The sequence below is a fragment of the Sphingopyxis sp. sgz302558 genome, from assembly GCF_057220455.1.
This window is the reverse complement of the sequence record NZ_JBXPUZ010000001.1, coordinates 549,020-591,874: the sequence shown is the minus strand read 5'-3', so window position 1 is coordinate 591,874 and position 42,855 is coordinate 549,020. Positions and strand designations below refer to the sequence as shown.

The window sequence follows — 42,855 nt, the reverse complement described above, 5'->3', positions numbered from 1 at the left end:
CCGGTCGCAGCGGCGGCCGCGCCCCCCCGCCATTATGGCATCGCCGGTCTCGCCTTTGCCGGCCATCCGGCACTGGGCCGCGATTCGAAGTCGGGGGCGACCTTTGCCACCGGTCAGCGCGACGCCGACTTGGCCGCCGCTGAAGCTGCCTATGGCGAGGAAATTGCGCAGGTGCTTGGCTGGGCCAAGGCGGTCGCCGACACGGCCGGGGTCAGGCTAGAGGGCGCCGCGCCGCTGTCTGTCTAGTCACTATAGCCGAATTTTTCGATCCACGGCGCTAGGATCGGCAGCACCGGTTCCAGATATTCGGCATAAGGCTCCCATTGGCCTGTGCCGTCATACAGCCCGCGCCCGACCTGCGCGACGCTGGCGGTGCTGACACCGCGCGCCTTGGACGTCCGGTCAAAGCTGCGCACCGCCTCGCTCCATTCCAAACCGGCGAACGCGCACATCGCCTGCGTCTCGGCGTCAAAGTCACGCACCAACCGATGATAATCGACGATATGGACGGCCAGCGGTAGCCGTGCGAGCGCCATTTCGGTCAGCCGCATCAGCGCATCATAATGGCGCGCGGTGCGTTCGAGAGTCGTATATTCCAGCGTTTGGCTGCTCATCGCAAAGCTGGTCTTGAAACAGCTCCACACGACATCGCGCGGGTCGCGGCGCATCACCAATATGCGCGCCTGTGGGAACATGCGCGCAATGAAAGGCAGGCGCGTGCCCTTCATCGGATCCATATCCACGAAAGCGGGCGCGCGCAAAGGGACGCCCGAGGCAGTCACATTTTCCCAATAGGCGCGGCGATAGTGGTCGAGCTCATCTGCACCATATTCGGCGAAACGCGCCAGGCCCGCCACGATTTCATCGTGCGAGCCAGCGATATGGTCCATGTCTGCGGCGGCAAAGGTCGGGCGCTCCTCCAGCGCGGCAACGCCAGGCAACGAAGCAAGGATGTTTTCGACAAGCGTCGTGCCCGACCGCGGGTAACCGAGCAGGAAAATATGGCGCTGCGCCGCATCGGCGGGCTGCCCGCCGGGGGCATCGCGCCAGACGGCGTCGGGGGTCGCGGCAAAGCCCGTGAGCAGCGCCTCGATAAAGCTGGTCTGATCAAGCCCGGAGCTATCGTCCTCGTGAATGGCGGCGAAGTCATCATTGGCCGCCTGATAATGCGCAAAAGCGGCAACATGGTCCCGCTCGCGGTGGCGCGCATCGGCGAGCAGGCTGTGCGCGAAGCTGCGCTCGAGTGTCGGGACGCGGATGCGATCAATGAGCGGTTCGAGCAGGGCCGCGGCCGCTTCGGGGGCACCGCTGCCCAGTTCGGCGCTGGCCAGTGCGTTGGTAGCAATGGGATTTACCGGATCGATTGCCAGCGCGCGCTGCGCATGGCTGCGCGCGGCACCATAATCGCCTTCGCGCGCGGCCAGCGAAGCGAGGCCTGCGTGCGCGGCTGCTTTGCCGGGGGCTAGCTCCACGGCGCGCTGGTAACTGGCGCGCGCCAATCCGCCCGATCCGCCAGCGGCCAATATTGAGGCACGTTCCAGCCAGGCGTCGGGGTAATCGGGATAATGCCGGATGGCCTCGTCGCAGGCCAAAACGGCATCGCGAAAGCGCCCTTGCCGCCGGTAGTGAATCGCGAGGCTCGTCAGCGTCGCAGGATTGCCGGGCTCAAGCACCTGTGCGCGCGCAAACTGCGCATCGGCCTCGGCAAATTCGCGGCGCGCACTGTGCTCCAGCGCCAGCAAGACATGGTCATAGGCATCGGCGGTGCCGCGCGCGAAGTTGGCGCGGGCCTCGGCTGCGGCGGTTTCGAGCGCAGGATCAATCACGTCGCGACAGGGCCGCTGCCACCCGCATTTGTCAAGGGTGTGCTGCGCCCAAATGAAAAGGGCGGACCCGAAGGCCCGCCCTTTCCGAACTCGACTGTGCGTGACGCTTAGAACTTCAGCTTCACGGCAGCAGCGTAACGGCGGCCCAGCGCGTCGTAAGTCGACGGGTAGGTGTTGCCGCTGTTGTAGGTGGTCGAACCGATGGTGTTGCCGACGACCTTGGGCTGGTTGTCGAGCAGGTTCTGCACCGTCACCGTGAAGGTGACATTGTCGGTGATGTTCCAGCGGGTCGTCAGGTCGAAATAATGTTCCGCGCCAATCCGGCGGAATTCTTCCTGGACGGTGTTGGCAGGGCCACCGTCGGCGATGATCTGCTCCGGTTCAAACTCGACCGCGTCGATCCAGCGCCACAGCAGCGACACGTCGACATCGTCGAACGACAGCGTTGTGCGCTGTGAGAACTGCAGTTCAGGCTGGATCGAGCCCGTGAACGAGCAGTTGACGCTGTAATAGCCGACGCATTCGCGATTGAGCGAGCCCGCCGCGACGTCCGCCTGATATTTTGAGCTGTTGGTCCAGTTGCCCACGAACGACAGCGCGAGGTCAGCAAAGCCGACATCGGTGTTGTAGTTCATGATCAGGTCGACACCGTCGGTGAACAGGCGGCCCAGGTTGTTGGTCAGACCGAACAGACCGCCGGTGATCGACGGGTCACCGTCGAGGCCGCCGGTGATCGGGTTGCGGCGGATAACCGTACAGGCCGGATCCGATGCGCTCGCCGCCGTGACGTTACCGAAGCAGGCGTCGATGATGTCGCCAGGCAGCGGCGTGCCAAGCACGTCTTCGACCGTAATGTTGTAATAGTCGACCGACATCGAGAAGCGCGGCGCAAATTCCGGCTGCCAGACAAAACCCAGCGTCCAGGTGTCGGCCGTCTCCGGCTGCAGGTTCAGGTTACCACCAACGGTGATGTTGGCCTGCGCTGCGGTCGGGTTGGTGATCGCACCGATCGTGCCCGCCGGAGCGCCCTGTGCGATACAGATGGCGCGCAGGTTGGCGTTGGTGGTCGGAGCCGCACCGGCGCAGGGGTCAACGCCCAGGTTGGTCAGGCCAACCGTCTGCGGGGTGAAGAGTTCACCGATGTTCGGCGCACGCACCGCGCGGCTGTAGTTGCCGCGCAGCTTGAAGCCTGCACCGGGGGTCCAGCTGCCGCCGGCTTTCCAGGTGAAGGTGTCATAGCCGCCCGCGCCATCAATGCTGTAATCCGAATAACGCGCACCAGCTTCAAGCGTCAGATCCTCGAAGAAGGGCTTGTCCTGGATCAGCGGCACGACGAGTTCGCCATAGACTTCATAAACGTCATAGCCGCCGTCGATTTCGGGGTCGGCACCGCCGGCACCGCCCAGCTCGCCCGGGGTCTGCGCCAGCAGGTCCGAGGTCTGGGTCGCGCCATATTTGCGATATTCGGCGCCGACAGCGAACGCGACATTTTCGCCGCCGCTGATGCTCCAGCCGAAGTCACCCGACACAACGCCGCGCACCTGCGCCAACGTGGCGCGGTTGATCGACGTCGAATTGGCGCTGAGGTAATTGGCCATCGCCGGGGTGATCGAGCCTTCGGGACCGAACAAGTTGACGGGAACGCAGCCCGCCTGACCGCCCTGACAGGTGGTGGTATTGTCGGCGAGCGAGGCGGCACGCCAACGCGATTGCAGCGTGTAATTCTGGATGGTTTCCAGATTTTCCGATTCGCCATAGGCGCCCTCGATCGACCAGTCGATCGATTCCGAAATCGCGCCGCGAGCGCCGACCCGATAATCGAAGAAGGTGGTCTGATATTCCGAGATACGCGGGCCCACTTCCACCGTACGGCGGTTCAACGTGACCGTGACTTCGCGGTAGTTGGGGTCGGTGCGACCTGTCGCGGTTGCAGCAGCGGCGCACTGTGCCGGCGTGAAGCGCGGGGTGTAACCGCCACCCAGCGGCGCGATGTTGAACGCGCAAAACTGGTTGCGCAGCGTCGCGGGCAGATAGGGGTTGTTGAGGTTGATCGTCACCGTGCCGCCGAACGAACCCGACGGGGCAATGATGGTCGACACGGTGTTCTTCGAGAACATGCCGCGCGTGTAAATCTCGATATCGTCCGAGACTTCATAGTTCGCCGCGCCATAGATGTTGAAGCGCTCGAACGGCACCTGGAACACGTTGAACGGGTTGAAGTTGAAAGTCGCGAAAGTGCCGACCGCCTGGCCGGCCGCATTCACCTGACGCACGCCGCCATTGCCGTTGCTCGTTGCCGAGAAGGTAGTGGTATCGGGCGTGTTGGTGCCAGCGATCAGCGGGCGGGTACCCGAGAAACGCGACGGAACCGACGTCCCCGAACCGGCCTGACCGCCGGTGTAGCTGGAAATCTGGAAGCGGGAGAAATCGCGCGCGCCCTGATAGACCGGGTCCGACTGCTGGTAACCGATGCTGAGCACGGCATTGCCGCGGCCATCGTCGAAATTGGCACCGATGGTGGCGTCAACGCGGAAGTAGTTGCCGTCGCCCTGCTCGGTCAGCTGCTGCGACGCTGCCAATTCGAAGCCGGCGAAGTCGCGCTTGGTGACAAAGTTGACGACGCCGGTGATGGCGTCGGCGCCATAGGTGGTCACCGCCGCACCGGTCAGCGCGTCGACGCGCTCGATCAGCGCCAGCGGAATGTTGTTCAGGTCGACGCGGCCAGCGAGCTGCGAGGGAACCAGGCGGTTGCCGTCGAGCAGCACGATGTTGCGGGTCGAGCCCAAACCGCGAAGGTCGACATAGGAAGCGCCGCCGTTGCCGTTGTTCACCGCCGAGCCGATGCTGGCGACGATACCCGGAATTTCGCGCAGAACTTCTTCAGCCGTGTTCGACTGCTTCAGCTCGATGGCGTCCGACGTGGTCACGTTGACCGGGGTCGACTGTTCCAGGTTCGGGTTGCGGATCAACGTACCGGTGACGACGATTTCGCCTTCATCCGTCGCTTCTTCCGCATCCTGCGCATAGGCAGGGGCCGAAATCAGGGCGATGCCCAGCACCAGCGGTGCGGCGCCCATCTTCAGCTTCGAAATTTGGGTTTTTTTCACAGTGCAGTCCCTTGCTCTGGTGGTTAAACTACCCGGATGCAAAAAGCGCGCGACGGTTTCGGCGCGCGCAATTCCACCCCGATAGGGTGCGGAGTGACGCTTGCCGGGGCAAGAGGCAAGGGAAAGCAGCGCAGACAAGGGCGTTTCGGCGGCCATTGTGACGGATTTGCAACAGCGCGGAGGCTGGGACGCAGCAGCACTGCGTCAAACACGCGACGATTGAAATAAAGTTACGCTAGTTCGGCAACAGTGGCAACGGGTCGAGCCGCGCACTGCGCCAGCGCAGCCCCCAGTGCAGATGCGGTCCCGTCGCGCGCCCGGTTGCGCCGACTGCGCCAAGTGGTTGACCCTGGCGGACAATCTGTCCTGCCACCACATCAAGCCGCGATGCGTGGAGGAAGGCGCTGGTCAACCCCATGCCGTGATCGATCAGCAGCAAATACCCTTCGAGGGTGAAAGGCTGCGTAGCCGCCAATACCACCACCCCGTCCGCCGGCGCGACAAAAGCTGTGCCCGCAGGCGCAGCAATATCGAGACCGCTGTGATAGCTGCCGGGCTTGCCCTGATAGATACGCTGCGACCCGAAAAAGCCTGACAGCCGCCCGCGCACCGGCCAGATGAAATCCTGTCGCCACCCGTCGCTGACCGCATTGGTGCGGCGCGCCGTTTCAATCTGATCAAGCTCTGCCGTCCGACGCCGGACAAATTCGGCATCGCTGGCCGCGCTGCCACGATAGGGCGCGTCAACATGCTGGATCCGCCAATTGCCCGGCGTGATAGTGAGCGTTGCCTCGATTGGTGGATCAACGCCGCGCTCGGCGCGCAATATGGCGGTTGGGCGGGCGTCGCGGTCAAAGGCGAGCAAGAACATGCCATCATCGGCAAGCGGCAGCGCCGCACCATCGAGCGTCAGCACCTTCGTCCCCGCCGGCGCGCGCGCAAGCGTTACTAGCCCCTGACGCAGGGTCCGCTGCAGGACAAAAGCGTCGCCATTGGCGAGCGCGGGTTTGCTTGCAGGGGCTGCGAAGGTCAGGCCGCTAACGGGCAGCGCGATCACCAACGCGGCGATTGCGGCTCGCCACCGCCATACGCTCATCCGCGCGCCGACGTGGCGGCAATCATCGCTTCGGTGGCGATGGCGGCGCTGGCATAGGGTTCCTGCCGGTCCACTGACCAGTAGCGCAGTTCGTCGAGGGCAATCGGCTGGCCCGACACCGCGCAAACAACATGATCGCCGGGGGTGAGCACGCGAAAGCCATTTGGCTGATAATGGAGTCGCGCGGGGCGCTGGGTTGAGGCAACAAGCATGGTTTTTCCTTCAGAACTGAGCCCTAGCAACTTCGCGGCCGCTTGCTAAGCCCCCTCAATCACCGAACAGATCGGCTTGCGGCGCTGCGGGCGGGGCACGCCGCGCAGGGTTCGCCGCGCCAACCGTGCTGACCCTGACCGTGCCATCGGCGAAGACCAGTTGCATCGCTGCCAGGCGTCGCGCGGCCGCGGCCGTGGTAACCAGTGCATCATCCTCGCTGCGCACCATTGCATAGCCGCGCGCCAGCAAAGCGCGCGGATCGAGCGATATGAGCAGGCGCACCAGCCCGCCAAGCGCGCCGCGCTCGCCCTCGATCCGCCGCCGCAGCAACGCCGGGCGCAGCACGCGCTGCGTCAGCCGGTCGCGCGCGCTTCGCGTAATCCCGCCCACACCGCGCGCTAGCCGTTCAGCCAATTCATCAAGCCGCTGGCGTTGTCCCGCATAAAGCGCGTCGCGGCGCGGCAGCAGCCGGGCGAGCGCAGTCAGTCGCTCGGTACTGCGCGCACGCAGTCGCAGCGCCGCCTGTAGTCCACGGGCATGGATGCTGGCCAGCGACGCCGCGAGTTCGCTGCGCACCGGCAGTGCCAGTTCGGCCGCTGCCGTTGGCGTCGGCGCGCGCACATCGGCAGCATGATCGGCAAGCGTTACGTCAGTTTCATGTCCCACCGCGCTGATCGTCGGAATGCGACAATCGGCGATGGCGCGCACCACAGCTTCTTCATTGAACGCCCACAAATCCTCGATCGACCCGCCGCCGCGCGCAACGATGACCAGGTCTGGACGCGGCACGGCGCCCCCGTTCGCGGGCAGCGCATCAAAGCCGCGCACCGCCGCCGCAACTTGGCTCCCCGCGCCTTCGCCCTGCACCAGCACCGGCCAGACGATGACGCGCACCGGGAAGCGGTCTGCAATGCGGTGCAAGATGTCGCGAATCACCGCGCCGGTCGGCGATGTGACCACGCCGATGGTGCGTGGCAGTCGGGGAAGCGGCTGTTTCTCGCGATCGAACAGCCCTTCGGCCCTCAATCGCGCCTTCAGCCGCTCAAACAGAAGCATCAACGCGCCTTCGCCCGCAACTTCCAGGCTGTCGGCAACCAGCTGATACTTGGACCGGCCGGGATAGGTGGTCAGCCGCCCGGTGGCGATTACCTCGACACCATCCTCGGGCCGGAACGCCAGCCGCCCCGCCTGCCCCTTCCACATCACCATGTCGATCAGCGCGCTGTCATCCTTGAGCGCGCCATAAAGATGCCCTGACGCGGCGCGTTTGGTCCCCGACAGTTCGCCGCGCACACGCACGCGGCCAAAACCGTCTTCGACCACGCGCTTGAGCGCCGCGGACAACTGGCTGACCGATAGCGCGGGCGCATTGTCGCCCGCCGCGCCTTCGGCTAACAGCCGCGCGGGCGCGCCATCGGTTTCGTCGGCAAAGGGATCGGACATTTGAAAATCCTGCTTATCGGTTCGGGCGGGCGCGAACATGCGCTGGCATGGCGGCTGGCGCAATCGCCAAGCTGTAACCAACTGTTCGCCGCGCCCGGCAATCCGGGCATCGGTCAATATGCCCGGTTGCTGCCCATTGCTGCCGACGCCATCGATGCGCTGGTCGATGCCGCGCACAAGCTGGCCATCGATTTGGTCGTGGTCGGCCCCGAAGTACCGCTGGTGCTGGGCCTTGCCGACAAGCTGCGCGCCGAGGGGATTGCCGTGTTTGGCCCGAGCGCCGCCGCCGCGCAGCTGGAGGGGAGCAAGGGTTTCGTCAAAGACTTGTGTGCGGCCAATGCGATTCCCACCGCCGCCTATCGCCGTTGCACCAGCGCCGAAGACGCGCGCGCGGCGCTGCCCGCTTTTGGTTTGCCGGTGGTGATCAAGGCCGATGGGTTGGCAGCGGGCAAGGGCGTGATCATTGCCGAAAGCGCGGACGAGGCCGAAGCCGCTATCGCAGATATGTTCGGCGGCGAATTCGGTAGCGCCGGAGCCAGCGTGGTCATTGAGGAATTTATGGCGGGCGAAGAGGCGAGCCTGTTTGCATTGAGTGACGGGCACAGCGTCCGCCTGTTCGGCACTGCGCAGGATCATAAACGCGTCGGCGACGGCGACACCGGCCCCAATACCGGCGGGATGGGCGCCTATTCGCCTGCGCCGGTGATGACGCCCGAGTTGACCGACCGAGCTATGAAAGACATTGTGGAACCCACCGTGCGGGCGCTTGGCGCTGCAGGCACGCCTTATGTCGGCGTGCTATTTGCGGGCCTGATGCTGACCGATGCTGGACCCAAGCTGATCGAATATAACTGCCGCTTCGGCGACCCTGAATGCCAGGTGCTGATGCTGCGGTTTCAGGGTGATTTGCCGCAACTGCTGCTCGGCGTGGCGACAGGGCAGCTGGCCAATGCCCAGCCGCCAGCCTTCAGCGACGATTATGCCTTGACTGTGGTGATGGCCGCGCGCGGCTACCCCGGGACGCCCGCAAAGGGCGGGACAATTACCAATCTCGACGCCGCCGAGGCCGACGGAGCGAAAATCTTCCACGCCGGAACCGCGCTCACGGGCGGCCAGCTCGTCGCGGCGGGCGGGCGCGTGCTCAACGTCACCGCCAGCGGTGCATCGGTCACCGATGCGCAGGCGCGCGCCTATGCCGCTGTGGACAGGCTCGATTTCGCCGATGGCTTCTGTCGCCGCGACATCGGCTGGCGCGAGGTTGCGCGCGAACAAGGGGAGGGTTGAATTATGGCGAGCATTCCAACCGAATATTGGATTTTCGGCGCTATCGCGCTGCTGGCAGTTGCCATCATCGTGTGGCTGGTGCTGCGCGGGCGTGGCGGTGCAGCACCTGCGCTGCCACAGGCTCCCAGCGCGCCGCTGCAACCGGTGAAGCCCGACATTATCGCCGCCGAGCCCGCCGAATTCGCGGCCGTCGAACCTGCAACCACCTCAGCGCCGCCTCCCGCAGCGGCACCCGCCATGGCCGCGGCGGCTGGCCCTGCTGACAAGCTGACGTTGATCAAAGGGCTGGGTCCCAAGCTGGTAACTATTTTGGCCGGCCTTGGCGTCACGCGCTTTGAGCAAATTGCGGGCTGGTCCGATGCGGACCTTGCCGCCATCGACGCGCAGCTTGGTGCGTTTGCCGGGCGTCCTGCGCGCGACAATTGGGTCGATCAGGCTGGCTATCTGGCGCGCGGCGACAAGGTTGGGTTCGAGGCAAAATATGGCGCGCTCGGAGGCGAACTATAGCAGGTCGGTTCCGACCTCGCGCCGGTCGACTAATCGCACCAGCAACTTGTCAATCTTGCGCCCGTCCATATCGATGATTTCAAACCGCCAGCCCTGATCGGCGAAATGCTCGCCCTCCACCGGCAGGTGGCGCAGGATATGCAGAGCATGACCCGCAGCAGTGGCATAGTCGCGGTCTTCGTCAAGGCTGATGCCCAATCGTTCGGCCATGGCGTCGGCGGGCATCGATCCCGCGATCAGCAAGCTGCCATCGTCGCGTTCCACCACGAAAGGTTCGGTGCCAATATCCTGATCCGAGGCAAATTCTCCCGCAATGGCCGATAGCAGGTCGGCGGGCGTTACCAGCCCTTCGAAATGGCCATATTCATCATGCACCATCAGCATCGGCACATCGGCACGGCGCAGCGTGGTCAGCGCGTCCATCGCGTCGATTTGGTCATGCACCACCGCCAGCGGCCGCATCAGCCGCTCTAAATCCAGCGGCTCACCGCGAAACAGCGCACCGGCAATGTCGCGCGCCTGCACAATGCCGACGATGTTATCGACCGAACCGCGCGCTACCGGCAGCCGTGTGTGCGGAGAGGCGAGCAGGGCATCGCGCACCGCCGCCGCATCGGCCTCAACATCCAGCCAATCGACGTCAGTGCGCGGCGTCATCACCTCGCGCACCGGGCGGTCGGCAAGGCGCACCACGCCGGAAATGATGGCGCGCTCATGTTCCTCTATCACGCCTGATTTGCTGGCTTCGGCGACGACCAGATGCAATTCCTCTGCGGTCAATTTTTCTTTTGAATCGCGGTCAAGGCGCAGCAAGCGGAACACCAGTGCCGAGCTGCGGTCGAGCAGCCACACCAGTGGCGCCGCCGCGCGCGACAGCCAGGACATCGGCCGCGCAATGATGATCGCAACGGCTTCGGGCGCGCGCAGTGCCAATTGCTTGGGCACCAGCTCACCGATGATCAGCGAAGCATAGGTAGTAACAGCGATCACCAGGCCAAAACCCAGCGTCAGCGCCAAATCGTCACCCATCCCGAGCCAAGCCTGTAACCGGTCGCCCACCGGTGCGCCCAGGCTGGCACCCGAATAGGCGCCCGCCATAATGCTGATCAGCGTGATGCCGATCTGCACGGTCGACAGGAAGCGCCCTGAATCGGCGGCGAGCTCGCGCGCCACCCGCGCGCCGGCGCTGCCCTTGCGTTCGGCCGCAACCAGCCGCGCTTCGCGCGATGAGACAATGGCCAGTTCGGACATGGCAAAGCCGCCGTTCAGTAGCACCAGCACGGCGATGATTGCGACATCGGTCCAGGGGAATGGGGTCATGCTGGCAAGGCCACGCCGCTGCGTGGCCCGCGTCGGTGAACGGCGTCCATTACCGCCCAATGCGGTATTTTGCCGCTTTTCGCAATGCCCGCGTTAAGCCGGCGGCTGTTTGCGGAACAATGCGCGGTCTTCCGGACCAAAGCCGCGGGTCCAGATCAGCCAGCAATAAACCGCCAGGATTAGCGGGACCCCGATGATCAGTTCGGCCCATTCAGGCAATTGCGTTGCGGCCCAACCGAGCACCGTCGCCCCTGCTGTCGCCCACACCAGGGCCCAGCGCAGATTGTTGATCGGCGCGCCGAGCAAATGTGCCAGCAACCTCGCTTTCACGAGCGAGGCAAACCCTAACGCCAGCAACAAGGCAGCGGCTACCGCGATCGCATAGCTGATGGGTGGCAGATTGAGCGAGCGCGCGAGCAAGATAAAGCCCACCGACAACAGCCCCTGCACCGTCAACGTTGCGATGCTGATCAACAGATTGCGGTGGCGCGCGATATAAACCAGCGCCGCTTCGCTCACGACGGCCGTTGCCGCCACGGCTTCGGCGGCAAGCAAGAAAGCGAGCGCAGCATTGCCGCTGACAAATTCAGGGCCGACGAGCCCCATCACCGCCTCACCCGGGATGCCGAGCGCAAGCGCGACGCCGATCTGCGCCGCGATTATCCAGAAGCCCACCTGATTGACCTGCGCCGCAATCGCGCTTTTGCGCCCTTCGGCCAGATTGCGGGTGATCACCGGGCCCAAAATGGGTTCAAAACTGGTTTTCAGCTTTTGCGGCAACGAGGCCACCTGCTGCGCGATATAATAAATGCCGACAATTGCCGGGCTTGCGAACAGGCCCAAGATGGCGAGATCCAGCCGCCGCGTCGCCCATTCAATGGCGTCGGCGGCGGCGAGTGGGGCATTGCGCCGTGCCACCATGATCAGCCCGACGGGGTGCGGCCGCCACCCTGCCGGACCGCCGTAGCTGCGGATGGTCGGGACCATCGCAGTCAAAAACGCCGCGCCCATCGCGCATATGTATGACAGGATCAGGCCATTGCGCAGCGTGACATAGGCAAAAACGAACGCCGCAATACTGATTGCCCAGGGTTCGACCACTGCACGCGCCCACACCGTTGCCCCGACATTAAAACGATAAGCGCAGGCCGCCAGCGCGACTTCGGTGCCGGCGATGGCGAAAATGACCAGCGGCAACAGGCGGTCAACCGCGCTGATGTCTCCAGCGGGGAACATCAGCCACGGCACAGCGAACAGCAGCGCCGAGGCCAGCCCCGACACCAGCGCCGCGACAAACAGCCCGTCCCAGACCACCAGTCGCGGGTCAGCCCCGGGCTTGCTCAGCTGCTCGGCCAGGCCGCGTTTCAGGCCCAGCGTCGCAATTTGCGCCGCAAATTCCACGACCAATATCGCATAGGCAAAGCGCCCCAGCGCTTCGGGCCCATACCAACGACCGGCAAAATAGAGGAATGGTAGCCGCGCAACGAGGCGCAGCACAAAGCCGAACACATTGGTGCGTCCGCCCTTCGCCAGCGCCGCGACATCGTCACGTGCCGGGTCGCCTGCGTTTGTAGCTGCCGTGCTAGCCGGTCCGGTCAAACCTTTTCCCTCAACGCCCCGGATGCTGGTCTAGCGGCGCGCCGCGCGCGGTGCAAACCGCTTCACGCCTTGACCCCCGCGCCGCGCACTGTTTCGGCATGCGGGTCGAGCGGCCAGCGTGGGCGCGCGGGCGTTTCAAGCCCATCGGTCAGCCCCGCTGCCAACCGTTCGGCCCCGGCCCAGCCGATCATCGCCCCATTGTCGGTGCACAGCCACAGCGGCGGCGCAACAAACGGCAGCGCATGGGCAGCAGCCAACCCCGTCAGCGCCGCACGAATCGCGCCATTGGCAGCGACGCCGCCGGCGACCACAAAGGCGGTTGCTTCCGGAACCTGCGCCAGCGCCCGCGCGCTGCGATCGACCAGACAATCGACCACCGCCTGCTGGAACGATGCGGCGATATCGTCGCGGCCATGCGCGCCGCTGGCCACGGCGCGCGCGACCGCGCTTTTGAGGCCGGCGAAAGAAAAATGCGGTTCGGCGCTACCGACCAGCGGACGAGGAAGCGGTACCGCGCGCGGATCACCGCCGCGCGCCGCACGCTCGACCGCCGGGCCGCCTGGAAAGCCCAAGCCCAACAATTTGGCTGTCTTATCAAACGCTTCGCCCGCCGCATCGTCGATGGTGGTGGCAAGGCGGCGATATTGCCCCACCCCGGCGACCAGCAGCAGTTGGCAATGCCCGCCCGATACGAGCAGTAACAGATAGGGAAAGCCAAGGTCGGGGTCGGTCAGGCGCGGCGACAATGCGTGCCCCTCCAGATGGTTGACCGCGATCAGCGGCTTGTCGCTCGCATGCGCTAGCGCCTTGCCTGTTACCAGCCCGACCATCACCCCGCCAATCAGTCCGGGCCCGGCGGTGGCAGCGATGGCGTCGACTTCAGCGAGGCTCACCCCCGCTTCGTCCAGCACCGCGGCGACCATAGGCGCCAGCCGCTCTACATGCGCGCGCGCCGCGATTTCGGGTACCACTCCGCCAAAGGGGCGATGCTCGGTGTCCTGGCTTGCAATATGCTGTGCCAGCACGCGCCGGTCACTGGTCACCAACGCCACCGCCGTTTCATCACAGCTCGATTCGATGCCAAGGATCAGCTTCATCGGTCGCGCCCTAGACCGTGCCGCCAAGCCGCGCTAGGCCCCACTCCCATGACTGACCACGCCCCCTTGCGCCTCGGCACGCGCGCCTCCCCGCTCGCCATGGCCCAGGCGCATCTGACAGTCGCGGCGCTGACCGCCGCGCACCCCGGCCTTGCCATCGAAATCGTGCCGATGACCGCGACGGGGGACCGCATCCTCGACCGCGCGCTCGCCGAGGTGGGGGGCAAGGCGCTGTGGACGCGCGAACTCGATGCGGCGCTTGGAGAGTATATTATTGATTTTGCAGTACATTCTATGAAGGATGTCGAAACGCTGCGGCCCGACCAATTCTACCTCGCGGCGATGCTGCCGCGCGCCGATGTGCGCGACAAACTGATCGTGCGCAGCGACTGGAGTGCGGCGAGCATTGCGGGCCTGCCGCACGGCGCGCGCGTGGGCACCAGCAGCCCGCGCCGCGCGGCACAGCTTAAATCTATCCGCCCCGACCTCCAAACGCCATTGCTGCGCGGCAATGTCCAGACCCGGCTAGGGCGTGTCGCCGACGGCACGGTGGATGCGACCTTGCTCGCGGCCGCCGGGCTTGACCGGCTTGGCATGGGCGATGTTGGCTTTGCCATCGCCATCGAAACGCTGCTTCCGGCTGCGTCGCAGGGCGCCGTCGGCATCGAGTGCCGCGCCGATGACTCACGCGTCCGAACCCTGCTGGCTGCCATCGACAACGCACCCACCCGCGTTGCAGTCGAGGCCGAGCGCGCCCTCCTTGCAGCGCTCGGCGGCGATTGCCGCTCGCCGGTGGCGGCGCACGCCAGCCGGGATGCAGACGGAAACTGGGTTTTGCGCGCCATTTTGTTTGCCGAAGATGGCAGCGTGCAAATTGCAGACCAGACCGAACTGACACCCGGAGCACCGGCCAAGCTGGCCCATACACTGCTTGCGAACGCTCCGTCCGCCATCGCCGCGTTGTTCAACGGCGGCTGATGCGTCCCCTGATCATTGTCCGCCCCGAACCAGGCGCCAGCGCAACCGCCCGGCGCGCCGCGCAATTTGGGCTCAACGCGCTATGTGTTCCGCTATTCGCCGTCGAGCCGCTCGACTGGCACGCCCCTGACGTGAGGGATTTCGATGCGCTGCTTGTCACCAGTGCCAATGCGGTGCGCCATGCCGGACCGCAGCTGGCAGCGCTCGCCAGCCTGCCCTGCCACTGCGTCGGCGCGGCCACCGCGGCCGCCGCAGGTGCGGCGGGGCTGACGGTCAGCGACATCGGCACCGCTGGGGCGCAGGCGCTGGTTGATAGCATGACGTCACACGGCCACCGCAAGCTGTTGTGGTTGACGGGAAAAGATCGCACAATGCTGCGCAGCGATGGCGCGCAGATCATGCCGCTGGTCTGTTACCACGCTGCCGAAATTGCCGACCCTTTGGGTTGGTCCAAAGCCGTTGTGGTGCCTGCTATTCTGCTGCTCCATTCGGTACGTGCGGCACAGCGGGCCAGCGCTCTTGCGAGCGATGCCCGCAAGCATCTGATTGCTATTGCCATCAGCGATGCTGTGGCCGCCGCCGCCGGCCCCGACTGGGAGCAGCTGGCAGTCGCACCCGCCCCTACCGATGCCGATTTACTGGCAATCGCCGCCAAGCTATGCCAGACGCCGACACCATGAGCGGGCGCCAAGAAACCGCAGGGTCAACAGCAAGCGAGATTGTCCATGGTTGAAAGCGGCACCACCGCGCCGCCGCCCGCTTCGCTCCCGGCATCCCCGACCCAGCGGCGCACCGCGCTGCGCTGGTATGTGCTGGTGGCCATGCTGCTGTTTCTGACCGGTGCGTTGGCGGGCAGCTGGGCGATCGACCAGCTGCGCGGATGGCGCAGCACCCCTGTGTCCGCACCCGCGTTAGTCGAACGCAATGCGAGCGACGCGCCCTTGCTCGATGTACCCACTGCAGCTGTCGTCGGCCCGGCTCGGCCCGCGCCGCCACCCACTGACCTTGCGACCCGGGTGCGTCTGCTCGAAGCACGGCTCGCCGAGCTCAGCGTTGCTACTGGTGGCACCGCAGGCAATGCTGCGCGCGCAGAAGGGCTGCTAATTGCCTTTGCTGCCCGCCGCGCGCTTGATCGCGGACTGGCTCTGGGAACACTAGAGAGCCAGCTGCGGCTGCGCTTTGGCGATGCCCAGCCCAACGCGGTGCGCACAGTCATCGAGGTTGCCCGCACTCCGGTCACGCTCGATTGGTTGCAGACCGAATTTGCCAAATTGGTCCCGGCGCTGTCGGGCGGCGCCCCGGACGAAGGACTGTTCAGCGGATTCAGGCGCGAAATTGGCGGGCTGTTTACCTTGCGCGACGCCGACGCGCCTTCAACGCGCCCCGAGCAGCGCGCCGCGCGGGCGCAGCGTTTGCTCGATGCGGGGCTGGTCGATGCCGCTATCCGCGAGGTTGAGACGCTGCCCGGCGCGCGGCTTGCCGACGCGTGGGTTGTCGAGGCGCGGCGCTATCATGAAGCGCGGCGCGCGCTTGACCTTATCGAGACCGCGGCGATACTGACGCCGCAGGAAAGAGCGCTGACACCAGCCCCTGCGCGGCGCTGAACAACGAAGGATACCGACATGGCTCTCGCCGATCCGCAGCGTGTGACTGCTTTGCAGTGGGACGACCCCTTCTTGCTTGACGCGCAGCTCAGCGAAGAAGAGCGCATGGTGTGCGATACCGCGCGCGCCTATTGCACCGATGCGCTGCTCCCGCGCGTCACCCGCGCCTTCCTCGACGAAAGTTTCGACCGTGAGATCATGCGCGAAATGGGCCAATTGGGCCTGCTCGGCGCGACGATTGACCCCAAATATGGCGGCGCCGGGCTAAATTATGTCGCCTACGGCCTGATCGCGCGCGAGGTCGAGCGCATCGATTCGGGCTATCGCAGCGCCTGTTCGGTGCAATCCAGCCTCGTGATGCACCCCATCAACGCCTATGGCAGCGAGGAGCAGAAAATGCGTTTTCTGCCTGGCCTCGCCGCGGGCGAACTCGTCGGCTGTTTCGGCTTGACCGAGCCCGACGCGGGCAGCGATCCTGCGGGCATGCGCACCCGCGCCGAGAAGGTCGCCGGGGGCTACCGCCTTAAGGGCGCCAAAATGTGGATCACCAATTCGCCCATCGCCGATGTCTTCGTCGTCTGGGCGAAGAGCGAGGCGCATGGCGGCGGCATCCGCGGCTTCATCCTCGAAAAAGGGATGAAGGGCCTCAGCGCGCCCAAGATCGAAGGCAAAGTCTCGCTACGCGCCTCGATCACCGGTGAAATCGTTATGGACGGGGTCGAAGTTGGCGAAGACGCGCTGCTTCCCGAAGTACAAGGCCTGAAAGGCCCCTTCGGTTGCCTCAACCGCGCGCGTTATGGCATTGGCTGGGGTGCGATGGGCGCGGCGGAGTTTTGTATGGAGGCCGCCCGCAATTACACGCTCGAGCGCCAGCAGTTCGGCCGTCCGCTCGCCGCAAACCAGCTGATTCAGCTGAAGCTGGCCAACATGCTCACTGAAATCGGGCTGGGCCTGCAAGCGGCGCTGCGCGTCGGTCGGCTGATCGACGAAGGCCATCTTGCTCCCGACATGATCAGCATCATCAAGCGCAACAATGTCGGCAAAGCGCTCGACATCGCACGCGTCGCCCGCGACATGCACGGCGGCAACGGTATTTCCGCTGATTATCACGTTATCCGTCACGCGGTGAATCTGGAAACCGTGAACACCTATGAAGGCACGCACGACGTTCACGCGCTGATCCTGGGCCGCGCGATTACGGGCATTTCGGCGTTCGGGGGGTAGCGTAAGCCACCCCCCGCACCGGAACTCAAAACTTCACCGTCCCGGTGACAAAAATCTGCCGCGGGTTGCCGTAAAAGGCGGTCAGCGTCCCTTCGCGCCCCAGCGACGGCACCAGATTGCCCGCCGCATTGCGCGTCAGCACCCCGGTCACCGGATCGGCGGCGACAAAGGTATAGCCCGAGGTTTTATATTCCTTGTCGGTCAGGTTCTTGCCGTGCAGCCCCAGGCTCCAGCGCCCACCTTCGGCTGTATAAACAATGCTGGCATCGAGGAGCGCATAGCCGTCCTGATCGAGGAAGGGGTTGGGAATCTCGAACTGATAGGTCTTGCTGCGGTAGGACAGCGTCGAACTCAGCCCCAGATCGCCTGATCCCAGTGCCGTTGCATAGGCGATCGTGCCTGTCGCGGTGACCTTGGGTGTATTCTGTACCTCGCGGAAATCGGCAACGTCGACGGGGCCGCGCCCGGCGATCTGCGTGATATATTCCTTATATTCCGCATCGATATAGCCGAGCGCGCCCGACAGCGTTAGCCCATCGGTCACGCGGGCGGTCGCTTCCAGTTCGACGCCTTGAAAACGCGCCTTGCCGGCGTTGGTGATGACCCCGCAAAAGGTTGGCAGCCCGTTCACAACGCAGCCCGACGAGCCGGGGATCTGGACATCACTATAGTCCATCCGGAACGCCGCAAGCGCGAGGCTGAGTCGCCGGTCGAACAGTGACGCCTTGTAGCCGATTTCGTAGCTGTCGACCGATTCAGGGCGAAAGCTTAGGAAAGCGGCAATTTCGCTGTCCTCGCGAATACCATTGCCGTTGAGGTCGGGGGCATTCACCCCCACGCCGCGCGGGTCGAACCCGCCGCCCTTGAAGCCCTGCGAAAAGCTGGCGTAGATATTGTGATCGGGGGTCGGCTTGAAACTGAGCGACGCGCGCGGGGTGAATTTGTTGAAGCTGCGGTTACCGGTGAAATTGGTCCCCGGTGCGCCGAACGGCACCCCTGCCCCACCGAACACTGGCGATCCGCCGCCCAGATAATTTTGCCGCAGGATTTTGGCTTCACGCTCGTCCCACGTGTAGCGCCCGCCCAGTGACAGGCTGAGCTGCTCGGTGAAATCAAAGGTGAAGTCGCCGAACACGGCATAGGTTTCGGTATCGACCTGCGCGTTGGTGAAGGCGGTCAGCCCCGCCACGGTCGAGAACAGCCGCACGTCGAACGCTGTGTCGGCCTGCGCCGACAGATAATAGAAACCGACCATGCCGTTCAAACGCCCGGCATCGAGCAGCAGCTGAAATTCCTGACTGATCTGGCTGTTGCTATAGAGCGCGGGCACGTCGAGATCGACCGTCGGCAGCGCATCGAAATCAATCGGCGAAGCGCTGTCGTCCTCGCGCCAGGCGCTGATCGAGCGCAGCGTCAGATTGTCGCTGAGCTCGGCGGTGACATTGAAGGCGATACCATAGGCCTCGACATCCTGCACCGGGCTGTTGAGCGCGCCGCGCGAATCAAACACATCGTCCAGCACCGGCGCGGCGGTGAATTGCGATGGGATCAGCCGGTGGCCGCCGCGCGGGTTTGATTTGTCGCGGGTATAGTCGCCTGAAATGCGGATCAGTACCGGCGCGCCATAACCGCCGAGCTCGATCGTGCCGCGCCCGGCCCAGACATCTTTGTTGTAATTCTCGAGCCCTGTGGTCGGATTGTCGCCAAAACCGCCACGCGACAGCCGCGCGCCCGACGCGCCGATACGCACCACATCGCCAATCGGCGCGCTGGCGCTGATGATCAAATCGGCCTGCTTGAAGGTACCGAAAGTGCCGCGCAGCTTAAGCTCGGGCGCATCGGGCAGGCGGCGGGTGACATATTTGACCGCGCCGCCGATAGTGTTGCGGCCATAGAGCGTGCCCTGCGGTCCGCGCAGCACCTCGATGCGCTCCACGTCATAAATGTCGAGCACGGCAGCCTGCGGCCGGTTCAAATATACGTCATCAAGATAGATGCCGACGCCCTGTTCGAAGCCCGATACGGGGTCCTGCTGGCCGATGCCGCGGATGAAGGCCGACAGCGTCGAATTGGTGCCGCGACTGGTTTCGAGGGTCACGTTGGGCGCGACCGATTGCACGTCGGTGAGGTCGAGTGCACCGCGCGCCTCGAGCGCCTCACCGCTGATCGCCGTCACGGCGATCGGAACATCGATCAGCCGCTCATCGCGGCGACGCGCGGTGACGATGATTTCGCCGCTTTCTTCCTCGCTGGCCGCCACCTCGTCCTGTGCGGCAACAGGCAGTGCCACGAAAAACGCGCCGGATGCCGCTGCCGCCAGCAGCATAGCCTTCGAAACACGCGCAAAATCAGTCATCGTCACTCTCCCCTGAGCCAAATCGTCAGCGTTGCATCGCCGGTCTGATTTGCGCCATAATGAAAGTTGAACCGACTTTCAACTTTACTGTTGCGCGGGGCTCGTTTTTTTTGGCAAGTGGCGCACAACGAGGGATCAGGGGCAGGGAGAAGGCGATGGCCACCAGCGCAGAAGCGGCGGCAAAAGCTGCGGGTATCAAGGCGCCGCGGACCGACCGTGGCCAGCGCACGCTGCGCAAACTGCTCGATGCCGCTGCGGTCGAATTTGGCGAGCGCGGCTTTCACGACGCCTCCATCAGCGGCATCACCCGCCGTGCCGGCACGGCGCTCGGCAGTTTTTACACCTATTTCGATTCCAAGGACGCAATCTTCCGCGCACTTGTGGCGGACATGTCAGGACGGGTGCGCGACCATGTCGGCCCAGCGCTGGCAGCGGCCCGCGGCACGCTCGCTGGCGAAGGCGCGGCGCTCGCCGCCTTCCTCGATTTCGCGCGCGAGCATACCGAGATCTATCGCATCATCGACGAAGCCGAATTTGTCGATCCGGCCAGCTTTCGCGCCCATTATGAATCAACGGCACGCCGGATTGTAGAGCGGCTGCGCAAAGGGGCCGATGCTGGCGAACTGCGCGCCAATGTCGGCGAGGTCGAGGCCTGGGCCCTGATGGGCATGAACGTTTTTCTGGGGCTGCGCTATGGGGTGTGGGACACCAGCGCCCCGGTCAGCACGATCGCCGCCTCTGCAAACCGGTTAATCGCCGAAGGCCTGCGCCAACGCGACTAACCCCGCCGCAGCCCGAACACCGCTTGTTCGGCACGCCAATTGGCCCCTGCTGTACGGATCGGCACACCGCCCGCCAGATACCAGGCCCCATCGACCACCAGCCGCCGTTCTTCAGCGAAACCCTTGAAATCGCGCACCGTCAGATGGTGGATGTTGGGCGTTTCATACCAGCTGACCGGCAATTCGCGCGTCACCGGCATCCGCCCGTGCCACAGCAGCGACAATCGCACCCGCCAATGCGCGAAATTTGGAAAGCTGACAAAGGCGCGCGGCGCAATGCGCAGCAGTTCGCCGACCACCATGTCCGGGCGGTGCGTCGTTTGCAGCGTCTGGCTGAGTATCGCGATATCGAAACTGTCGTCGGGATAGTCGGCCAGATCGCGATCGGCATCACCCTGCACCACGGCCAGACCCTGGGCCATGGCCGCCGCCACATTGGCCGCATCAATTTCCAGCCCGCGCGCATCGGCCCCGCGCCCGTCGCGCAGCGCCGCCAGCAACGCGCCGTCACCGCAGCCAACATCGAGCACGCGCGCGCCAGCCGGCACCTGCGCCGCAATCAGCGCCAGATCGGATCTCAGTCCGGCGCCGTTCACCGCACCGCCCCGATGAAGCCGCCAATCAGCGCCCATAGCTCGGGCGAATCGAGCAGAAAGGCATCATGGCCAAAGGGCGAGGACAATTCGACAAAGCTCGCTTGCGCTCCGGCTGCGTGCAGCGCCTGGACAATCCGGCGCGATTCGGCCGTCGGATAGAGCCAGTCGGAATCAAAGCTGATCAGGCCAAAGCGCACCGGCGAACCGCGAAAGGCCTCGGCCAATCGCCCGCCATGCGGCTCGGCGAGATCGAAATAATCCATTGCGCGGGTGATATAGAGATAGCTGTTGGCATCGAAGCGATCGACGAAGCTGATCCCCTGATGCCGCAAATAGGATTCCACTTGAAAATCAGCGTCAAAGCCAAACGTCTTGACGTCACGATCCTGCAGGTTGCGCCCGAACTTCTCGGTCAAGCCGGCCTCGGACAAATAGGTGATGTGCGCCGCCATCCGCGCCACGGCGAGGCCCTTGGTCGGCACCCGCCCACTGGCGTAATAATCGCCGCCCTGCCAATCGGGGTCGGCCATGATCGCCTGCCGCCCGACCTCGTGAAAGGCGATATTCTGGGCCGAGTGCCGTGCTGCCGACGCAATGATCAGCGCGCGGCCCACCCGGTCCGGGTAATGCGCCGCGAGGCACAGCGCCTGCATCCCGCCCATCGACCCGCCGATCACCGCGTGCAGCCGCTCTATCCCCAAGCCATCGAGCAAAGCCATTTGCGCGCGTACCATGTCGGCGATGGTGACCACGGGAAGCCGCATCGCATAGGGCGCACCGGTCGCCGGATCGATGCTGGCGGGGCCGGTCGACCCCATGCAGCTGCCCAGCACATTGGCGCAGATGACATAGTAACGGTCGGTATCGATGGTCAGCCCCGGCCCGACAACCCGGTCCCACCACCCCGGCTTGCCCGTGACCGGGTGCGGGCTGGCGACATATTGGTCCATCGTCAGCGCATGGCAGAGCAAAATCGCATTGTCGCGTGCGGCATTGAGCGTGCCATAGGCCTGATAGGCGACCACCACACCCGCAAGCTCTGCCCCGCCATCGAGCCGCAATGGCTGGGGCAGCACGAGATGATGGTGTTCAAGCTGGCGGATGGTCGTGGCCATAGGCGGCGGGGCTAGGTGGCAGCGGCGAGGGTGTCAATGCGCCGCTGGACAGCAGCGCAACGCTTGCTCTAACGCCCCTCGCATGACCGACACCCTCACCGCGCCCGTCCCCAAGCCCTGGATCATGGGCATTGCCCCCTATGTGCCCGGCAAAGCCAAGGACGACGACGGGCGGCCGCTCGCCAAACTGAGCGCCAACGAAAACCCGCTTGGTACCGGCGCTGCGGCGCGCGCGGCCTTTGCAGCGGCGGCTGAGGATCTGGCCCGCTATCCCGATCCCGGCGCGGCCGAGCTGCGCGGGGCGATTGCCGCCAAATATGAGCTTGATCCCGCGCGCATCATCTATGGCACCGGTTCGGACGAGCTGCTGCACTTGGCGGCCAGCGCCTTTGCCGGGCCGGGCGACGAGGTGGTCTATGTGCGCTACGGATTTGCCGTCTATGATATCGCCGCACGGCGGGTCGGCGCGACGCCGGTGATTGCGCCCGACCAGGATTATGCAACCGATGTCGACGCGCTGCTCGCCGCTGTCACGCCGAAGACCCGCGTCGTCTTCCTCGCCAATCCCAACAACCCCACCGGCACGCTGGCCAGCCGCGCCGAAATTGCAAGGCTGCACGCGGGGCTGCCCGCCGATGTGCTGTTTGTTCTCGATCAAGCCTATGCCGAATATCTTGAGGAGGATGAGGATGATCATGGGTTGGCGCTTGCCGCCAGCGCACCCAATGTCTTCATCACCCGCACCTTTTCCAAAATCCACGGCCTTGCCGCCGAGCGCATCGGCTGGGGCTATGCCAGCGCCGAGGTGATCGCCGCGTTGCATCGCATCCGCGCGCCATTCAACGTGACCACTTGCGGACAAAAGGCGGCCATCGCCGCCATCAACGACGATGATTTCGTGAAATTCAGCCGTGACCACAACCGCATCTGGCGCGAATGGCTGGCGGGCGAGTTGGCGGCTCTGGGCAATCACGGGCTGCGCGTGATTCCGTCGGCGTGCAATTTTCTGCTGGTGCTGTTCGAAGGCGCGGTCAGTGCCGAGACTGTCTATAGGGGGCTGATGGAGGCGGGCTATATTGTCCGCTGGCTGCCCGGTCAGGGCCTGCCCCACGGGCTTCGCATCACCATCGGCACCGAGGAGGAAACGCGCGGCGTCGCCGCCGCCATCCGCGCGCTAGTGGACGCGGGCTAGGCCCGGATGACCGCGCCGTTTCAACATGTCGCCATCATTGGGCTGGGGCTGATCGGATCATCGATCGCGCGCGCACTTCGCGCCTGTCTGCCGCAGATCCGCGTCACCGGCTTTGACGCCGATCCTGCGAACAATGCGGCGGCGCGCGACCTTGGCTTTTGCCATGACGTCATGGACAGTTCGGCGGCAGCGGTGGCGGGGGCTGATCTGGTCATCCTGGCCGTGCCTGTCGGACGCATGACCGACGTCGCCGCCGCCATTGCTCCGGCGCTGGCCCCCGACTGCGTGGTCAGCGACGCCGGATCGTCGAAGGCCGACGTCGCCGCCGCGCTCGCCGCCGCGCTGCCGCTGCACGCCATTGTCCCTGCGCATCCGGTTGCAGGCACCGAGAATAGCGGGCCTGAAGCCGGGTTCGCGACTTTGTTCGCCGGGCGCTGGTGCATTCTGACCCCGGCCGGCGGTACCCCCGCCCAAGCCGTCGCGCGCGTTGACGCGCTATGGACCGCGCTCGGCGCGCGCGTCGAGGTGATGGACGCCGCGCACCACGATCTGGTGCTCGCGGTGACCAGCCATTTGCCGCACCTTATCGCCTACACCATTGTCGGCACGGCGAGCGAGCTGGAGGAAGTGACCGAGAGCGAGGTCATCAAATATAGCGCGGGCGGTTTCCGCGATTTCACCCGCATCGCTGCCAGCAATCCGGTGATGTGGCGCGATGTGTTCCTCGCCAACCGCGACGCGGTGCTCACCATGTTGCAACGCTTTAACGAAGATCTGACCGCGTTGCAGGCCGCAATCCGGCGCGGCGACGGCGCGCTGCTCGAAGACTGGTTCACCCGCACCCGCGCCATCCGCCGCTCGATTATCGCCGAAGGCCAGGATGACCCGGCGCCCGATTTCGGGCGGAAGCATTAATTCACCCGCTGAAACGAATCCAACAGCGCTTCCGGCGGATTGAGCGCGTTGATCGCGGTGCGAACCCGCTCCTCGGCCACCTCGCGCGGCAGCCCGGGCGCGATCATTTCGCCAACTCTATAGGTGATGGTTTTGGGATATTTGACCCACTGGCGCGGCGGATTGGCGTCACCGCTATCAACCGCCACCGGGATGACGGGCACGCCCAGCATGCGATAGATCCCTGCAAAGCCGGCGCGCAGCGGCGGGGCCGTGCCGCGCGGCACGCGGGTGCCTTCGGCGAACAGCACCAGCGGACGGCCTTCATCCAGCGCAGCGCGCGCCGCCGCCAAAATGGCGCGCATCGCCCTTGACCCGCCGTCACGGTCGACGGGGATAAGGCCATAGAAGCGCGCCGCCTGTCCCCAGACCGGGACATTGAGTAACTGTTCCTTGGCAAACACCGCGGGATGCTTGAACAGCAGCGGTTGCTCGATCGTCTCGAACGCCGATTCATGTTTGAAGACATAGAGATAGGGGCCATCGGGCATTTCGCCTTCGACCACGATACGTTGCCCCAGTACGAAATGGCACAGCCAGCGGTGCCAGCGCGACCAGCCGCGTACGCAGGCGACCACCGCACGGCGTGAAAAGGGCATGGCAAGCACGGCGGCAATCGAATTGGTGCTGCTGCACAGCACAAAGCCCAGCCAGAACAGGGCCGAACGCATCACCGCGATGGCATAGCTCATACGCCAATCAGCCCGCCGGCCAAGCCCAGCAGAAACTTGTGATATTCGCGCACCAGCGTCCACAAATCAGGCTGGCTGCGCACCGCGTCGGTCACCACCGTCGTTTCGGGATCAAGCAGGCGGCCAATTTCATAATGGGCGCGGCGCATATGCCAGTCGGTGGTGATCAGTCGGATGCTCTTATAGTTGCGCCGCGCAACCCAGCCCGCCACCTCGGCGGCGTTGGTGCGCGTATCGGTCGCTTCGAATCCCAGCGCCACGCAGCAATCGAACAAGCGGCGCGGCCGTCCATATTGCAGCGCCAGTTCGTGCGGTTTGACGTCGCGGTCGACCCCGCTGATCAGCAGCCGTTTGGCATCACCCGCCTCCAGCCGTTCCAGCGCCCGGTCGATCCGCCCCGGCCCGCCAGTGAGTACCACGATGGCGTCGGTCTTTTGCGGAGCCGCGGGCATGGGCATCAACAGGGCGAACCAAGCAAAGCCCAGCACCCAGCCGAGAATGAGGAGAGAGAGCAACCGCTGGATCATAGCATCATAGTCAGGGCGCGCAGCAGGGTGACCCGTGCCGTTAACGCCGCCAGCGCGATAGCGAGGAGTGGCAACATTGCCAAGAAAATCCACCCGCCCGCGCCGATGGCAGCGCTGGCACCGAGTCCAGCGGAAACCCCGGCAAACTGCCAGGAAAACAGCCCGATCAGCAGCGCCGCAACCAGCGCGCCCAGCAAAATGCCTTGCGCGCAGTCGATTGCAATGCGCCGCTGGAACAGGCGGCAAATCTGCGGGTCAGTCGCGCCAATCAGGTGCAGCATCTCAATGGTAGCAAAATGACTGCCGAGCGCCGCACGGGCGGTCATGATGACCACCGCTGCGCTGGCCAGCGCCATCAGCACGACCAGCGCTCCGGCTAGCCAGGCCAGGGTACGGATCGTACGCGCCACGGGGCCGAGCCAGTCGGCGTGCGGCGTAACCCGTGCGCCGGGGGATGCGCGCGCCACCAATGCCGCCAGCCGCGCTTGCTGCGCCGCGCCGCTGCCTGCCACCAGATCAATGTCAATCAGCTCCGGAAGCGGCAGCGAAGCAATAACCGGATCGCTTTCGCCGCCGGCGCTCCCCAACCAGCGGCCCATGCTGGCAATCACTTCGTCGCGCGGCACGGCGCGAACAGCGCTGACATAGGGTTCGGCGGCCGCCGCGCGGCGAATTCGTCCGGCCTCGATGCTGCGCTGCTCGGGGTTGGCGGTGACGACCTGCACGGTCACCCGCCCCGCAATCGCGCCCCCGATGCCATTGGCCGCGCGCGCCAGCGACAGCCCGGCGGCGGCGGAAAGCAGCGTCAGCAACATCAGCAAGGCCAGCACCCACGGCGTCGGCCCGCTCATCCGGCTTTGCGCCAACATGGCGCGGTGCTGCGGCGGGACGCGCGGGATGATCATGCCGGCTGCCCCGTCACGCCTTGTTCGCCGGGGGATAGCGCAACGCGCCGGTGGGGTCGGACAGGCGGCCCTTTTCCAGCCGCATCATCTGCGCGTTGTCGATCTTGCTGATCAAGTGGATGTCGTGGGTTGCAACCACCACCGTTGTGCCCAACCGGTTCAATGCCTCGAACAGGCCAAGCAGACGCATCGCCATCTCAGGGTCGACGTTGCCCGTGGGTTCGTCGGCAATCAGCAGCTGCGGCCGGGCGATGACCGCACGCGCAATGGCAACGCGCTGCTGCTCACCGCCCGAGAGGGTTGCAGGCAGAGCATGCGCGCGCTCGCTGAGCCCGATCCACCGCAACATTTCGCCGACCGGCCCCGCCAGATCATCTTCCTCAACCCCCGCAATGCGCAGCGGCAAGGCGATATTATCGCGCGCTGACAGGTGCGGCAACAGGCGAAAGTCCTGAAACACCACGCCAATCCGGCGCCGAAAGCCGGGCAGCCGTTCGCGCGGCAACGCCACCACATCTTCGCCCATCAGCCGGACGATACCGCGGCTGGGCCGCTGCGCCAGATAGAGCAGCTTGAGCAAGCTGGTTTTGCCCGCGCCCGATGCGCCGGTCAGGAAATAGAAGCTGCCGGGTTGCAGCACAAAGCTGATATCGGCCAGCACTTCGGCATCGGGGCCATAGCGCAGGCCAACATGGTCAAATTCGACCATAGCGCCGCCGCCGCGGATGCGCGGCGGTACGTTCATCGGTTCGCTCCGACGCCGTAGATGGCAGCGTCGGCAAATGAGGGCCCTACGGTCAACATCGCTGCGGCTGTTGCACAGCAAAGGGGGCAAGGTAAAGCGCCGAGCATCGAACAATCCACTGCCAAATTCCCGCGCCGCTTGCCAGATTCGCCGCGAACGGCTTAGAGACCGATCATGATCCTTGCCTGCCCGTCTTGTCACACCCGCTATGTGGTCCCCGATACGGCAATCGGCGCGGCGGGGCGCACGGTGCGCTGCGCCAATTGCCGCCACAGCTGGTTCCAGCCACCCGCCCCAACAACCGCGCCAGAAACGGTTGCGGCGAAGGAACCACCCCCACCGCCGCCCGCGCCATCGCCTGAACCGGAAACGCCGCCGGACGTCGCAAGACCGGTCGAGCCGCAGCCGGTCAAGCCCGTTTCCGGCTGGACCATTCCGGCCATGCCACCCGAAGCGGTTGCCGAAGCCGCCGGCGATGACGGCAGGGCTGACGTGCCGCCGCCGGGGGCCTTTGCCGCCGCGGCAGCTAACGCCGCGCCGTCGCCCGAGGCACCGACCGAGCCCGATCCGCTGCCCTTTCGCCGCCCGCGCCGGAATCCGGCGCGCCGCCTGACCATCATTGCGGCAGTAGCGGCAACACTGATGATCGCGGCAACCGCGGCGCTTTACTGGTTCGGTTTGCCTGGTTGGGCGCAAGGGTTGATCCCCGGCCTCGCCAGTGAGCCCGATCTGGTTATCGAGTTGCCCGAGGCGCAGGATTATCGCGAGCTGGCCGACGGGACCATCTATTTCGCGGCCAGCGGGACCATCATCAACCCCACCGACCGCGAACAGCGCGTTCCGCCCATATTGGCCGAGCTGCGCGATGCGCAGGGCACCATCGTCTATAGCTGGACGATCAAGCCCCCGGTGCGGACCTTACCGCCCAATGAAAAAGCGACGTTTAGCGAGGCCAAACTCGACATTCCGCGCCGATCAACCCAATTGACCGTCAGCTGGGCGACGGGCTCGAACTGATCGACGCAGCCACAAAGGCAGCAAGCTCTGCGGTTTCCGCCGGGCTGAAGTGCAACCCCAATTTGGTGCGTCGCCACAATATGTCATCGGCACTCTGCGCCCACTCGCGCGTCACCAGAAAACGGACTTCGGCTTCGCTCAGGTTATGACCGAAATCGATGCCCAGGTCGGCGCGCTGATTTGCGCCCCCCAGAAAATGCTCGCATTCCATGCCATAGCTGTGGAACAGCCGCTCGACCTCGCCATCCGTCAGCCAGGGATAGCGGGCGGTGAGCGCCGCTTTTGCTGACGCCACGCCGTCGATGCCGCATTCACCGCCCGGCAACGGCACATCGCCGGTCCAGCCCGGCCCGGCAAGCGCAGGTAGAAAGGCCGCCAATTCGGCCACCGCGCTTTCCGCCAGGTGACGATAGGTCGTGATTTTGCCCCCGAATATCGACAGGATTGGCGCTTCGGCGCCCCGTCCCCGATCGATTTCGAACCGATAGCCGCGCGTCGCGGCTTCGGGCCGCCCCGATCCATCGTCGATCAACGGCCGGATTCCGGCATAACTCCAGACAATCTGGTCGGGAGTCACCGGCTCGCTGAAATATTCGCTGGCGCTTTCACACAGGTAGGCGATCTCCTCGGCGCTGGCGCGCGCATCGGTGATCGGCCCATGATGATCGGCATCGGTGGTGCCGATCAGCGTGAAATCGCGCTCATAGGGGATGGCAAAGAATATCCGGCCATCGCGGTTCTGACAGAAGAGCGCGCGTTCATCCTGATATTTGCGCGGCACAACAATGTGCGAGCCGCGTACCAGCCGGGCCTGCGTTTTGTGGACAAGCGTCTGGGCATCGAGCAATTGCGCGACTGCGGGACCAGCGGCGTTGACCAACACCGAGGCCGTCACCTGGTGCTGGCTGCCATCGGGGCGCTGCATCGTCACCTGCCAATGGTCGCCAGTTCTTTCCAGCCCGATGACGTCGTGACGCGGCAGGATGGTTGCACCGCGATTTTCCGCATCGCGCGCGTTGAGCACCACCAGCCGCGCGTCATCGACCCAGCAGTCGCTATATTCAAAGCCGTTGCGAAACCGCGATTGTAGTGCAGCGCCCAGCGGATCGTGCGTCAGGTCAAGGCTGCGCGCGGCAGGCAGCCGTTTGCGCCCGCCAAGATGGTCATAGATGAACAGGCCCAGCCGAACCAACCAGCGCGGCCGGATCCCCGGCACATGCGGCAGCACGAAGCGCAGCGGCCAGATGATATGCGGCGCGATGCCCCAAAGCCGCTCACGTTCCACCAGCGATTCGCGCACCAGAGCGAATTCATAATGTTCGAGGTAACGAAGCCCCCCGTGGATCAGCTTGGTCGAAGCCGACGAGGTGCCCTGCGCCAGATCGCCGCGTTCGATCAGCGCGACCGATACGCCGCGCCCAGCGGCATCGCGCGCGATCCCCGCGCCGTTGATGCCGCCGCCGATGACGGCCAGGTCATAGTGCGGCGCCATGTCAGAGTGCCAGAGCCGCGCCGAGCGCAGCGGTGAAACTGGTCAGCGTGGCCACCGCCACCGGCGCAAAGGGGCGCCAGCCCTGGCCAAGCAGCAATTGCAGCTGCGCTTTCATTGCGGTTGCCACGATGGCCAGCAGCAGCAGCGCCTGCGCCCCTGTTGCCGCGCCGTCGCGCACCGGCGCCGGGATTTCGGCAAAGCTGCCCGCCACCACCACGCCCAGGAAGGCAAGAATGAACCAGGGGAGCTTGAGCGACACGCGGCCCCGTGACGCCACGCCTTCGCCTTGCCGCGCCAGCCACAGCGCCGCGAGCATGAGCATAGGCGCAAGCAGGGCAACGCGGGTCAGCTTGACGATCGTCGCTGTCTCGCCCGCCTGCGCCGACACCGAAAAGCCGCCACCAATTGCTTGCGCCACATCGTGGATCGACGCGCCGATCAAGAAGCCTGCCTGGGCATCGGTCAGCCCCAACTGCACGGCGAGCACCGGGTAGAGCGACATGGCGAGCGCGCTGGCGACGGTGATGCCCACCAGCGTCAGCGTAAAGCGCGACTGGTCGACGGCCTGTTTGCCGATGAGGCTATAGAGGGCGAGCGCAGCCGACGCCCCGCAAATCGCCGTTGCGCCGCCCGCCAACAAGGCGGCAGGCTTGCTCTGGCCGAACAGCGGCGCGCTGGCGATCGTCACGATGATCACAAGCAACATGATGCCCGCCAGTGCGGCAAAAGGTGCAAAACCCAGTGCGGCAAATTGGTCGAGCGTGATGCGCGCGCCCAGCAGCACAATGCCCCAGCGCAGCGCGGTTTGCGACATCAGGTCGAGTCCGGCGTGCGTGCGCCGGTCCTGCGACACAAAGCTGAGCGCAAGGCCGATGAGGAGACCCATCAGCACCAGCGGCACGGCATAATGATCGGCAAGCCATGCCGCCGCCAGCGCCGCTGCCGCCACCACCGCTACCCCCGGCCAATAATCGGCGATGCGGAGTGGCTGTGGGCCTGTTTCGACAAGCAACAGATCGCCGTAGAGATCGGCAACTGGCGGAATGGCAGGAGGGGGCAGCTTGGCCATGGCTTAGAAAGCTGGCTGTGCACCGCGATCGCGGCGGATTTCGGGCAGCAGCAGGTGCAGCCATCCGAGCGCGAGGAGATAGGACACCGCCGCAAACAGGAACAGGGGCATAAACCCGTAGCCGCCCGCAACCAAAATCCCAGTCAGCTTGACGATGCCTGCGCCGCCCATATTGCCGCAGAACGCCCCGAACGCCGTCACACGGCCAACCTTGGCACGCGGGACAACGTCCGTGATGGTCGAGAATATCGACAGGGAAAAACCCTGATGACCGGCCATCACCACGCCCATCATGATTGCCACGGGCCAGAAGGCGTTGATCTGGAGCACCAGTGGCAGCGGCAGCACCAGCAGCGCCGATGCCAGCATCACCGATTTGCGCACCCGATTGACGCTCCACCCGCGCTCAAGCAGCCGCGTCGACACCCACCCCGCCGCCAGCGCGCCCAGCGCGGACCCGGCAAAAGCGATTGCCAGCGGAACCGCCAACTGCTCGGTCGTCAGGCCATAGGCCTTGCGATAATAGTCGGCGAGCCAGAAGTTGATGAACCACCAGGTCGCGTCAGAAATTGCCTTGGCGATACAGATCGCCCATGTCCGCCGCTCGCGCAGCACCGGGCCATAGGGCGCCGCGTCGTCGTTATAGTCGAGCGTTTCGTCTTCGGCGGCGTCATTGAACTTTATCCCGCGCGCCAGCAGCAACCACGCCACCAGCGCCAGCAAGCCGCCGACACCGCCAAAAATCAGCGCGCCGCGCCAGCCAAAGGCGTCCGCCAAGGGGGGAATGAAGAAGGGCAGCGCAATGGTACCGATGCTGGCAATCGCCGTGCCGACGCCAAAGGCAAAGCTGCGCTTGTCGGGCTCAAACAGCGTTGCAACGGTTTTTATGGTCAGCGGCGTCTGCACCGCCTCGGTGGCCCCCAGGCCGACCCGCGCGGTGATGACATGCGCCATGGTGGTGGCCCAGCCGTGCGCCATCGCCGCGAAGCTCCACGCCGTCACGCCGGCAACCATCGATCGCCGGACGCCGAGCCGGTCGACGAGCCAGCCGGTGAACAGAAAGGATACCGCGGCGGCCACCTGCGTGTAAAAGGCAAGGTCGCCAAAATCCTTGTCATCCCAGCCAAAATCCGCCGACATGTCAGGCTTTAATATGGCGATGATGGGCCGGTCCATCGCGTTGAAGATTCCCGCGATGCACAGGATGCCGAACAGCGTCCAGCGCAGTTGCGGGGTGAGAATCTTCACGGCCTCAACCTCCTATCATCGCTGCATAGCAGCGGGCAAGCAAAGGGCCGCCGGATTGCTCCGACGGCCCCATTGCAATCCCGAGGGCTTCAGTTTCCGCCAAAGCCAACGCGAAGCGTCACGCCGGCGTAGCGATCAGCGTCGCGCGGAATGTGAAGCCGCTGGCCCGCCGTGGTGTTGAGCAGGACATAGCTGTTGTCGGTGATGTTCCGCAGGTGGAAGGTCAGGCGATATTTGTCGTCGGGATCGGAAAAGCCGAGCGAGGCATTCCAGATGCCATAGCTGTCAATCGGCCCGGCATTGCCCAGATCGGAGAATTGATCGCCGGTGTAATTGAAGCTGGTATTGGCATAGACCATCGCGCCGATGCCCAGACCTTCGAGGCTCGCTTCATAATTGGCGCCCATCGTCAGGCTCCACTTCGGCGCGAGCGGAAGGCGCGTGCCGTTGATCGCGCTGGGCGCGTTGGTCAGCGGATTGGGGTTGAAGCGCCGCACCTTGGCATCGGCAAAGGCGACGCTGGCGTTGAAATCCAGCCCATCGGCAGCATTGAACAAGCCGTCGAGTTCGAAACCTTCGGTCCGTACCGAGCCGGCATTGGTCAGGTTGGTGATTACGGCGCCGTTCAGCAGCACAAAGTTGTTCGCCTGGAACCCCTTATAATCTGCACGGAACACAGCGAGGTTCAGCTGGACGCGGTTGTCGGCCAGCCGCGACTTGATGCCGAATTCGTAGGCATCCGAAGTTTCTTCATCAATCGGTACCGCGTTGTTGGGCGCGGTGTGGTTGAAGAAGACGTTGAAGGCCGGGCCCTTGTAGCCGCGGGTGTAGCTGACATAGGTGTTGACGTCGTCGGCAACTTCATATTGCACCACGGCCTTGCCCGAGAAATTGTCATTGCTCGAGCTGCCTGCCGAGACGTTGGTGCCGTTGCCGCCGCTGGCGATGGCGCCGCCTGCACCAACACCCGAAATGCCAGGCCCCGTCGCCGGTGCGCCGGTGACCCGGTTGAAACCGGGCGCGCGGGTGTGGACAAAGTCCAGCTCGTCCTTGGTCCAGCGCAGTCCGCCCGTCACGCTCAGCCGCTCGGTGATGTCGAGCGTGAACTGACCAAAGAGCGCAAAGTTGCGCACTTCGACGTCGCTGTTCGATATGGCGGTCGGGAACAGCGTGTTGACCGTGTCGTTGAGGTTGCACGGCGTCGCGCCGGTGACGGGATCAACCGGCAGGGTCGAGGTGGCGCAGGTGATGTCGTCGCGGCGGAACTTCTGGTTATTGTCCGAACGCCAATAGAAGGCGCCAACCTGATAGCGGAAGGGCAGCGCCTGATCCGAGGCGAGCCGTGCTTCAACGCTATATTGGTCGGTTTCGACCGAGCCATGGTCGTGCAGCTGTGCGGTGCCGACAATCGCGCGCGGCAGGAAGTCGCCTTCGCGAAACTCGACGTTACGCCAGTTGCGATAGCCACCGATCAGCGTGAAAGTGTGGCTTTCGAACACGTCGAAATCCCCCTGCGCGGTCAGGCTCCACTGGCGGTCCTGCGTGCGGGTGGTGAGGTTATGATTGACGAAACGCTCATTCTCGCCGCGGAAAATGCCGCTGGCAATGTTGAGGCCGGGCAGGTTCAGCTCGCGGTTGAGCACCGCACCGCGCGTCACCCCGGTGATTTCGGCGCAGCAATCATCATTGGCGCGGAAACCGTCGGCAATCAGCCGCAGCTTCGCCCCGTCGCCTTCCCAGTCGACGATCGCGCGCGCGCCATAACGTTCATAGCCATTGACGTCCTCACCCGTGAATACATTGGTGATGTGGCCCTTGAAGCTGCCGTAAAAGCCGGTGACCCGCGCGGTCAGATTCTCGGCAAGCGGCCCCGCGACGGTCAGGCGGCCACGATATTCGCCGCCTTCATAAGCGCCCAGATTAGCCTCGCCCTCGAATGTGTCGCTGCCACCTTTGGAGATGATGCTGACCAGACCGGCCGAGGCGTTCTTGCCAAACAGCGTGCCTTGCGGTCCGCGCAACACTTCGATGCGGTCGATATCAACCAGGTCCGAAAAGGCCTGCCCCGAACGCGACAGCACAATGCCGTCGACCACGGTTGAAACGCTGGGTTCAGCCGCAATCGAGAAGGTGATGGTGCCGACGCCGCGCAGGAAGATGGCGCTGTTGGCGCTGGTCGTGCCCTTGCGGAAGGTGACCGACGGAACGAGATCGCCGATATTTTCCAGACTGGTCGTGCCTGCTGCCTCCAGCGCGTCGCCGGTCACCGCGGACACCGCGATCGGCACATCCTGCACATTTTCAGCGACCTTGTTGGCGGTCACAATAATCTCTTCGACCTGTGCCATTGCCGGGGTCGCGACAGCCAGCGCGGCCAGCGACGCACCAGCCGCGAAGCGGCGCACTGTCATCGCTGTCATGTGGCGCGATGCTCGAGCGGGAGTTGCAGGCAAATTGATCATGGGTCGTCCCTCCTGAAATTCGCTATAGTTATTTGATTTTCCTGCATAGTTAGGAAATTCGTTGCGAAACTGGCGCAAGGAATAGGTGAAAGTCGTGGCGCATGTCAATCTTGCGTCAGTCAGATTCAGCTGTATTGTGTCATCGTTGTCACACCCGTCCACGGCCGCCAACGCGAGGGGATCTGATTCCGCAATGCTAGAGTTTTGCTGGATCGATGGGGGATTGGAACTGCGCGCCGTGGGCAGCATGCGCCCCATGTTTCAGCACCACCCCGACAGGCCGGCGCTGACGGTCGGCAGCGGTACCGCCGACGTCATCATGGTCAACGGCAATTTCCGGATGACCGACCAGTCGGAAACCAGCCTTGCCCTTCGTCACGCGCGCCCTGCCGGTAAGGACAGCATCGAATTTGCCGTCGATCCTGGCAGTGCGCCGCTGATCCGTCTGACCATCGACGGCATGCGGCTGGCGGTGACCGCGCTCGGCCTCGCGCTCAATCGCTGGAAACTACGCTTGCCCGCCGCCGCCGACGAGCAAATCTGGGGCTGCGGCGAACAAATGTCCTATTTGGGCCTGCGCGGCCGCCGCTTTCCGCTGTGGACCAGCGAACCCGGCGTCGGGCGCGACAAAGCCCGGGAAATCACACGGATCATGGACGATTTCGGCATGGCCGGGGGCGATTATTGGACCACCAACTATCCGCAGCCGACCTTCCTTTCGTCGGAAGGCTATGCGCTGCATGTCGATTGCGACGCCTACCAGCTCTTCGACTTTACCGCCGATGATGCCCATGTGCTGGAGGCTTGGGCGATCCCGCAGGCCATTGAGTTCACACTTGGCGCCCCCGCCGAGCTGGTCGCGCAGCTGTCGGCGCGCTTCGGGCGGCAGCCGATGCTGCCCGACTGGGCCATTAGCGGCGCGATCGTCGGACTGAAGGCCGGCGACGCCAGCTTTGCGCGCTTCGATGCCATCCGTTCCGCTGGTGCCGCGCTCAGTGGCCTGTGGTGCGAGGATTGGTGCGGCATCCGCGAGACCAGCTTCGGCCGCCGGCTGTTCTGGGATTGGCAGTGGAACCCCGGGCGTTACACCGATCTGCCCGCACATATTGCCGCGCTAAAGGCCGGGGGCATTGGCTTTCTGGGCTATACCAACCCCTATCTGGCGGTCGATGGCCCGCTTTATCATGAAGCGAAAGCGGCGGGCTATCTGGCGCTGCGGCAGGACCGCGATGTGCCCTATGACGTCGATTTCGGCGAGTTTCTGGCGGGCGTGGTCGATTTCACCAATCCTGCCGCCGCCGCCTGGTTTGCGGAACGCATCATCGGGCGCGAAATGCTGGACTTCGGACTGATCGGCTGGATGGCGGATTTTGGCGAATATCTGCCCACGGACCTGCGCCTGCATGACGGGTCCGATCCGCTGGAGGCGCACAACCGCTGGCCGGTGCTGTGGGCGAAGGTCAACGCCGATGCGCTCGCCAGCCGGGGCATGACCGGTAAGGCGGTGTTTTTCATGCGCGCGGGCTGGACCGGGGTTGGCGCGCATTGTCCGTTGCACTGGGCGGGCGATCAGCTCGTTGATTTCTCGCGCCACGACGGCATCGGCACGGCGATTACCGGCGCATTGACGGCCGGGCTGGTCGGCAACGCCTGGCACCATGCCGATTGCGGCGGTTACACCAGTCTGCACGGCATCGTCCGGACGGCGGAACTGCTGCACCGCTGGTTCGATTTTTGCGCCTTCACCCCGGTCATGCGAACACATGAAGGCAACCGGCCCGACGACAATCTGCAAATCGATTCAACAGCCGAACTGCTCGCCCATTTCGCGCTGATGACGCGGCTGCACGCCGCGCTCGCGCCCTATGTCCGCGCGGCTGGGGCCGAGGCGGGCACGACCGGATTGCCGCTGATGCGCGCGCTGTTCCTGCATTATCCCCATGATCGGGCGACCTGGGACCTCTTCGACCAGTATCTTTATGGCCGCGATCTGCTGGTTGCACCGGTGGTGAACGCGGGCGCGGCGGGGCGCAATGTCTATCTGCCCGCCGACGACTGGCTGGATTTCTATAGCGGCACGCAGGTAGCGGCGGGCGAGCGCCACGTCGTCGCACCGATTGGCAAACCGCCGGTGTTCGTCCGGGCCGCCGCCGCGAAGTGCGCCGATCTGCTGGCCATCGGGCGCGCGCATGCCGCTGCCGCCGGGGCGCTGGCATGAGCCCTGGTCCACGCCCTGGCAACGAACGCGCGTCCATCCGCGCCGTGGCGGCACGCGCGGGCGTGTCCGTAAAGACCGTGTCGCGCGTCATCAACAACCACCGCTATGTCACCGCCGACACGCGCGCGCGGGTCGAGGCGGCAATCAAGGCGCTGGGCTTTCGCCCCAGCATCGCCGCACGCAGTCTGGCGGGCACCCGTTCGGGGCAAGTCGCGCTGCTCTATGACAATCACAGCCCCTATTATATTCACCAGATCCAAGAGGGGTGCTGGGCGCGGGCGCAGGCCGGGGACATTCGTTTGCTGGCGCAGCCGGTCGATGTCGCGGACCCGCAGGTGGGCGAAAAGGTGCGAGGATTAATCGCCGAAACGCACGTCGACGGCATCATATTATCCTCGCCCGTCACCGATTGCCCCAAGGTGCTTGCAGCGCTCGAGGAACAGGGCATCGCCTTTGTCCGCATTTCGCCAGGCACCAACCATGCGCTGACCTCGTCGGTGTTCATGGACGACACGCAGGCGGCGGACGATATGACGACGCACCTTATCAACCTCGGCCATCGCCATATCGGCTTTATCATCGGCCATCCGGGGCATATGGCGAGCGACCAACGCCTGTTTGGTTATCGCCGCGCGCTCGACCGCGCCGGCATTGCCTATGAACCGGCTCTCGTGGTGCCCGGGGCGTTTGATTTCGACAGCGGCGTCGCTGCCGCCCGCGCGCTGCTCGACCTGGCCGAACCACCCACGGCCATTTTCGCCAGCAATGACGATATGGCCGCCGGGGTGCTGGCGGTGGCGCATCGGCGCGGGATCACGATTCCCGACGACCTGTCGGTGGCGGGGTTCGACGACACCACCCTTGCGCGCGTCGTGTGGCCCCCCCTTACCACCATCCGCCAGCCGGTACGCGAGCTCGCATTCACCGCCGCCGACATCTTGCTGCGCGGCGAAGACGGGGTCGAGCATCAGCGGCTGGGCCATGACCTGATCATCCGCGATTCGACCGCACCGCCGCCGAGCGGCACCAAGGTCGCCAAACCAGCCACAAGGACGATAACAACGTGAGCGAAACCTTCCCGCCCCTCGCCAACCAGTTGCTGCCCGCACCCGCACCCGTGGCGATCGGGCCCGGCGGCCCCGCCGTTGCCCCCATCGCGTGGGGCATGTGGCGCTTTGCCGGACAAAGCGAGGCCGCAGCGCAGGCGCTGGTCGAAGCCGCGCTGGACGCCGGCATCACCCTGTTCGACACAGCCGATATCTATGGCTTCGGCGAGCAGGGCTTTGGCGAGGCGGAGGCACTACTCGGGCGCGTCTTCGCCGCCAGCCCGGGCCTGCGCGACCGCATGGTGCTGGCGACCAAGGGCGGGATCACGCCGCCCATGCCCTATGATTCGAGCGCGGCGTGGTTGACCCGCGCCATCGACGACAGCCTTACCCGGCTGCAAGTCGAGCGCGTCGAGCTGTGGCAGGTGCATCGGCCTGACATCCTCACCCACCCGCAAGAGGTCGCGCGCAGCCTTGAGACGGCGCATGCAGCAGGCAAAATTGGCGCCATTGGCGTGTCCAATTTCACCCCGGCGCAGATTGAAGCGCTGGCGCATTTCCTTGACCTTCCGCTCGCCAGCAACCAGCCCGAATTTTCGCCGCTGTTCCTCGGCCCGCTGGTCGACGGGCAGTTCGATCTGGCGATGCGGATGGGGATGGCGACCCTTGCCTGGTCACCGCTTGGTGGCGGGCGCATCGCGGCCCCCACCAACACGCGTGAAGAGGCGGTCGCTGCTGCTCTTGACCGCGTCGCGGCGGCGCAAGGCGTGTCGCGTACCACCGCCGCCTTTGCGTGGGTGATGGCGCATCCGGCGCGGCCGATACCGATCATCGGGTCGCAAAATGCCGGCCGGATCCGCGAGGCCGCAACCGCGACCCAGGTTCGCTGGACGCGCACCGACTGGTATAATGTGCTCGTTGCTGCGAGAGGAGAACCCCTGCCATGACCGACACCTTGCCGCCGTGCGAAGTCAGCTGGTTTTCGGCGCTGTGCGATGATGACTATGAATTTCTGGGTGTGCCCGACCCCGCGCTCGCCTCGAGCTGGGAGCATTGCCGCAACATCGTGCTGACCGCCGACAAATGCGGCTATGACAATATCCTGTTGCCCTCGGGCTATGCGTTGGGGGTTGATACCACGGTGTTCGCGGCCGCCATCGCGCCGCTGGTGAAGCAGATCCGCCTGCTGATGGCGGTCCGGATTGGCGAGGATTGGCCACCGCAGCTCGCCCGCCGCATCGCGACGCTCGACCGCATTTTGGGCGGGCGCCTGACCGTCAACATCATCTCGTCGGACCTGCCCGGCGAGACATTGGACGGTGGCCCGCGCTATCAGCGCACCGTTGAGGCGATGCAGATCCTCAAAATCCTGCTCAATGGCGAACATCTTGATTATCAGGGTGAATTCTACAAGCTGAAGCTCGATCCGCCGCGCATCTCCACGGTTTCGGGCAAATGCCCGCCGCTCTATTTCGGCGGCCTGTCACCCGTCGCGCGCGATGCCGCCGCCGCAGCCGCCGACGTCTATCTGATGTGGCCCGACACCATGGACAAGGTTACCGAAGTCGTCGCCGACATGAAGGCGCGCGCCGCCGCCAAGGGGCGCAGCCTGAAATTCGGTTACCGCGCGCATGTGATCGTGCGCGAGACCGAGGCCGAAGCGCGCGCCTATGCCGACCGGCTGCTGTCAAAACTCGACGCCGAAGCGGGCGAGGCGATCCGCAACAAGAGCCTCGACGCCGCCAATTTCGGCGTCCAGCGCCAGGCAGAATTGCGCAGCGCAGCGGGCGGCGACGGCTTTGTCGAGGACAATCTGTGGACCGGTATCGGCCGCGCGCGATCGGGCTGCGGCGCGGCGATTGTCGGCGATCCCGACCAGGTGCTCGCCAAAATCAACGCCTATCGCGCGGTGGGGATGGAGGCGTTCATCCTGTCAGGCTATCCCCACGCCGCCGAATGCGACCTGTTTGCAAGGCATGTGCTGCCAAGGCTGAACCACGGCAAGCTTGAAGCCTGAAGGAAGCGCTGCTAGGGCCGCGCTTCGGCGAAGCACCCGTAGCTCAGCTGGATAGAGCGCTGCCCTCCGAAGGCAGAGGCCAGGGGTTCGAATCCCTTCGGGTGCGCCATTTTTTCCGTCGTTAATAGCAATCCAGCACGCGTGCGCCGTCGCGGCGGCGGCCCTGATGCTTGACCATCGGTGCGGCGTGATCCGTTGTCGCCGCCTCACCGCGGTTTGTGACCGCGACCGGGCGCAGGATGCGCGCGCGGGCGATGCCGACGGCGCTGACGGGGGCCGCGGGGGGCGACGCGGCGGGCGGGGTCGCCGCCGGGGCGGGCGCGCTGGTAAGCAGGAGCAGGGCGGCAAGGCTGGCCATGCCTGTGTTTACGGCAGACCGCCCGCTGTCTTTAGCGAAATTTACCTTTTGTTAACTATTGGCCGGGGTGTTTTGCGACGAGCCGAGCGGCGTTCCGCCACTCTGTCCCGCATGGGGGCAGAGTGGGGTAGGTTGCACTTGTTCCGCGGGCGCAGGCCGGGGTCCTGCGCGGGGTGGCGCAAGGCTGCCCCTGGACCCCGGCTTTCGCCGGGGACCATTGCTGGTGCGAACGGCTTGGCGTCAGAAACCCGCCTTCGCCGCTGCTTTCTCGGCGAGCAGCGGGGCGACTGCGAAGCCGTGCTTTTCGAGCGCCGCGGCAATTTTGTCGGTGCCCTCGAGCCCCGCCCAGAACATCGGGCCGCCGCGATAGACCGGCCAGCCGTAGCCGTAGATCCACACGACATCGATGTCCGATGCGCGCTGTGCCTTGCCTTCGGCCAAAATCAGCGCGCCTTCGTTGACCATCGGATAAAGCGTGCGTTCGACGATTTCCTGATCGCTTACCTCGCGTTTGGTGATGCCCGCTTTTGAACGGAATTCCTCGATGATTTCGGCGACGCGCGGGCTTTCGGATGGCGTGCGGCGCTCGTCATAATCATAGAAACCCGCCTGCTTTTTCTGGCCCCAGCGCCCTTCGGCGCACAGCGCATCGCGGATATTTTCGATGCGGTTGGGGTCGCGGTGCCAGCCGATATCGGTGCCGGCGAGGTCGGCCATCTGGAACGGTCCCATCGGCATGCCGAATTCGGTGTGGACCTTGTCCACCTGCGCGGGCGTTGCGCCTTCCAAGAGCAGTTTCTGCGCCTCGATCTGGCGCGGGGCGAGCATGCGGTTGCCGATGAAGCCGTGGCACACGCCCGCGACCACCGCGACCTTACCGATCTTTTTGCCAATCGCCATTGCGGTCGCCAGCACGTCGGGCGCGGTGGCATCGCCGCGCACCACCTCCAGCAATTTCATGACATTGGCAGGCGAGAAGAAATGCATGCCGACGACGTCGCCGGAGCGCGACGTGGCCGCGGCGATTTCGTTGACGTCAAGATAGCTGGTGTTCGAGGCGAGGATCGCGCCGGGTTTGGCAATCTTGTCGAGTTTGCCGAAGATATCCTTCTTCACGTCCATATTTTCATAGACCGCCTCGATGATGAGGTCGCAGTCGGCGAGCGCCTCCAGCCCCAGCGTGGGCGTGATGAGGCCCATCATCTGGTCCACTTGCTCGGGCTTGAAGCGGCCTTTGGCGGCGCTGGCGTCATAATTTTTGCGCACCACGCCAAGCCCGCGGTCGAGCGCGTCCTGCTGCATTTCGACGATGGTGACGGGGATGCCTTTCTGGAGGAAGTTCATCATGATGCCGCCGCCCATTGTGCCCGCGCCGATGACGCCGACTTTTTTGATGTCGCGCAGCTGCGTATCCTTGGGCAGACCGTCGATCTTGGCCGCCTGACGTTCGGCGAAGAAGATGTGGCGCTGCGCCGCCGATTGCGACCCGAACATCAGCTTCATGAATTCGGTACGTTCGAAGGCGAGCCCTTCGTCAAAGGGCAGGCGCGTTGCCGCCTCGACGCAGGCGAGGTTGGCGTAGGGCGCTTCGAAGCCCTTCCAGCGTTTGGCGTTGGCGGCCTTCAATTGTTCGATGACGGCAACATCGCCGAACACGGCGCGGTCGCGCGAGGGGCGCGGACCATCGGCGATTTTGCTGCGGGCAAAGGCGATGGCGTCGGCGCGGAGCGAATCCTCGCCTGCGAGCGCGTCGACCAGGCCCATATCCTTGGCTTTGGGCGCTGGGACCGGGTCGCCCAGTGACGTCATGGTGGCGGCTGCCTCGACGCCGACAATGCGCGGCAACCGCTGGGTTCCGCCCGCGCCGGGGAGCAGGCCAAGCTTCACCTCGGGCACGCCGAGCTTCGCCGAGGGGACGGCGACGCGGTAATGACACACGAGCGCGGTTTCGAGGCCGCCGCCGAGCGCCGTGCCGTGGATCGCGGCGACGACCGGTTTGGTCGCCATTTCGATGCTGTTCAGCACCGCGTTGAAATCGGGCCCGCGCGGCGGTTTGCCAAATTCGCTGATGTCCGCCCCGGCGATGAAGGTCGCGCCATCGCAGGTCAGCACGATCGCCTTGACGCCATCATCGGCAAGCGCGGCAGCAAATTCGCGCTCCAGCCCTTCGCGGACATGCCAGCTCAATGCATTGACCGGCGGGTTGCTGACAATGACGAGCGCGACATCGCCGTCCTTTTGCAGGGTCACGCTGATGGGGGTGTCTTCGGACATCGGGAAAGGCTCCTTTGTTTTCAATCATCAATCGCGGCGTGGATCATCGTCTTGACCTCGCGCCGCACGGCATAGGTGGAAGAGGGCATCAGCTGGGTCATGAACACCATGCTCAGTTGTTCGACCGGATCGACGAAAAAGCCGGTCGAGAACATCCCGCCCCAATAAAAATCGCCATTCGAGGCCAGACCGCCGGTGCGGGCGGCATCGATGGTGACGGCAAAGCCCAGGCCGAAACCCGAACCCGCGCTGTCGCTTTCGGAAAAGGCACCGACGCTGTGCTGCGTCAAGTCGCCGCCGCCCATCAGATGGTTGGCCGTCATCAAATCGAGCGTCTTGCGGCTGATAAGGCGGGTGTCGCCAAGCTTGCCCCGGCCGAGCAGCATCGCGCAGAAGCGGTGATAGTCGGCCAGCGTCGAGACAAGGCCGCCGCCGCCCGAATGAAAGCTGCGGTCCTTGGCCCAGCGGCTGCGGTCGCCGCTGTCAAAGGGC

The 42,855-nt window shown here is 64.8% G+C and carries 36 protein-coding genes, 1 tRNA gene and 1 pseudogene (1 of these 38 running past the window's edge); 16 read left to right on the top strand and 22 right to left on the bottom strand.

Annotated elements, in window-relative coordinates; translation table 11 throughout:
- A pseudogene (locus tag AC2TC0_RS02890) lies at positions 1 to 246 on the top strand (hypothetical protein); the annotation flags it as partial.
- On the opposite strand, the gene AC2TC0_RS02885 reads toward AC2TC0_RS02890, so the two are convergent.
- The 5 genes from AC2TC0_RS02885 to xseA form a co-directional block, all read right to left on the bottom strand.
- Complete coding sequence (locus AC2TC0_RS02885; RefSeq protein WP_484715979.1) at positions 243 to 1,826, bottom strand: sulfotransferase family protein; 1,584 nt, start codon at positions 1,824 to 1,826, stop codon at positions 243 to 245. The pseudogene AC2TC0_RS02890 and the gene AC2TC0_RS02885 overlap by 4 nt on opposite strands.
- 107 nt (positions 1,827 to 1,933) lie before the next feature.
- Complete coding sequence (locus AC2TC0_RS02880; RefSeq protein ID WP_484715978.1) at positions 1,934 to 4,933, bottom strand: TonB-dependent receptor domain-containing protein; 3,000 nt, start codon at positions 4,931 to 4,933, stop codon at positions 1,934 to 1,936.
- A gap of 235 nt (positions 4,934 to 5,168) precedes the next feature.
- On the bottom strand, positions 5,169 to 6,029 hold the full coding sequence (locus AC2TC0_RS02875; protein ID WP_484715977.1) for a M23 family metallopeptidase: 861 nt from the start codon (positions 6,027 to 6,029) through the stop codon (positions 5,169 to 5,171).
- Positions 6,026 to 6,241: a DUF2093 domain-containing protein gene (locus tag AC2TC0_RS02870; RefSeq protein ID WP_484715976.1), complete on the bottom strand. Its 216-nt coding sequence runs from the start codon at positions 6,239 to 6,241 to the stop codon at positions 6,026 to 6,028. Before AC2TC0_RS02870 ends, AC2TC0_RS02875 begins: the two co-directional genes overlap by 4 nt.
- 55 nt (positions 6,242 to 6,296) lie before the next feature.
- On the bottom strand, positions 6,297 to 7,685 hold the full coding sequence (gene xseA, locus AC2TC0_RS02865) for an exodeoxyribonuclease VII large subunit (protein ID WP_484715975.1): 1,389 nt from the start codon (positions 7,683 to 7,685) through the stop codon (positions 6,297 to 6,299).
- On the opposite strand from xseA, the gene purD reads away from it, so the two are divergent.
- A complete protein-coding gene (purD, locus tag AC2TC0_RS02860) occupies positions 7,686 to 8,969 on the top strand; it encodes a phosphoribosylamine--glycine ligase (RefSeq protein ID WP_484715974.1) in 1,284 nt (427 codons plus the stop codon).
- Positions 8,970 to 8,972: 3 nt separating this feature from the next.
- Complete coding sequence (locus AC2TC0_RS02855) at positions 8,973 to 9,476, top strand: hypothetical protein (protein WP_484715973.1); 504 nt, start codon at positions 8,973 to 8,975, stop codon at positions 9,474 to 9,476.
- Here the strand turns inward: AC2TC0_RS02855 and AC2TC0_RS02850 are convergent.
- From AC2TC0_RS02850 to tsaD, 3 genes are all read right to left on the bottom strand, one after another.
- Positions 9,471 to 10,796 carry a hemolysin family protein gene (locus AC2TC0_RS02850; protein ID WP_484715972.1) on the bottom strand — a complete coding sequence of 442 codons (1,326 nt, stop codon included), beginning with the start codon at positions 10,794 to 10,796 and terminating at the stop codon, positions 9,471 to 9,473. The two genes, AC2TC0_RS02855 and AC2TC0_RS02850, sit on opposite strands and share 6 nt — an antisense overlap.
- 93 nt (positions 10,797 to 10,889) lie before the next feature.
- Positions 10,890 to 12,395 carry a lipopolysaccharide biosynthesis protein gene (locus AC2TC0_RS02845; protein WP_484715971.1) on the bottom strand — a complete coding sequence of 502 codons (1,506 nt, stop codon included), beginning with the start codon at positions 12,393 to 12,395 and terminating at the stop codon, positions 10,890 to 10,892.
- A 62-nt stretch (positions 12,396 to 12,457) separates the two neighbouring features.
- Complete coding sequence (tsaD, locus tag AC2TC0_RS02840; RefSeq protein WP_484715970.1) at positions 12,458 to 13,492, bottom strand: tRNA (adenosine(37)-N6)-threonylcarbamoyltransferase complex transferase subunit TsaD; 1,035 nt, start codon at positions 13,490 to 13,492, stop codon at positions 12,458 to 12,460.
- Between the two features lie 48 nt (positions 13,493 to 13,540).
- Here tsaD and hemC point away from each other — a divergent pair, with 48 nt between their 5' ends.
- The 4 genes from hemC to AC2TC0_RS02820 are packed head-to-tail and all read left to right on the top strand — an operon-like array spanning position 13,541 to position 17,298.
- The gene (gene hemC / locus AC2TC0_RS02835; protein WP_484715969.1) at positions 13,541 to 14,470 is read left to right on the top strand and encodes a hydroxymethylbilane synthase; all 930 of its coding nucleotides are present in this window, start codon (positions 13,541 to 13,543) and stop codon (positions 14,468 to 14,470) included.
- Positions 14,470 to 15,150 carry a uroporphyrinogen-III synthase gene (locus AC2TC0_RS02830; protein ID WP_484715968.1) on the top strand — a complete coding sequence of 227 codons (681 nt, stop codon included), beginning with the start codon at positions 14,470 to 14,472 and terminating at the stop codon, positions 15,148 to 15,150. Before hemC ends, AC2TC0_RS02830 begins: the two co-directional genes overlap by 1 nt.
- A gap of 45 nt (positions 15,151 to 15,195) precedes the next feature.
- Positions 15,196 to 16,074 carry a mitofilin family membrane protein gene (locus AC2TC0_RS02825; RefSeq protein WP_484715967.1) on the top strand — a complete coding sequence of 293 codons (879 nt, stop codon included), beginning with the start codon at positions 15,196 to 15,198 and terminating at the stop codon, positions 16,072 to 16,074.
- Positions 16,075 to 16,092: 18 nt separating this feature from the next.
- Complete coding sequence (locus AC2TC0_RS02820) at positions 16,093 to 17,298, top strand: acyl-CoA dehydrogenase (protein ID WP_484715966.1); 1,206 nt, start codon at positions 16,093 to 16,095, stop codon at positions 17,296 to 17,298.
- Between the two features lie 25 nt (positions 17,299 to 17,323).
- Here AC2TC0_RS02820 and AC2TC0_RS02815 read toward each other — a convergent pair whose 3' ends face one another.
- Complete coding sequence (locus AC2TC0_RS02815) at positions 17,324 to 19,654, bottom strand: TonB-dependent receptor (protein WP_484715965.1); 2,331 nt, start codon at positions 19,652 to 19,654, stop codon at positions 17,324 to 17,326.
- Positions 19,655 to 19,809: 155 nt separating this feature from the next.
- On the opposite strand from AC2TC0_RS02815, the gene AC2TC0_RS02810 reads away from it, so the two are divergent.
- Positions 19,810 to 20,436, top strand: a complete 627-nt coding sequence (locus AC2TC0_RS02810; protein ID WP_484715964.1) for a TetR/AcrR family transcriptional regulator — start codon at positions 19,810 to 19,812, stop codon at positions 20,434 to 20,436.
- Here the strand turns inward: AC2TC0_RS02810 and metW are convergent.
- Positions 20,433 to 21,068, bottom strand: coding sequence for a methionine biosynthesis protein MetW (gene metW, locus AC2TC0_RS02805; RefSeq protein ID WP_484715963.1), 636 nt, complete (start codon positions 21,066 to 21,068; stop codon positions 20,433 to 20,435). The genes AC2TC0_RS02810 and metW overlap by 4 nt on opposite strands.
- Positions 21,029 to 22,147 (bottom strand): homoserine O-acetyltransferase MetX, encoded by a 1,119-nt coding sequence (gene metX / locus AC2TC0_RS02800; protein WP_484715962.1) that lies wholly within the window; start codon positions 22,145 to 22,147, stop codon positions 21,029 to 21,031. Before metX ends, metW begins: the two co-directional genes overlap by 40 nt.
- 82 nt (positions 22,148 to 22,229) lie before the next feature.
- On the opposite strand from metX, the gene hisC reads away from it, so the two are divergent.
- Entirely contained in the window at positions 22,230 to 23,339 is a 1,110-nt protein-coding gene (gene hisC, locus AC2TC0_RS02795; RefSeq protein WP_484715961.1) for a histidinol-phosphate transaminase, read from the top strand.
- Between the two features lie 6 nt (positions 23,340 to 23,345).
- Positions 23,346 to 24,254, top strand: coding sequence for a prephenate/arogenate dehydrogenase family protein (locus AC2TC0_RS02790; protein ID WP_484715960.1), 909 nt, complete (start codon positions 23,346 to 23,348; stop codon positions 24,252 to 24,254).
- Here AC2TC0_RS02790 and AC2TC0_RS02785 read toward each other — a convergent pair.
- From AC2TC0_RS02785 to ftsE, 4 genes are read right to left on the bottom strand one after another with little or no spacing between them, the layout of a single operon-like run.
- Entirely contained in the window at positions 24,251 to 24,985 is a 735-nt protein-coding gene (locus AC2TC0_RS02785; protein ID WP_484715959.1) for a lysophospholipid acyltransferase family protein, read from the bottom strand. The genes AC2TC0_RS02790 and AC2TC0_RS02785 overlap by 4 nt on opposite strands.
- Positions 24,982 to 25,512, bottom strand: coding sequence for a YdcF family protein (locus AC2TC0_RS02780; RefSeq protein WP_484715958.1), 531 nt, complete (start codon positions 25,510 to 25,512; stop codon positions 24,982 to 24,984). The genes AC2TC0_RS02785 and AC2TC0_RS02780 overlap by 4 nt, the downstream gene beginning before the upstream one ends.
- Positions 25,509 to 26,417 carry a cell division protein FtsX gene (locus AC2TC0_RS02775; RefSeq protein WP_484715957.1) on the bottom strand — a complete coding sequence of 303 codons (909 nt, stop codon included), beginning with the start codon at positions 26,415 to 26,417 and terminating at the stop codon, positions 25,509 to 25,511. Before AC2TC0_RS02775 ends, AC2TC0_RS02780 begins: the two co-directional genes overlap by 4 nt.
- A 13-nt stretch (positions 26,418 to 26,430) precedes the next feature.
- Positions 26,431 to 27,162, bottom strand: a complete 732-nt coding sequence (ftsE, locus tag AC2TC0_RS02770; RefSeq protein ID WP_484715956.1) for a cell division ATP-binding protein FtsE — start codon at positions 27,160 to 27,162, stop codon at positions 26,431 to 26,433.
- A gap of 174 nt (positions 27,163 to 27,336) precedes the next feature.
- On the opposite strand from ftsE, the gene AC2TC0_RS02765 reads away from it, so the two are divergent.
- A complete protein-coding gene (locus tag AC2TC0_RS02765) occupies positions 27,337 to 28,179 on the top strand; it encodes a zinc-ribbon domain-containing protein (RefSeq protein WP_484715955.1) in 843 nt (280 codons plus the stop codon).
- Here the strand turns inward: AC2TC0_RS02765 and AC2TC0_RS02760 are convergent.
- The 4 genes from AC2TC0_RS02760 to AC2TC0_RS02745 all read right to left on the bottom strand — a co-directional run bounded on the left by AC2TC0_RS02760 (position 28,154) and on the right by AC2TC0_RS02745 (position 34,408).
- The gene (locus AC2TC0_RS02760) at positions 28,154 to 29,671 is read right to left on the bottom strand and encodes a glycerol-3-phosphate dehydrogenase (protein WP_484715954.1); all 1,518 of its coding nucleotides are present in this window, start codon (positions 29,669 to 29,671) and stop codon (positions 28,154 to 28,156) included. The genes AC2TC0_RS02765 and AC2TC0_RS02760 overlap by 26 nt on opposite strands.
- A 1-nt stretch (position 29,672) precedes the next feature.
- The gene (locus AC2TC0_RS02755) at positions 29,673 to 30,740 is read right to left on the bottom strand and encodes a YeiH family protein (protein ID WP_484715953.1); all 1,068 of its coding nucleotides are present in this window, start codon (positions 30,738 to 30,740) and stop codon (positions 29,673 to 29,675) included.
- A 3-nt stretch (positions 30,741 to 30,743) separates the two neighbouring features.
- Complete coding sequence (locus AC2TC0_RS02750) at positions 30,744 to 31,988, bottom strand: MFS transporter (RefSeq protein ID WP_484715952.1); 1,245 nt, start codon at positions 31,986 to 31,988, stop codon at positions 30,744 to 30,746.
- Positions 31,989 to 32,077: 89 nt separating this feature from the next.
- Positions 32,078 to 34,408: a TonB-dependent receptor gene (locus tag AC2TC0_RS02745; protein WP_484715951.1), complete on the bottom strand. Its 2,331-nt coding sequence runs from the start codon at positions 34,406 to 34,408 to the stop codon at positions 32,078 to 32,080.
- Between the two features lie 235 nt (positions 34,409 to 34,643).
- On the opposite strand from AC2TC0_RS02745, the gene AC2TC0_RS02740 reads away from it, so the two are divergent.
- From AC2TC0_RS02740 to AC2TC0_RS02720, 5 genes are all read left to right on the top strand, one after another.
- Entirely contained in the window at positions 34,644 to 36,668 is a 2,025-nt protein-coding gene (locus AC2TC0_RS02740; RefSeq protein ID WP_484715950.1) for an alpha-glucosidase, read from the top strand.
- Complete coding sequence (locus AC2TC0_RS02735) at positions 36,665 to 37,735, top strand: LacI family DNA-binding transcriptional regulator (protein ID WP_484715949.1); 1,071 nt, start codon at positions 36,665 to 36,667, stop codon at positions 37,733 to 37,735. Before AC2TC0_RS02740 ends, AC2TC0_RS02735 begins: the two co-directional genes overlap by 4 nt.
- Entirely contained in the window at positions 37,732 to 38,661 is a 930-nt protein-coding gene (locus AC2TC0_RS02730) for an aldo/keto reductase (protein WP_484715948.1), read from the top strand. Before AC2TC0_RS02735 ends, AC2TC0_RS02730 begins: the two co-directional genes overlap by 4 nt.
- Positions 38,658 to 39,731: an LLM class flavin-dependent oxidoreductase gene (locus AC2TC0_RS02725; protein WP_484715947.1), complete on the top strand. Its 1,074-nt coding sequence runs from the start codon at positions 38,658 to 38,660 to the stop codon at positions 39,729 to 39,731. The genes AC2TC0_RS02730 and AC2TC0_RS02725 overlap by 4 nt, the downstream gene beginning before the upstream one ends.
- A 32-nt stretch (positions 39,732 to 39,763) precedes the next feature.
- Positions 39,764 to 39,840 (top strand) — tRNA-Arg (locus tag AC2TC0_RS02720).
- A gap of 12 nt (positions 39,841 to 39,852) precedes the next feature.
- Here the strand turns inward: AC2TC0_RS02720 and AC2TC0_RS02715 are convergent.
- The 3 genes from AC2TC0_RS02715 to AC2TC0_RS02705 form a co-directional block, all read right to left on the bottom strand.
- The gene (locus tag AC2TC0_RS02715) at positions 39,853 to 40,089 is read right to left on the bottom strand and encodes a hypothetical protein (RefSeq protein ID WP_484715946.1); all 237 of its coding nucleotides are present in this window, start codon (positions 40,087 to 40,089) and stop codon (positions 39,853 to 39,855) included.
- Between the two features lie 240 nt (positions 40,090 to 40,329).
- Entirely contained in the window at positions 40,330 to 42,363 is a 2,034-nt protein-coding gene (locus tag AC2TC0_RS02710; RefSeq protein ID WP_484715945.1) for a 3-hydroxyacyl-CoA dehydrogenase NAD-binding domain-containing protein, read from the bottom strand.
- Positions 42,364 to 42,383: 20 nt separating this feature from the next.
- Positions 42,384 to 42,855 carry the final stretch of a serine hydrolase domain-containing protein gene (locus AC2TC0_RS02705; RefSeq protein ID WP_484715944.1) on the bottom strand. 731 nt of this gene lie beyond the right edge of the window, so 472 of the gene's 1,203 nt are visible here — the last part of the coding sequence; its start codon lies off the right edge, out of view; it ends in the stop codon at positions 42,384 to 42,386.

What these genes read in the sequence shown, in the direction of transcription:
- AC2TC0_RS02875 (WP_484715977.1), bottom strand. Translation starts at nt 6,029, where the DNA reads ATGAGCGTATGGCGGTGGCGAGCCGCAATCGCCGCGTTGGTGATCGCG.
- AC2TC0_RS02870 (WP_484715976.1), bottom strand. Translation starts at nt 6,241, where the DNA reads ATGCTTGTTGCCTCAACCCAGCGCCCCGCGCGACTCCATTATCAGCCA.
- xseA (WP_484715975.1), bottom strand. Translation starts at nt 7,685, where the DNA reads ATGTCCGATCCCTTTGCCGACGAAACCGATGGCGCGCCCGCGCGGCTG.
- AC2TC0_RS02855 (WP_484715973.1), top strand. Translation starts at nt 8,973, where the DNA reads ATGGCGAGCATTCCAACCGAATATTGGATTTTCGGCGCTATCGCGCTG.
- AC2TC0_RS02850 (WP_484715972.1), bottom strand. Translation starts at nt 10,796, where the DNA reads ATGACCCCATTCCCCTGGACCGATGTCGCAATCATCGCCGTGCTGGTG.
- tsaD (WP_484715970.1), bottom strand. Translation starts at nt 13,492, where the DNA reads ATGAAGCTGATCCTTGGCATCGAATCGAGCTGTGATGAAACGGCGGTG.
- hemC (WP_484715969.1), top strand. Translation starts at nt 13,541, where the DNA reads ATGACTGACCACGCCCCCTTGCGCCTCGGCACGCGCGCCTCCCCGCTC.
- AC2TC0_RS02830 (WP_484715968.1), top strand. Translation starts at nt 14,470, where the DNA reads ATGCGTCCCCTGATCATTGTCCGCCCCGAACCAGGCGCCAGCGCAACC.
- AC2TC0_RS02825 (WP_484715967.1), top strand. Translation starts at nt 15,196, where the DNA reads ATGGTTGAAAGCGGCACCACCGCGCCGCCGCCCGCTTCGCTCCCGGCA.
- AC2TC0_RS02820 (WP_484715966.1), top strand. Translation starts at nt 16,093, where the DNA reads ATGGCTCTCGCCGATCCGCAGCGTGTGACTGCTTTGCAGTGGGACGAC.
- AC2TC0_RS02815 (WP_484715965.1), bottom strand. Translation starts at nt 19,654, where the DNA reads ATGACTGATTTTGCGCGTGTTTCGAAGGCTATGCTGCTGGCGGCAGCG.
- AC2TC0_RS02810 (WP_484715964.1), top strand. Translation starts at nt 19,810, where the DNA reads ATGGCCACCAGCGCAGAAGCGGCGGCAAAAGCTGCGGGTATCAAGGCG.
- metW (WP_484715963.1), bottom strand. Translation starts at nt 21,068, where the DNA reads ATGGGCGCTGATTGGCGGCTTCATCGGGGCGGTGCGGTGAACGGCGCC.
- metX (WP_484715962.1), bottom strand. Translation starts at nt 22,147, where the DNA reads ATGGCCACGACCATCCGCCAGCTTGAACACCATCATCTCGTGCTGCCC.
- hisC (WP_484715961.1), top strand. Translation starts at nt 22,230, where the DNA reads ATGACCGACACCCTCACCGCGCCCGTCCCCAAGCCCTGGATCATGGGC.
- AC2TC0_RS02790 (WP_484715960.1), top strand. Translation starts at nt 23,346, where the DNA reads ATGACCGCGCCGTTTCAACATGTCGCCATCATTGGGCTGGGGCTGATC.
- AC2TC0_RS02785 (WP_484715959.1), bottom strand. Translation starts at nt 24,985, where the DNA reads ATGAGCTATGCCATCGCGGTGATGCGTTCGGCCCTGTTCTGGCTGGGC.
- AC2TC0_RS02780 (WP_484715958.1), bottom strand. Translation starts at nt 25,512, where the DNA reads ATGATCCAGCGGTTGCTCTCTCTCCTCATTCTCGGCTGGGTGCTGGGC.
- AC2TC0_RS02775 (WP_484715957.1), bottom strand. Translation starts at nt 26,417, where the DNA reads ATGATCATCCCGCGCGTCCCGCCGCAGCACCGCGCCATGTTGGCGCAA.
- ftsE (WP_484715956.1), bottom strand. Translation starts at nt 27,162, where the DNA reads ATGAACGTACCGCCGCGCATCCGCGGCGGCGGCGCTATGGTCGAATTT.
- AC2TC0_RS02765 (WP_484715955.1), top strand. Translation starts at nt 27,337, where the DNA reads ATGATCCTTGCCTGCCCGTCTTGTCACACCCGCTATGTGGTCCCCGAT.
- AC2TC0_RS02760 (WP_484715954.1), bottom strand. Translation starts at nt 29,671, where the DNA reads ATGGCGCCGCACTATGACCTGGCCGTCATCGGCGGCGGCATCAACGGC.
- AC2TC0_RS02755 (WP_484715953.1), bottom strand. Translation starts at nt 30,740, where the DNA reads ATGGCCAAGCTGCCCCCTCCTGCCATTCCGCCAGTTGCCGATCTCTAC.
- AC2TC0_RS02745 (WP_484715951.1), bottom strand. Translation starts at nt 34,408, where the DNA reads ATGACAGCGATGACAGTGCGCCGCTTCGCGGCTGGTGCGTCGCTGGCC.
- AC2TC0_RS02740 (WP_484715950.1), top strand. Translation starts at nt 34,644, where the DNA reads ATGCTAGAGTTTTGCTGGATCGATGGGGGATTGGAACTGCGCGCCGTG.
- AC2TC0_RS02735 (WP_484715949.1), top strand. Translation starts at nt 36,665, where the DNA reads ATGAGCCCTGGTCCACGCCCTGGCAACGAACGCGCGTCCATCCGCGCC.
- AC2TC0_RS02725 (WP_484715947.1), top strand. Translation starts at nt 38,658, where the DNA reads ATGACCGACACCTTGCCGCCGTGCGAAGTCAGCTGGTTTTCGGCGCTG.
- AC2TC0_RS02715 (WP_484715946.1), bottom strand. Translation starts at nt 40,089, where the DNA reads ATGGCCAGCCTTGCCGCCCTGCTCCTGCTTACCAGCGCGCCCGCCCCG.
- AC2TC0_RS02710 (WP_484715945.1), bottom strand. Translation starts at nt 42,363, where the DNA reads ATGTCCGAAGACACCCCCATCAGCGTGACCCTGCAAAAGGACGGCGAT.